The organism is Paenibacillus sp. FSL K6-1122 (assembly GCF_037977015.1).
Lineage (GTDB): Bacteria > Bacillota > Bacilli > Paenibacillales > Paenibacillaceae > Paenibacillus > Paenibacillus amylolyticus.
Window position 1 is genome coordinate 4720422 of record NZ_CP150272.1, and the last position, 57671, is coordinate 4778092.

50 protein-coding genes and 1 pseudogene (2 of these 51 cut by a window edge) are annotated in these 57671 nt (G+C 43.1%); 18 read left to right on the forward strand and 33 right to left on the reverse strand.

Annotation, left to right across the window (positions count from 1 at the left end):
• Window positions 1-665 carry the 5' portion of a lipid II flippase Amj family protein gene (locus NSQ20_RS21240; RefSeq protein WP_340030822.1) on the reverse strand. It extends 136 nt beyond the left edge of the window, so 665 of the gene's 801 nt are visible here — the first part of the coding sequence; the start codon lies at window positions 663-665; the stop codon falls past the left edge of the window.
• 391 nt (window positions 666-1056) lie between these two features.
• Between NSQ20_RS21240 and NSQ20_RS21245 the strand changes: the two genes are divergently transcribed.
• On the forward strand, window positions 1057-1527 hold the full coding sequence (locus NSQ20_RS21245; RefSeq protein ID WP_340030823.1) for a DUF2188 domain-containing protein: 471 nt from the start codon (window positions 1057-1059) through the stop codon (window positions 1525-1527).
• 203 nt (window positions 1528-1730) lie between these two features.
• Here NSQ20_RS21245 and NSQ20_RS21250 read toward each other — a convergent pair whose 3' ends face one another.
• Window positions 1731-2465: a YitT family protein gene (locus NSQ20_RS21250; protein WP_036614465.1), complete on the reverse strand. Its 735-nt coding sequence runs from the start codon at window positions 2463-2465 to the stop codon at window positions 1731-1733.
• Between the two features lie 949 nt (window positions 2466-3414).
• Between NSQ20_RS21250 and NSQ20_RS21255 the strand changes: the two genes are divergently transcribed.
• The 4 genes from NSQ20_RS21255 (at window position 3415) to cysK (ending at window position 6665) form a co-directional block, all read left to right on the forward strand.
• Window positions 3415-4452 carry a nucleotide-binding protein gene (locus tag NSQ20_RS21255; protein WP_051447360.1) on the forward strand — a complete coding sequence of 346 codons (1038 nt, stop codon included), beginning with the start codon at window positions 3415-3417 and terminating at the stop codon, window positions 4450-4452.
• On the forward strand, window positions 4449-4682 hold the full coding sequence (locus tag NSQ20_RS21260) for a hypothetical protein (RefSeq protein WP_017687536.1): 234 nt from the start codon (window positions 4449-4451) through the stop codon (window positions 4680-4682). The genes NSQ20_RS21255 and NSQ20_RS21260 overlap by 4 nt, the downstream gene beginning before the upstream one ends.
• Before the next feature lie 479 nt (window positions 4683-5161).
• Complete coding sequence (locus tag NSQ20_RS21265; RefSeq protein WP_036674948.1) at window positions 5162-5545, forward strand: hypothetical protein; 384 nt, start codon at window positions 5162-5164, stop codon at window positions 5543-5545.
• A 163-nt stretch (window positions 5546-5708) separates the two neighbouring features.
• The gene (gene cysK, locus NSQ20_RS21270; protein ID WP_076216970.1) at window positions 5709-6665 is read left to right on the forward strand and encodes a cysteine synthase A; all 957 of its coding nucleotides are present in this window, start codon (window positions 5709-5711) and stop codon (window positions 6663-6665) included.
• Between the two features lie 491 nt (window positions 6666-7156).
• Here cysK and NSQ20_RS21275 read toward each other — a convergent pair whose 3' ends face one another.
• The gene (locus NSQ20_RS21275; protein WP_338706507.1) at window positions 7157-9121 is read right to left on the reverse strand and encodes an ATP-dependent DNA helicase; all 1965 of its coding nucleotides are present in this window, start codon (window positions 9119-9121) and stop codon (window positions 7157-7159) included.
• Window positions 9122-9326: 205 nt separating this feature from the next.
• On the opposite strand from NSQ20_RS21275, the pseudogene NSQ20_RS21280 reads away from it, so the two are divergent.
• Both NSQ20_RS21280 and NSQ20_RS21285 read left to right on the forward strand, forming a co-directional pair.
• A pseudogene (locus NSQ20_RS21280) lies at window positions 9327-10817 on the forward strand (catalase); the annotation flags it as partial.
• Between the two features lie 655 nt (window positions 10818-11472).
• On the forward strand, window positions 11473-12849 hold the full coding sequence (locus tag NSQ20_RS21285; protein WP_340030824.1) for a right-handed parallel beta-helix repeat-containing protein: 1377 nt from the start codon (window positions 11473-11475) through the stop codon (window positions 12847-12849).
• 132 nt (window positions 12850-12981) lie between these two features.
• On the opposite strand, the gene NSQ20_RS21290 is transcribed toward NSQ20_RS21285, so the two are convergent.
• From NSQ20_RS21290 to NSQ20_RS21330, 9 genes are all read right to left on the reverse strand, one after another.
• Window positions 12982-13263: a DUF6809 family protein gene (locus tag NSQ20_RS21290; protein ID WP_340030825.1), complete on the reverse strand. Its 282-nt coding sequence runs from the start codon at window positions 13261-13263 to the stop codon at window positions 12982-12984.
• A gap of 165 nt (window positions 13264-13428) precedes the next feature.
• Window positions 13429-14604 (reverse strand): hypothetical protein, encoded by a 1176-nt coding sequence (locus NSQ20_RS21295; protein ID WP_340030826.1) that lies wholly within the window; start codon window positions 14602-14604, stop codon window positions 13429-13431.
• Window positions 14605-14638: 34 nt separating this feature from the next.
• Entirely contained in the window at window positions 14639-15382 is a 744-nt protein-coding gene (locus tag NSQ20_RS21300; RefSeq protein ID WP_340030827.1) for an AAA family ATPase, read from the reverse strand.
• Complete coding sequence (locus NSQ20_RS21305; protein ID WP_340030828.1) at window positions 15375-15854, reverse strand: ABC-three component system middle component 2; 480 nt, start codon at window positions 15852-15854, stop codon at window positions 15375-15377. Before NSQ20_RS21305 ends, NSQ20_RS21300 begins: the two co-directional genes overlap by 8 nt.
• Window positions 15851-16924 (reverse strand): trypsin-like serine protease, encoded by a 1074-nt coding sequence (locus NSQ20_RS21310; protein ID WP_340030829.1) that lies wholly within the window; start codon window positions 16922-16924, stop codon window positions 15851-15853. Before NSQ20_RS21310 ends, NSQ20_RS21305 begins: the two co-directional genes overlap by 4 nt.
• Window positions 16925-16938: 14 nt before the next feature.
• Window positions 16939-18165 carry an AVAST type 1 anti-phage system MBL fold metallo-hydrolase Avs1a gene (avs1a, locus tag NSQ20_RS21315; RefSeq protein ID WP_340030830.1) on the reverse strand — a complete coding sequence of 409 codons (1227 nt, stop codon included), beginning with the start codon at window positions 18163-18165 and terminating at the stop codon, window positions 16939-16941.
• A 166-nt stretch (window positions 18166-18331) separates the two neighbouring features.
• Entirely contained in the window at window positions 18332-19648 is a 1317-nt protein-coding gene (locus NSQ20_RS21320; protein WP_340030831.1) for a hypothetical protein, read from the reverse strand.
• 448 nt (window positions 19649-20096) lie between these two features.
• A complete protein-coding gene (locus tag NSQ20_RS21325; protein ID WP_340030832.1) occupies window positions 20097-20708 on the reverse strand; it encodes a pentapeptide repeat-containing protein in 612 nt (203 codons plus the stop codon).
• 17 nt (window positions 20709-20725) lie between these two features.
• Window positions 20726-21973: a WXG100 family type VII secretion target gene (locus NSQ20_RS21330; RefSeq protein ID WP_340030833.1), complete on the reverse strand. Its 1248-nt coding sequence runs from the start codon at window positions 21971-21973 to the stop codon at window positions 20726-20728.
• Window positions 21974-22578: 605 nt separating this feature from the next.
• Between NSQ20_RS21330 and NSQ20_RS21335 the strand changes: the two genes are divergently transcribed.
• Window positions 22579-23142 (forward strand): DUF4879 domain-containing protein, encoded by a 564-nt coding sequence (locus NSQ20_RS21335; protein ID WP_076318937.1) that lies wholly within the window; start codon window positions 22579-22581, stop codon window positions 23140-23142.
• A 192-nt stretch (window positions 23143-23334) separates the two neighbouring features.
• Here the strand turns inward: NSQ20_RS21335 and yaaA are convergent, their stop codons facing one another.
• The 8 genes from yaaA to NSQ20_RS21375 all read right to left on the reverse strand — a co-directional run bounded on the left by yaaA (window position 23335) and on the right by NSQ20_RS21375 (window position 29282).
• On the reverse strand, window positions 23335-24087 hold the full coding sequence (gene yaaA / locus NSQ20_RS21340; protein ID WP_076318936.1) for a peroxide stress protein YaaA: 753 nt from the start codon (window positions 24085-24087) through the stop codon (window positions 23335-23337).
• Between the two features lie 214 nt (window positions 24088-24301).
• On the reverse strand, window positions 24302-25180 hold the full coding sequence (locus tag NSQ20_RS21345; protein ID WP_083669817.1) for a prohibitin family protein: 879 nt from the start codon (window positions 25178-25180) through the stop codon (window positions 24302-24304).
• 531 nt (window positions 25181-25711) lie between these two features.
• Entirely contained in the window at window positions 25712-26152 is a 441-nt protein-coding gene (locus NSQ20_RS21350) for a hypothetical protein (RefSeq protein ID WP_076328004.1), read from the reverse strand.
• A 156-nt stretch (window positions 26153-26308) separates the two neighbouring features.
• Window positions 26309-26710: a DUF4279 domain-containing protein gene (locus tag NSQ20_RS21355; RefSeq protein WP_244661021.1), complete on the reverse strand. Its 402-nt coding sequence runs from the start codon at window positions 26708-26710 to the stop codon at window positions 26309-26311.
• A 116-nt stretch (window positions 26711-26826) separates the two neighbouring features.
• A complete protein-coding gene (locus NSQ20_RS21360; protein ID WP_340030834.1) occupies window positions 26827-27411 on the reverse strand; it encodes a hypothetical protein in 585 nt (194 codons plus the stop codon).
• Between the two features lie 235 nt (window positions 27412-27646).
• Window positions 27647-27928 (reverse strand): DUF3139 domain-containing protein, encoded by a 282-nt coding sequence (locus tag NSQ20_RS21365; RefSeq protein ID WP_076328006.1) that lies wholly within the window; start codon window positions 27926-27928, stop codon window positions 27647-27649.
• Window positions 27929-27991: 63 nt separating this feature from the next.
• Window positions 27992-28351: a hypothetical protein gene (locus tag NSQ20_RS21370; RefSeq protein WP_076328007.1), complete on the reverse strand. Its 360-nt coding sequence runs from the start codon at window positions 28349-28351 to the stop codon at window positions 27992-27994.
• Window positions 28352-28607: 256 nt separating this feature from the next.
• Complete coding sequence (locus NSQ20_RS21375; protein WP_340030835.1) at window positions 28608-29282, reverse strand: hypothetical protein; 675 nt, start codon at window positions 29280-29282, stop codon at window positions 28608-28610.
• A 399-nt stretch (window positions 29283-29681) separates the two neighbouring features.
• Here NSQ20_RS21375 and NSQ20_RS21380 point away from each other — a divergent pair, with 399 nt between their 5' ends.
• From NSQ20_RS21380 to NSQ20_RS21395, 4 genes are all read left to right on the forward strand, one after another.
• Complete coding sequence (locus NSQ20_RS21380) at window positions 29682-30452, forward strand: hypothetical protein (RefSeq protein WP_340030836.1); 771 nt, start codon at window positions 29682-29684, stop codon at window positions 30450-30452.
• A gap of 322 nt (window positions 30453-30774) precedes the next feature.
• Window positions 30775-31710 (forward strand): LytTR family transcriptional regulator DNA-binding domain-containing protein, encoded by a 936-nt coding sequence (locus tag NSQ20_RS21385; RefSeq protein WP_340030837.1) that lies wholly within the window; start codon window positions 30775-30777, stop codon window positions 31708-31710.
• Between the two features lie 138 nt (window positions 31711-31848).
• A complete protein-coding gene (locus NSQ20_RS21390; RefSeq protein ID WP_253501708.1) occupies window positions 31849-32694 on the forward strand; it encodes an ABC transporter ATP-binding protein in 846 nt (281 codons plus the stop codon).
• Complete coding sequence (locus tag NSQ20_RS21395; protein WP_340030839.1) at window positions 32691-33401, forward strand: ABC transporter permease; 711 nt, start codon at window positions 32691-32693, stop codon at window positions 33399-33401. Before NSQ20_RS21390 ends, NSQ20_RS21395 begins: the two co-directional genes overlap by 4 nt.
• A 122-nt stretch (window positions 33402-33523) precedes the next feature.
• On the opposite strand, the gene NSQ20_RS21400 is transcribed toward NSQ20_RS21395, so the two are convergent.
• The 6 genes from NSQ20_RS21400 to NSQ20_RS21425 form a co-directional block, all read right to left on the reverse strand.
• Window positions 33524-34411, reverse strand: a complete 888-nt coding sequence (locus tag NSQ20_RS21400; protein WP_340030840.1) for a cell wall hydrolase — start codon at window positions 34409-34411, stop codon at window positions 33524-33526.
• Between the two features lie 278 nt (window positions 34412-34689).
• Window positions 34690-35907 carry an MFS transporter gene (locus NSQ20_RS21405; RefSeq protein ID WP_036614537.1) on the reverse strand — a complete coding sequence of 406 codons (1218 nt, stop codon included), beginning with the start codon at window positions 35905-35907 and terminating at the stop codon, window positions 34690-34692.
• 113 nt (window positions 35908-36020) lie between these two features.
• A complete protein-coding gene (locus NSQ20_RS21410; protein ID WP_036674932.1) occupies window positions 36021-36836 on the reverse strand; it encodes a carbohydrate ABC transporter permease in 816 nt (271 codons plus the stop codon).
• A gap of 49 nt (window positions 36837-36885) precedes the next feature.
• Window positions 36886-37758, reverse strand: a complete 873-nt coding sequence (locus NSQ20_RS21415; RefSeq protein ID WP_017687487.1) for a sugar ABC transporter permease — start codon at window positions 37756-37758, stop codon at window positions 36886-36888.
• Between the two features lie 3 nt (window positions 37759-37761).
• Window positions 37762-39036 (reverse strand): sugar ABC transporter substrate-binding protein, encoded by a 1275-nt coding sequence (locus tag NSQ20_RS21420; protein WP_076318934.1) that lies wholly within the window; start codon window positions 39034-39036, stop codon window positions 37762-37764.
• Window positions 39037-39286: 250 nt separating this feature from the next.
• Window positions 39287-40471 carry an LLM class flavin-dependent oxidoreductase gene (locus NSQ20_RS21425; protein ID WP_340033047.1) on the reverse strand — a complete coding sequence of 395 codons (1185 nt, stop codon included), beginning with the start codon at window positions 40469-40471 and terminating at the stop codon, window positions 39287-39289.
• Between the two features lie 732 nt (window positions 40472-41203).
• Between NSQ20_RS21425 and NSQ20_RS21430 the strand changes: the two genes are divergently transcribed.
• Window positions 41204-42076, forward strand: coding sequence for an AraC family transcriptional regulator (locus NSQ20_RS21430; protein ID WP_101313601.1), 873 nt, complete (start codon window positions 41204-41206; stop codon window positions 42074-42076).
• Window positions 42077-42516: 440 nt separating this feature from the next.
• On the opposite strand, the gene NSQ20_RS21435 is transcribed toward NSQ20_RS21430, so the two are convergent.
• The 6 genes from NSQ20_RS21435 to NSQ20_RS21460 form a co-directional block, all read right to left on the reverse strand.
• The gene (locus tag NSQ20_RS21435; RefSeq protein ID WP_340030841.1) at window positions 42517-43440 is read right to left on the reverse strand and encodes a hypothetical protein; all 924 of its coding nucleotides are present in this window, start codon (window positions 43438-43440) and stop codon (window positions 42517-42519) included.
• A gap of 8 nt (window positions 43441-43448) precedes the next feature.
• Window positions 43449-44816, reverse strand: a complete 1368-nt coding sequence (locus tag NSQ20_RS21440) for a nucleotide sugar dehydrogenase (protein ID WP_076318928.1) — start codon at window positions 44814-44816, stop codon at window positions 43449-43451.
• 154 nt (window positions 44817-44970) lie between these two features.
• Window positions 44971-45774, reverse strand: coding sequence for a response regulator (locus NSQ20_RS21445; RefSeq protein WP_340030842.1), 804 nt, complete (start codon window positions 45772-45774; stop codon window positions 44971-44973).
• A 275-nt stretch (window positions 45775-46049) separates the two neighbouring features.
• Window positions 46050-47450, reverse strand: a complete 1401-nt coding sequence (locus NSQ20_RS21450) for a glycosyltransferase (RefSeq protein ID WP_174806433.1) — start codon at window positions 47448-47450, stop codon at window positions 46050-46052.
• 22 nt (window positions 47451-47472) lie between these two features.
• The gene (locus NSQ20_RS21455; RefSeq protein ID WP_340030843.1) at window positions 47473-48681 is read right to left on the reverse strand and encodes a HEAT repeat domain-containing protein; all 1209 of its coding nucleotides are present in this window, start codon (window positions 48679-48681) and stop codon (window positions 47473-47475) included.
• A 26-nt stretch (window positions 48682-48707) separates the two neighbouring features.
• Window positions 48708-50933 (reverse strand): hypothetical protein, encoded by a 2226-nt coding sequence (locus NSQ20_RS21460; protein WP_340030844.1) that lies wholly within the window; start codon window positions 50931-50933, stop codon window positions 48708-48710.
• Window positions 50934-51790: 857 nt separating this feature from the next.
• On the opposite strand from NSQ20_RS21460, the gene NSQ20_RS21465 reads away from it, so the two are divergent.
• From NSQ20_RS21465 to NSQ20_RS21485, 5 genes are all read left to right on the forward strand, one after another.
• Entirely contained in the window at window positions 51791-53035 is a 1245-nt protein-coding gene (locus tag NSQ20_RS21465; protein ID WP_340030845.1) for a DNA polymerase IV, read from the forward strand.
• A complete protein-coding gene (locus tag NSQ20_RS21470; protein ID WP_340030846.1) occupies window positions 53032-53385 on the forward strand; it encodes a YolD-like family protein in 354 nt (117 codons plus the stop codon). Before NSQ20_RS21465 ends, NSQ20_RS21470 begins: the two co-directional genes overlap by 4 nt.
• A gap of 530 nt (window positions 53386-53915) precedes the next feature.
• Complete coding sequence (locus tag NSQ20_RS21475; protein ID WP_340030847.1) at window positions 53916-54107, forward strand: hypothetical protein; 192 nt, start codon at window positions 53916-53918, stop codon at window positions 54105-54107.
• Window positions 54108-54893: 786 nt separating this feature from the next.
• Window positions 54894-56279, forward strand: coding sequence for a hypothetical protein (locus tag NSQ20_RS21480; protein ID WP_340030848.1), 1386 nt, complete (start codon window positions 54894-54896; stop codon window positions 56277-56279).
• A gap of 69 nt (window positions 56280-56348) precedes the next feature.
• Window positions 56349-56939: a hypothetical protein gene (locus NSQ20_RS21485; RefSeq protein WP_340030849.1), complete on the forward strand. Its 591-nt coding sequence runs from the start codon at window positions 56349-56351 to the stop codon at window positions 56937-56939.
• 128 nt (window positions 56940-57067) lie between these two features.
• Here the strand turns inward: NSQ20_RS21485 and glsA are convergent, their stop codons facing one another.
• Window positions 57068-57671, reverse strand: the 3' portion of a protein-coding gene (glsA, locus tag NSQ20_RS21490; protein WP_017687474.1) for a glutaminase A. The gene runs 338 nt beyond the window's last position; only the last 604 of its 942 coding nucleotides appear in the window; the start codon falls outside the window, past its right edge; the stop codon is at window positions 57068-57070.

Below are 57671 nucleotides of genomic sequence, written 5' to 3' on the forward strand. Positions count from 1 at the left end.
CGTAATGATTTGTCACTGAGCAGGGAAATCCGCGGATCAATCAGGATGGTTAACAAAATAGTCGCTATTCCGTTAATTAACCCGGTTGATTGGGATGCAGCTACAGCCTGCCCTGGGTAAAGGTACGCTGCGTATAAGCTGGACAGGACACCTGTGGTATAGATTGCGGTTACCGCTACATTAAGCAGCATTAACCGTCTTGGCATCCCATGTTGTACCAATCGTTTGGCCATCTTCCAGGATGGCAGGGTGATGTAATACGTTGCATTTCTAATCTTGCTTCGCTTCAGCATACCGCGAACCATCGCAGGGATGGAACCGGCTGCTTCAAAATGTACAACCATTCTTGATGAGAGCTTCACCATGGTTGGAAAACACAATATGGCTAATGCCGTTCCAATTGTTGCCGCACCCATTAACCAGTGCAGCTGCGCCGCAAAGTGTGGATTGGCTCCACGTGTTGCAGTATCCACCAGATTACCTACCATTGGGCCCTGCGCCATATTCGAGGTTCTAGAAACCAGCAGCAAGATACCTGCCAAAGAAATGGCCAGAGCGATTCTGCGGGTGCGTAGTCCACCAAGGCGGAGCGCGTATGACAAGCTGTCTGCGGTATGAATCAGCATTGTGAACAGCATAGGGATTGCCAAGCTAAGACTAAACATATGTATGTACTCCTTTATATTCCTGTTATTGAACTTATTTCTTTCATGGACAGCATTATACTCCTCTGGCTTGCAAAAGTATAGGAACGAGATCCTTTTATATAAGTTGAAATAAAGAATGTTTACACTGGGACACTCCGATGACAGAACAACCTTCCGATCGCTGTTATCCCCAGATTTTTTGATTCCTTTTAGAAAGGGGTAAATCCGGGGATAAAGGCGAACACTTCGTTTCTTCAGGTTTTTTCTGTCCTCTCCGTTTCGTGTAAATGTTTATTTCAATTTATATAGATCATCGGTAAATGCACTTACGACCTCGGCTGTTCATCGTTTATCCCTCCCCTCACAGGGTAATATACAACTAATCCATTACTGTATAGGAGGGGTTCATATGCCTTGGAACAAACAGGATTATCCGGTATCCATGAAGAACCTGGAGCCACGTGTTAGACATAAAGCAATTGAGATTGCCAATGCTCTGCTCGATGACGGGTATGAGGAAGGGCGCTCCATTGCCATAGCGACAGCTAAGGCGGAAGAATGGGATGAGAATAATCCTACACCGGAAAGTTCGAAATCGGACTCCACATCTTCTTCCGATAATTCCAACCCTAAAAAGTCGTCTTCCACAGATCGTCGTCATTCCGAGCCCGTCTCTTCGTCCAAAAGTCATGACAACATCCATGTCGTGCCTACTGACTCCGGCTGGGCGATCAAAGAAGAAGGAAAGTCTACCTATCTGTCCACATTTGATACTAAGGCAGAAGCTGTAAATAAGGCCAAAGAACTGAGTAGCAAACAAAATATTCGAGCGATTATCCATAATCAGGATGGTCAGATTGCTTCTTCGATCAAACCCTGAATGAATCGGATGACATCGGAAAATGGCTGTTTTCACAGTGGTCTATCATTCCACAGTTCAGCGAATATAAAATCATTCCATGCGCAAAAACAACAAAATCCCTTTTGCTGCTGAAGAGCAGTCAAAAGGGATTTTTGTATGAACTTTAACTATCAAGACCTGAATATGATGCATGCAGGTTATGGTTGTTCTGAGACGTATGGTTAATTGGATACCCCTCTAGCCACCGTAGTCCGTTGTGAAATAGCAGCAGCGTTAACTGCCTTGGCTGCAGCCGATGGCATCGGCAATTTCACCGCCGAAGTTGTAACCACGGTTCCGCGAGCCGGAACACTAACGACGTACGTGATGACTTTGCTGGCAATCCATACGGCCAGAATCGTATATAAAGTTTCTTTTACCGGAAGAAAGAAAAGCGACAATCCCAATACAAAAGCATCGCTGACAAAGAAAACTGTTCCCAGCTTCCATCCCTTCCAGCGGCTAACCAGCACGGCGAGAATATCGTCTCCACCTGTCGCTCCACCGAATCGAAGCACGATCCCAGCGCCTACCCCTGTCAATATACCGGATAGAACTGCCGGAATCCACAGATTTCCGTTAAACGACAATACCAGTGTGGAGTATCGTTCAAAGCCGTCATAGAATAGGGAAAATGCACCGACGCCAAGCAATGCCTGAATCATGAATTTCCAGCCTTTAAGGAACCAAGCCAGGATCATGACCGGAATGTCCAGTAACAACATACCGATAGCAGGTGATAAGCCTGTTGCGTATTTTCCGAGCAGGGCCAGACCAACAAATCCGCCCTCCGATAAATGATTCTGAAAGTTAATGTGATAATAAGCAAAAGCTAAAATAAATGTACCGAGTAGCATAATGGCGAATTTGATCGCCTCTGTTTTAACGTGTTGTAAGGTTAACGATGTTCTCTTCATTCAGGTTCCCTCGCAGTTTGTAGGTTGGTTTTTTAGACCGACCGTACCCTGCAAAAGGTAAGCCTGGAAGAAATCATCGTGTACGTCCTTCGAATATTCATTCCAATCCCCTCTTTCGCAGAGTCAGCCGTTTTTTTGAACCGGTTGGTGTACTCTACAAGGGGCGCTATGTGTATGAGAGATCGTAACGTTTCCAGATCGTCCTTGGGGAGATTGTCCTTCGGGAACTCATGGTATCCTGATCCTTTCTGTTCTGTTGTGGTTAGCTGTGCTCAGTTAAACTGAAAAATAACTACAATGCGTAAGCTTGAACATTTAATTGTACACTTACACTTGGATTACAGTACCCTCTTTTGATCGCGGTTATCCCCGGATTTTTGGAATTCCATTTTCCCTCTGGGGAAAATCCGGTGATCGCTTATGCTTCCGAAGCTGCCTTCATTCAAAAAGCTTTCAGACGAACGCTTCGCTTCTACAGATGGGTTCTGCACTCTTCGTTCCTGTGTAAATTGTAAATCCAACTTACAGCAGTTGCAAGTTCATTCAGTTTAAACACCAAAGCTAACTTGCTTGTTCTTCTATTATATAACACCAACGTGACCGGGTCTAAACAGCAGACCCCTCAAAAACAGGCATAAAGCAGCCTTTGGACTGCTCCAGCAGTCATACGGCAACACCAGGATAAGCAATGCTTGCTAATGGTGCAACCTGCTCCTTTATTCTATGACCAAAGCTTCCAAAAATAACTGTCAGTCACCCAACTGTGACAAATCGGGGCCTTTTTTTATTTTCTTGCGCTTTTTAAAGGAATCATTTTCCTTTCACACATACACTATAGCAAACGTAATCGGCTTATTCTTTGTCCAGTTCAGACGTTTCCAGACTTACTCTGCTGTTTATGGTATAATATAACAATTGAATCCCACTACCGTTTAAGCGAGGCGGATTGATGAAAACGTTAAAGCCAAGAGTCTTTATTGGCTGCTCGCTGGAAGCGAAGCCGATTGCAGCCGCAGTACACGAAAACTTACGTTTTTCAGCCGAAGTTACCCCTTGGTATTCCGGGGTTTTTAATCCAAGCAGCTATACCATGGATGATCTGGAAGTAGAGGTCCGTACGACTGACTTTGCCATTTTTATTTTTCATCCGGATGATATATCCAAAATTCGCGGGAAGTACTACGCGTCGGTCCGGGATAATACAATGCTGGAAATGGGTCTGTTTATGGGTCGTCTGGGACGAAAACGTATTTTTTTCATTCTTCCTGAGGATATTACAGACATCAAGGACACAACCAAGGTCGAAGGATTGCGTATGCCCACAGATCTGCTGGGATTAAATCCACTCGTATATGAAATCCGTTCTGACGGAAAGTGGGCACCAGCTGTATCAGTCGCATGTTCCAAAATCGCAGACAGTATTGAGGAACAAGGACGCTGGAGTGATCCAGAATTGGAGAACATCATTGAGAAACATAAACGCACTGAGGGAGAAGCGAGGTTACAACTGCTTAAGTTGCTGCGGTTCTTTAGGGAATTGCTGCGTACCCGCAAAGCAGATGCCAAGATGCTGGAGCGAATGAGCGATGCCCTGCGTACTGCCTTTGTCTCTCATCCTCCATTCGCTGTACGTGGCACAGCCATATACCGTACAGATGACAGTGGTTACATTGAGCAATTATGTGGTAATGTTGGAGAACCGGGGAGAAAGTATGACTTGTCCGCTAACGACGACAAACAACCGGATGATCCCAAGCGCATCCTGGTGATTGATTCTTACCGGGAGAATAAAATCAAGATTAACCTGTATGATGATTACCTTGAGAAAGAGTATCTGCTATGCTATCCTGTAGCCAAGAGGTATGTTATCACCGTTCACATTATTGGACATATTGAAGCGGATGAGGCGGTATTTCAGCAGATTGACCTACAGAATCGTCAACTGTTCAACGCCATCAACGATTTGTTAGGAGGCGAACCGGAATGAAACCGGAAACGAAAAAAATAAGCAAGCGCTGGGGCAGCGAAAAAAAGGTACGCCTCAGTTCTGCGCCCGAATCATCACGACCGGTTCCGGAACCCAAGGAAGAAGATCGTTTCCACAAGCCGGCCGTACCGCTAACTACCATTGGGCCCTCCCTGAAGGGCAAGGAAAGACCTTATAAGGTCATCCTTGAAAAAGAGGCGTTCTACGAAAAGCCTCAATATCTTGCTTAATTTCTGAACACATCATCAAACCTGCCGCTGAATCGGCAGTATTCCATAGGCCCCGCCGCCCAAGGCAGGGGCTTTTTTGTTGCTCATTTTCTCTAAAATAAAACTGCTTCTACTCGTTGACCTGGTGCCATCGTGTTGCGACAAGGCATCCTTGAATCATGATCATAATCGTAATAGCAATTCATTGCAGTAATTCATTGCTTGTAATTACTTCTGTAGCAGACTGCATTGCATAAGGTTTATTTGGTTTATGGCCTTAGGTTTCCTGCAAAACCCATAAATTATACCTTATTTTGGAGCAGGCTTGTCCCTAAATCCCTAGCCTCACTCACTATCTGTACCTTTAGGAAAATGCGATAATGTTTGCTTCCAATATTTCTCGGTTGTATTGTGTATCTCCATTACATATATTGATTATAATATGGGAACACATGTTCTGTAAATATAAAATTCCAATTAAAGGTTAAGGAAGTGAACATATGACATCCTCAACTTCCGCCCCATCCCCTGCGGATGAAGACCATCGTCTGATTAAAGGTCTGGTTGTGCGCACGCTATTGCTGGATGTACTTGAACGAGATATTCACACACTGGATACGTTGCTACTGAAGATGCCCGAAGTCTACATTCTGTCGCTGACCCGCATTCAAAACAATGTGCTCAAGGAGATGTTGGCCCTTCGTAAACAGATGAGAACCCGCGGTGTCAAAGTACTGGAAGAGAAACGGGAAGCCGAGGGTATCGAAACTCTGTATATGTGCAGAGGGTATTGGCAACGGTTCTATATGCTGTGGACATTCGCACGTAATGAAGTCAAAAAAGAACTCAGTCGGCATCTGCAGATGGACTTGGCGCAGACTTGATACAACTCTGACAATATAGAACCCATTCCCCAGCAAAACAAGTTGACCACGGAAGGTTACGTTCATTAAGATGGAATAGATATATCCAACCATTCCAATAAGGCATGAATTGATTTCAACCGGATATACTCTCAACGTCTTATCAATCAAGGAGTTGTACTTCATGGATTTGAATACCCATTCGATTAAACAAACACCCGCACATACAGGCATTGCCGCAGATGTAACAGAACTGATCGGCCAGACACCTGCCGTTAAACTGAACCGACTCACAGGCAGCGACTCCGCTGATGTATACGTGAAACTGGAATACTTCAACCCAAGTGGAAGCGTCAAAGACCGTGCCGCCTATAACCTGATCGTTCAGGCTGAACGTGCGGGACACTTGCTCCCTGGTGCTACCATTATCGAACCGACCAGCGGCAATACCGGGATTGGTCTCGCGATGAATGCCGCCGCCAAAGGATATAAAGCCATTCTGATCATGCCGGACAATATGTCCAAGGAGCGCATCAACATTCTAAAAGCCTACGGCGCAGATGTGGTGCTCACCCCTGCTGCGGAGCGGATGCCTGGTGCGATTCGCAAAGCAAAAGAACTTCAGGCAGACATTCCAGGAAGTTTCATTCCGCAGCAATTCGAAAATCAGGCGAACCCGGACATTCACCGGATCACGACGGCTCCCGAGATTATGCAGCAGATGGAAGGCAGGCTGGATGCTTTCATCGCTACGGCGGGAACCGGCGGAACCATTACCGGAACCGGGGAAGAACTGCGCAAGCAGTTGCCCGATATCCGCATCTATGCGGTGGAGCCCAAAGGTTCTCCGGTGTTGTCCGGTGGCGAGCCCGGACCACACAAGCTCGTCGGTACAAGTCCGGGGTTCATTCCGGACATCCTGAATACCGACGTGTGGGATGCCATCATCCAGGTGTCCGATGAGGACGCACTGGATACGATGCGGCAGCTTGCTGCCCGGGAAGGGCTGTTGCTCGGCCCTTCCTCTGGCGCTTCGGTGTGGGCCTCCCTTCGCATTGCGAAGGAACTGGGGCCGGGGCACCGGGTGCTCTGCATTGCGCCGGATACCGGGGAACGGTATCTGAGCATGGGTATTTTTTAACACAGCATAAATCTGTACACATCAAAAAGGGGCTTCCATCTCCCATAAGTCATGAGCATGACAGAGGCCCTCCCTTATTAGCGCTCATTGGTCATTGGTTCTAATGAACCTGACACACGTTATTCGCTCCTATTTGCGCAGGTCTGACGTGTAACGAATCACAGCGACGTTATTTCTCCAAATTCGGTCGATTTACAGGCTTAAGAGCTATTTTCGGCGGGATAACGTTACTGAGATTCGTTAGAATTTACATCTCTTCAATATCACCCTAATAAGGTGCGGTAGGTTCGTTAGAATGTTGGAGCGATTGGTAGCGAGGAGCGAGGGAAAACTCCTCGAAAAAAAGGGAAGAGAAGTACATTGAAGGAACCATCAAAACAAAAAATAAGCTCTTGCTCACATACGGATGGTGAATCCGCAGAGAACAAGAACTTATTTTGGCAAGAAACCTTATCATCAAAAATAAAGCAAGAACATTTAACGTAAGCTGGTTAGTGTGTCAGGGTTGTCCATTCAACACCTTCGGGAAGCAGGGCCGCAATGCGGTCTTTGGCTTCCTTTTTGGTATACAGCGATTCATCGAGAATGACCGCGGAACCGGAATCCGTGCTTGTCCGAATCAGACGTCCGAGACCTTGCTTCACACGTAAGAGCATATACGGAAGATCGATCTCTTCGTATGGTGCTGCTGACGCACTACGTTTTGCATTGAAGACAGGGTCCTGTGGTGGATACGGAAGCGACCAGATCATGACATTGGATAATGACGGACCTGGAACGTCCAGTCCTTCCCACAGATTAACGGAGCACAGCACACTCTCCTCATCCTGCTGGAACGCCGCGATCAGATCACTGATCTCCCGGTCGCCCTCATACATAAAGCGCAAACCTTCTGCTTCAGGTACATGAACGATGTCCTGCTTGAACGCACGTAGCTCTTCCATCGTACGGAACAGAACCAGCGCACGTCCTCCACTCTCCTGAAGTAACGACACCGCATCACGCATGCGATTTTCGTTCTCCGGGTGACCCGGTATAGCTTCATCGGTAATTTTCATCTTCATTTTGTCCGCATAATCATACGGGGAAGCCACCGAGAATGATACAAAATCATCAATGCCCAGGCTGTCCGCCACATAACGGAATGAACTGTCCACAGATAACGTCGCGGAGGAGAATACAATTGGAATACCTGTGTTGAACACACGCTCGTTCAGCATTTCCTTCACGGTGCGCGGCATGATCGATAAGGTCGTCTCATCCTCGCTCTCTTCCGCCCAACAGATGTAACCATCTTCCTTGCGGAACAAGGCAAGCGCAGACTGAATCATATCGAGATGTTCTTCCACGACACGCATCTGATAACCATCCAGCGAGAACAATCCGCTCTCAAATACCAGTTCCTCACCGATCGCATCCAGCACACTCGTCAGACGTTCAATCTCACGCAGAAGCGGTGCTTCTACCCGAACTTCTTTCCGTTCCGAACCAGGGATCGCGACCGTATACGTATCCAGCAACGCAAACAGTCGTTCACTGCTCTCAATCGCTTCATCCACACACTCCGCGAGGGATTCACGAATCTCTCCTTCTAACAGGCGAGTGACGAGTTCCTCAAAGATGCGGTGTTTCAGCTTGTAGCTCAGTGCGTTCAGGGCTGCTTCTTCCAGCAAATGTCCTTCATCAAATACAACCGAGCTGTGATCAGGCAGGAGTGGCAGTTGGCCCTCGCGTTTGCGCGCATCATAGGTCCACACATGCTCCATGTAATAATCATGGGAACAGATGATGATATCTTTGGAACGACGGTAATGGTCACGCGACAGCGTCAGACCGCAGCGTTGTCTTTTTGGACAAACAAAACAATCCTGGAACGGATCCCAGTTGATTTTGTTCCACTGACGATCATTTAGATGTGGATACTGTTTGCGGTCACCATACGGATGGAAGGCCTGAAGTGTACCCGGCGTATTCACAAAATCTGGCAGACTCTCATGCACTTCTTCAATAACAGGCGCATCTTCATCCGCAAATCGCATCGCACTTAGTTTGTTCAGACAGACGTATTGATCCGGTGACTTGCCCAGACGTGCGTCCACTTCCAAGTCCAGATGTGCAGCCAGCTTCGCAATATCTCCACCGGGCTTCACAAGCTGTTCAATCAAGGACTCATCGGCACAGGCGATCACTGCCGGTTTGCCCGTATAACGTGCATAACAGACCGCGTAGAGCAGATAGACTAACGTCTTGCCTGTTCCGACACCGGCCTCCGCCATAATGGTCTTTTTATCTCCATAGGCCCGTTCGAGCTGGTACGCCATAAAAATCTGTTCATCCCGCACCTCGAAGCCGAACTCTGGCAAAATATCGTAAAAAACATCGGCAACCCATTCCCCGAGACGGGATACAAAAGGTTCAGCCGGATCATATGCAAAAGGATAACGTTGTGTAGACAATCCTAGGTCAGCCTCCATTCTTAGACGCGGTCCTCTTTCATTTTCCGTTCAAAAAAGGCCGCAGGGCAAAAGTTAATTATCTCACGCGATGAAGCGGGTGACAAGCTTTTTTTACGAGATTATTTGCGAGGTTTAATGTATAGAACCAATTTTCAGGGAAAATATATACAGGAATCCACTTTAAGGAAAGGCGGTGCTCCACTCCATGAATCATCAGTCTTCACAACCAGAGCATTCCTCAGACAAATCAGCTGAGACATTAACGGATCGACAAGGGCATCCCATTACGGACAATCAGAATGTACGAACCGTTGGTAGCCGGGGACCGACTACGCTGGAGAACTATCATTTTCTCGAAAAAATTACTCACTTCGACCGTGAACGTATTCCGGAACGTGTGGTCCATGCCCGCGGCGCTGGCGCTCATGGCATATTTGAAGCATATGGAACGGCCGGGAGCGAACCAGTATCGAAGTACACACGTGCACGTCTATTTCAGGAAAAAGGAAAAGAAACCCCCGTATTCGTTCGATTCTCAACGGTTATTCACGGTGGACATTCTCCCGAGACGCTGCGGGACCCGCGCGGATTTGCTGTAAAATTCTATACCGAAGATGGCAACTGGGATCTGGTGGGTAACAATCTGAAAATCTTTTTCATTCGCGACCCGCTTAAATTCCCGGATATGGTACATGCCTTCAAGCCCGACCCGTTGACCAACGCACAGGATATGGAGCGGTTTTTCGATTTTGTCTCGCTAAGTCCTGAAGCTACCCATATGGTGACATTCCTCTTCTCTCCATGGGGCATCCCAGCGAATTATCGGCAAATGCAAGGCTCGGGCGTCAATACATATAAATGGGTCAATCAGGAAGGCACGGGCGTACTCATTAAATACCACTGGGAACCGCTCAATCAAGGGATACGCAACCTGCTGCAAAAAGACGCGAGCGAGATTCAAGGACAGAACTTCAATCATGCGACATTGGACCTGTATCACGCTATTGAAAAAGGGGACTATCCCGAATGGGAGCTGTGCGTTCAAGTGATGGAAGACGGCGAGCATCCGGAGTTGGATTTCGACCCGCTGGACCCGACCAAGTTGTGGCCGCAGGAGCAGTTTCCTTTTCTACCTGTTGGCAAAATGACGCTGAATCGTAATCCCGAGGATTATTTCAATGAAGTGGAGCAAGCAGCGTTTGGCACAGGTGTATTGGTAGACGGGCTGGATTTCTCAGATGACAAGTTGCTGCAGGGACGCACCTTCTCTTATTCAGATACCCAGCGTCACCGGGTGGGTGCGAACTATCTGCAACTGCCTGTGAATGCACCGAAAAATCGGGTAGCCACGAATCAGAGCGGCGGACAGATGCAGTATCAAGTGGATCGTGCGCCGGGTCAGAATCCACATGTGAATTACGAACCTTCGTCTCTTGGTGGCTTAAAGGAAGCACCCCCTCGTGGCAAGGAACATGAACCACTGGTGGAAGGCCGACTTGTCCGTGAGAAGATTGAGCGTACAAATGACTTTGGACAAGCGGGTGATACGTATCGGGCGTTCGAAGATTGGGAGCGGGATGAGCTAATCAGCAACATGGTCGGCGCGTTGGCACAATGCAAACCGGATATCCGGGAGCGCATGATCTCTTACTTCACCCAAGCGGATGCGGATTACGGTCGGCGCGTCTCTGAAGGGTTGGCCTCTGTACCAACCGATGATAGTGCCACAGTCCAACCGAAACATGAACCAAGTGTCGAGCAAGCAGAGAAACGCAGTCGTGAGACGGACGGATATTAAAATAGCTGGACAGCGTTTAGACTGATAAGTCTGACACTGTTAGTACATTTGAGTATTTTGAGTAAGCAAATTACGTTCTGAATTAAACATAGCCCTGATCGTCAAGTTGCCCGTTGCAGCTGCTATCAGGGCTTTTTCATGACTAGTTTGAGTATAATCTTCACTTCAGGATGTAGGCTGCTATTTATTTTAGGTTGAATGAAGTTCATAGGAGTGGATCATAAGTAAAACTGGTACTCTGAGGATGGAAAAGCGTACTTCTCTACGTTCATTTCAGATGATTCTTCGTTAAATGAGAGCTATCACCCAATGGAAAGATTACATAATTCACGTGATATTACAGGCATTGGAAGCTTGCAGGCCTGACCTGCCTGCATGTACCTCCATCTGATCAGATGATTATTGATGATAACGCTTACAACATTTACCATAAAGCTGTGTCCTAGAGATTACATCTAACCAGCCGGCATGACCTATCTCATAGGTAACGGTCTGGTACACGGCTACCACATGCTCTTCATTCTATTCCCAATTAACCAAGGAGGCTTACGTAATGAAATTATTCCCATCCACATCCACTCATGTATCTGCACGATCTGCACGTTCTCTGAAGGAACGCTCCCTCAAATCCAAAATGGCCCATATCTGTCTGAGTGCCGCGTTCCCTCTATTATTAATTGGTGGTGGATCGGCCGGTGCTGAGGAACTGATCGAGAGCAGCTTGCAAAATCCCTCTGAATCGGTGGCGACTTCGAATATCGCGCTTGCTGCTGGTGATCTGTATGTGTCTCCTGGCGGCTCAGCCAGCAATCCGGGAACACTGAACAGTCCAACGTCACTGGTTAACGCATTGACCCAGATCGCACCAGGCAAAACGATCTATCTACGCGGCGGTACCTATAACTTCTCCCAGACCATTACCATTGAACGTGGCAACAGCGGCACATCGAGCCAACGTAAAAACCTGGTGGCGTATGGATCGGAAAAACCGGTCTTTGATTTCTCCGCTCAAGCCTTCGCTTCCACCAATCGGGGGTTGCAAATGTTCGGAGACTACTGGTTCGTCAAAGGGCTTGAGGTGAAGGGTGCAGGCGATAACGGCATCTTCATCGGAGGCAGCTACAACCGTCTGGAGCAGATCGAAGCTCATCACAACCGGGATACGGGTATTCAAATGGGACGTTATGCTTCCACAGCCGCCAAGAGTGAATGGCCTGCATATAATGAAGTGATTCGTTCCTACTCCCACAATAACTATGACCCGGATGACGGCGAGGATGCAGACGGTTTTGCGGCCAAACTGACCGTTGGCCCAGGTAATGTCTTCGACGGTTGTATTGCCGCCTATAACGTGGACGATGGCTGGGATCTGTATAGCAAAACGGACACAGGCGCCATCGGCGCGGTTACGATCCGTAACAGCATCGCCTATGCTAACGGGGCAACATCAGACGGCACCTCTACCTCCAACAGTGATGGCAACGGCTTCAAGCTCGGCGGCGAGAAGATTGCAGTGAATCATATCGTTGAGAACAGCATTGCGTTTAATAATAAAAAGCACGGCTTCACCTACAACAGTAATCCCGGTTCGATTCAGATGAAAAATAATACCTCCTGGAACAATGGGCAAAGCAACTTTGCCTTTGATGTAGGGACCCACATCTTCACCAACAACCTGTCCTTCCAAGGCGGCTCCAGCGACAAAACGAGCGGAACTGACGTCAGCAGCACCAACGTCTGGTGGAAAAACAAAAAAAGCGAGAACGCCAAAGGCCTGTTCGCCAGCGCAGCAGACTTTGTCTCCCTCGTGCCTTCGGTAACGCGCAGCGCAGACGGAACACCTGTCTTGGGTAATTTCCTGAAGCTTGCGGGTGGCAGTGATCTGATTGGATCGGGTACGCCATCGGGTAAGAATATTGGTGCGCGGTAATTGGTAGTTATTGAGATCAAGGAATAAAAGCAAAATCCCCTCCCCCATGCCAGCCTGATCGGTGGTAATGGAGAAGGGGATTTTTGAATTGCTTTGTATTGTATGCCACTGGCTTATGAAGTAGGTAAGTACTCACGGTTTAGCTAAAACCTCAATTATCAGTCTGCCGCCTGTGCGAAAACCTTGCTCAAACGCTGCTTCCACATACATAGATGTGGATTGTCCGATTAAGTCGATCAGTTGTTCCAGAGCATCGTATTCGTTCTCGGTAAGCTGTGTTTTGTAGTCCTGCATCATATCCGATATCTGGCGATTGATCTCCTGATACTCGGCCTGCTCAGGATGAATCGACTCGTCCAAACGCAGGTTCCCGTGAAATAAATCTTCGATCAGGTTTGACATGTTATCCTTCATGGTAAGGTCACCTCAGGGAGATTGTAACTCAAGGGATGAGGTGAGATGGGAATTTAGCGGGAAATCCACTAAAGTGATTAGTTTTGAATTTAAATATATTATTAGAAATAACGCTTAATATCTTAACCAAAAGATAGCTAGTGTGATGAGCTAAAAGGAGCATATTTATAAATTTTCTATGTCATCAATTAATCCGTAGGGTAATTTACCAGTCCCTTTCCCATCAAATTTTACTATGATATCGTCATCTTTTATGAAATCAGGATGCCCATTATTTATAATGACTAATTGAATTTCCTCTACACAAGTATCATCCTTTAAGTTTTTACTGTTTAAAGAATCAAAATATTTTACAATTGAATTAAAGATTTCTTCATCTTTAAATTCATCATCAACTTCCGAATCCGCCCCTAAGTTTTTTCTAGGAGAATCAATTATTAATAATCCTAAGTGATTTTTATTTTTAAACACTAATAGGGCTATAGATAAGAAATATGCCATAGTGGTCATCGTGACAGCTCCACCACTTCCTAGCTCGTCATATTTGACTCCTCTAACATAAGGTAAATAATTTGACTCTTTTATAAAGGCGCTGTTAAGTTTAGGAAAGGAGAATCCCTCCAGAATATCTGAAAATAGATCAGAAAGATTCTGAATTAAATCACTTTTAGATATTTTCTCTTTTTCTAATGAATCAATTGTAGATTTCAATGAATCACGTTGCTTTTCTTCATCGAGTATGTTTTGACTAATTATTGAGAATTGATTTATTACATATGAATTTTTTTCTAATTGATCTAAACTGCTATTAACTTTTCCGATTTCATAGTTTATTTGCTGAATTTGTTCCAAATATGGACTTAAATAATGGTTCCTTAGATGATCTAACTCACGTTGTTTCTCATGCAATTCCTCTTCTATAACTTTCTTTTCGTTCTGAAATTCGACAATTGCTTTTCTTTGTAGATCAATAAACGCAACCAAACTATTATATTTCCTTGTTAAGCGTCTAGCCTCACTTCTGAAAGTTAAGATTTCTTGTTCTGTGAGGTCTGTATGCTCACTTCCACATAAGTTGCAACCACTCTTTGAGTTTATGGGATTTAAACAAGAAGGGCATGAACTAAATTCATAACTTTTTAAGATAATTGAACCTTCAAGTATAAATTCGATTTTTTGAATTTCTCCGGAATATTGATTCCTTAGTAATAGCAATTTGTTTACATACTTATCTTTCTCAGCAATAAGTACGGCTATCGTTGTTACTTTCTCTTTTAAGCTGATAATACTATTCTCTAGAATTAAAGTAAGACCCTTATCATATGTTCCACTTTTTTTCAAACCTTCAAGTTTTCTATTTTCGTTAAAAATAATTTTAAAGAGTCGTTCTCTTTCGGTTTGAAATAATTTTAAAGAGTCGTTCTCTTTCGGTTTGAAATAATTCTTGATTAAGCATATTCATTTCTTTCAAGAATTCATATACTCCAATCCTTTTGTTTTTCATTAATTCTATTTTTTGAATTTTCTCTTTAAATTGCTGCTTTAAATCCCCTAATAACTCGTTATAAATATTAAAGATAATTTCAAAAGTAGGCTTTCTTTTTATATTTGAACCAGATGTCTGTTCCATTAACAAATTTTCAGAGTCGATAGTTGACTGTTTCACATATGAATATTTGAATAAATCCCTAAAGCTAAAGGCCTGGTTTGCAACAGTAATTTTTGGAAGTCCTATTTCATCCAATAAAAATGCAGAAAGTGAGTACTCATTGGCTGGAGAGTCAATTTCTAACAAATCAAACTCTCTATTAAAATCAGCCTTCCCCTTGTCCCAACGAAATATTTTAACGGGTCTATTATATTCGAATAAAGGTCGAATAATCCTGAACTTCTCTTCTCCAATCCAAAAGTCTAACTGTACTTCCTTACAACTTTTCCCTATTTCTATGTAAGCTTTATGTTTCTCACTTCCAAAGGCATAATTGATCATTTCTGCAATTGAAGATTTACCAGTTGACATAGGACCTGAAATATAATTTAGTCCTTTTTTAAAAACTACTTCATAATTTTTTCGGAAACCGACCAAAGTTAACTTTTCCAAATGTATTTTTTTACTCATTGTGAATACCTTCTAGACTCTCCATAATCATACCCTCCACTTTAGAATCACTTAACTTAGATATATTATGTTTGATATATTTTGCAAGTATAGTTAATTCATTTGAGTAGGAACTCTTAAATTTCCCTAGGACTTCTTTGCCCTTTTCATTGATATGAAAACAAAAATCATTCTTTAGTATCGTTCTTTCGATTAAATCTTTACTTATTAAATAACTTAAATATAAATTATACTCTTCTCTATCCGGTTGCCAATGAAAATAAGAATAAAATTCATTAAAATCTTTTTTCTCCTCATTTTTTTCCTTTGCTGGAATCATTGTTCGTGGAAATTTCATGAAAAAATCATACAACATAATACGATTCAAACTCATACAAAAAGACTTCTTAGACTCAAACTCAGAAATTAAAGTTAATATTCTTATGGAATTAAGAATTAAATCTCTGTTTACTAAATTTAATTCCTCAATCATTCGATCTCAGTCCTTTCAGTCAGAAAATTTTCTAATCTAAGTTTATAATCCTTCACCCATCCAACTTTGCATTCATCTGATAACTGATGCAGAATTCCTTTTTTTATTATTAATGGAATATCAAGATTGGAGTTAAGAGTAGTATTGTTTAAATCTTCAACTCTTTCGTAAACCTTAGTCAACAAATCATTACCATCATTTTCTTCTTTATATGATCGATGTTGCGTCTTCCATACACTTTTTATGTTTTCTTTTAACATAGAAAATTCTTTGATTTCAGTTGAGAGACCTCTCCCTTCTACTGAACTTTTTGCTATTTCTGCATTGAAAAATTCTTGTTGACAATCCTCATGGTCGTATATCTCAGCTGATTCAAGCTTCATGATGAATAACGATTCTGAAAAATCCATTGACTCATCTAATTGATGTATCTCATTTAGACTGAGTTCAGGTAATGACTCATCAATTAAAATTTCTAATTTATCTAATGCATCACTGAATCTTTTAACACTAACTGATCCTAATGAAATAACTTTATGGTTGGCTTTAGACTCAGCAAGAACAACTCCGACTAATTTATCCTTGACAAATAGAGGTGCTCCTGAAAGACCACTGAAATCTTCTATATTCGCATCATAATTCAAATCGATATCCCAATCATATGGTCGAGACATATCATTAGTCACCAGCCTTAGTACTTTGTTTTTAGTACGATGGCCCATCTCCCACTTTACAACTGGATACCCAAAAGTCTCATAAATATTATCCTTTTCTATTTCGTCGTAACAAAATTTTAAATATGTATTACAAGCAACGGGATTATCCAACTCTAAGATAGCTATAGGGGTTTTAAAACTTTCAAATTTTTCAATAGGGTACCCCTTGCGTTTAATCGATTCTTTTTGAATGTTTAAAAATTCCAGGTTAATTTCTTTATGTTCCAAATAATAATCATCTACCGCATGCCTAGCTGTCACTACTTTCGTAGGAGAGATCAGAAATACAGTAGCACGATTCTCATCTTCATCCCCACAGATCAGTCTTCCTACAGCCTCTTCATATGTGAACATTTTATCTTTCCTTTCTATATTTCAATTACTTTGATCTCAAACTCATCAGAAAACTCAACTATGAAGCGGTATTCTTTCTTTAAATCTTCATTAGCTAACAATTCGTTTTCTATAAAATAATTAAATATGAGACGCCGTTCTGTTCCCTTTCTAGATATAATTCTAGCGATAGTTTCATTATTAGGGTGATTATTTTTTTTCCCATTTGTAGAAAATAAATAAACTGAGGAGTCTATTAATGAAAGTAATTCAGTACTAGTGTTTCTGTGACTACCATGATGTGCTACTTTTATAACATCAAAAAAAGGGATGTAACCTTGGGTATCAACTAGTCCTTGTATGTTTTCCCTTACAATGTCTGGGTGAGAATCGGCTAAAAACAATAATTTATAGTCTTTGTATTCAAGAATAAATGAAATAGAAGAACCATTCACAACAGAGTTATCATAAATCATTTTCTTGTTTAAGACACTATTTAGACTAGTTTTTTCTTTCTGATAAGAAATATTTTTACTCTCGTTAACCTGATGTTCATCTTTCTGTGAAAGTAAATAGAACTCATATGCATCATCAAATAAAATATTATCGTTTAATTTGAAATCATATTTACTTTTTCTTAACTCTGTCAGCCAGAACTTTTCCAATCGTTTTAATTTGTTTGAATCAGGAGATAACAAATTAAGTGAGATTTCAGAAGTTAATGAGATGAAGTTTCTCTCATTCAAATTAACAGCAGATCCATTAAATGCATTATTCCAACTGTATTTCTCCTTATAAAGCAATGCTGCTAATGTTGATCCATCTCTTGCACTGACACCTTTATTTGGATTGTTCCTACTTTTACTCGGCTCAACATATGACTTGCTAATTATTCCAGATAGGATACTTTCTTCTTTTACATCAAGCTCCTCCACACTCTTTTGCTTGAGAAAATTTAAATGTCTATAACTATTGTGCCATACCTCCTTAATAGGAATTATCAAAGGATTCTCTGCTGTTCCATTTTCCTTAAAAAGTTCAATGATTCCTTCTATGTGGTCGGCGTCTACATGTGTAACAATAACAAGACTTAATTCTTCGCCATTCTCTGCCATTTCTAAAAGTCGAGGTTTTAAATAATTATGGTAGGTACTAGCAAAACCTCCGTCAACTAAAATATTTGTTTTTTTTCGATCGCCTATACATATTAAAAAACAATCTCCTTCTAGAGCAGGGTAGACCTCAACTTTAATATTAGTCAAAATTACGCCAACTTTCTCACCAGTTTTATGATAATTTCAGTTATGCTTTTGGTTTTCTTTATTTCTTCTAACAAATAATTATCAATATAAGACGCTTGCACGAAACTTGTGCCACAACTTATATTTTCTCAAAAAACAAAAATTAGGTAAGTCAAGATTTAATTTGTCAATCTCTATCTGCAATAGATCTCAGCCAACCATCAACTTTAGAGGATTTCATATTAAGGACCTTATTACAAGCTATCGCATACTTACGAAGTTGTACAATCATCTCGACTGAGTTAATTATATCTGTATTAAATTTCTTCTCGTTTTCTTTATAGAATTCAGCAAGCTTCTCTTTATAATATGTTTTGTATGACTCATCCTCATTACTTAGATTCATATTTTTAAATAGGTTTTTTTGGTATTCCGTCATCTGTATCTGTTTTATAAATGAAGATCTTACAAAGGAGACTTTCTTCATATAATCTTTATGAGCAAACTCAAAATCAAAAGTTCTCATATCATAATCAAGTACGAAAAATAAATTAAAATTAACCATTAAATTCTCTTTTTTTGCTTTCTCTAGAATTAAAAATAGTTCATCTATTTCTTTAATCTCATCGACATTAATATAATCTAGAGCGTTTTGGCGAAAAGAATCTAACTCTTCTCCACATATAAAATTTCCATTCACATATTTTATATAAGGAGTGATGTTTTTAAGTTGTTGATTTAATATTCTATCTTTATTTTTTAAAACTATTTCTAAATTTAATGTTGCTTTATAAACAATCATTGAAGCGATCGGTAATAATCTTCTATGAATTTCGACTAAATTTTCAGTATAATTCTGATTGGCTTTATTTATAGCCCTCATTTGCCTCCCCTTGAGACTTAAATTTCTCCAAGTAACAACTACAAGTAATCCTGTAGTAGCTAAAGCAATTAGTTTTGTTAACAGACCAGTTACGCTATCAACTTCATTAAAAGTTATTTCATATAGATTAATATTAAATAACCACTCAATTTCCCCCTTATAATAGAAGTATAAAACAATTATAATGCTTGATATCATTCTTTTTGAAGGTATCCAGGCACTTATAAAAAGATTAGAAACTGCCCCTAAAAAACCTCTATCTGCTAAAGAATCATATAGATTTTGATTTAATTTCGGAAATTTATATTCCCCCCACAAATCAGGAATTATTTTACGTACGTTAAATATAAATTTTGAAATACTATAATATAATATGTATATCTTGATTAAAAGATTTGGCTTATGCACTGAATTTAAACTGGCATGATGAAGCCCATAATTATTTAAAACTGCAATCAACCTTAAAAGAAATCTCATAATCAACTCAATCAGTAGAAGAAATATAGTGGTTTCACAGAAAACTAAGTAATACAGCTTTATCCAATGTGGAATGAAAGAAATATAATCATTGACAATAACTTCATTCCATCTAATAAGTCTTCCTATCCAATCAACTATCATTTATACACCATCTCCCTAATTATTCTACTACATTTGAATCTTAGTTCTCTTCATGAATCTCACTTTTAAAGAATATAATAAATTTCCAGTTCTAAAAAGATACACATATATCAATTATCATTTGTACTATATGTTCATTTAACTTTAATTAATGAACACTATTGAAATCTCTAAATCTTTTTTCCAACACATCAATCCTAACGACCACCTGCTTTGAGCAGGTGGTCGTTTAAGCAAAATTGCATGTATCTTGAAAATCATCTTTCATGTAAAGTTCTGCAAAAGCATTCCTCTCTTACTCCAAATTGTACTCCTATTATATAGAAGGTAATCAGTAAATCATCATTACTCTTTAAGCCGCATTGCCGTAAGTCTCTCGCACATCAAATACTCCATCGTTCAAGTGAAACAAGCTTTTATAAGTTTCAACCATACATGTTTTTTCCTATTATTCACTCAAATTATTGTCCTGCAACCACTTTATAGCTTCTTCACCCACCAGAATATTAGGTTGTTCTGGTGTTCCGATATTGATGCTTTTTATAAAAGCTTCTTCTATTCCCCTAAGCCCTGTTAAGTTAGCACCGTGCAACAAAGTTCCTTTAAACGATGCTGAACTGACATCTGCATGATTCATATTCGCATTGCGAAAATCTGTAAGATATAAGGAGCTGGAAATTAGCTTTGCATTTGACAAATTCGCATTTGTAAAGATGGACTCAGAAAGATCCGCTTTGGCAAACCTTGCACCTTGGGCATCTGCATCTGTAAAATCGGCATAAGACAAATCTGCCTTATAGAAATCAGCATTTACTACGTTGGTGTTCGTAAAGCTAGATGAACATAACAACGATGATGACATGTCCATATGTTCCAAATTCATGCCATCAAATGCACATTCGGTCAAATAAGCTTGATCCAAAGGATATCCCGATAAATCCACATGACGAAAGTCTATTTCATCTACACCTAATTTTTCACCTTTTTCTCCAATAGTTTCAATCCACACTCGATGTGAATTTAATTGCTCTATCAATTCTTGTTGGTTAGTTGATTTCATTACTACACCACCTTTTATTATGGATACCAGATGATTCGTTCTGTAACTCCCGCATCTTTTACTGCCTCTTTTAACTGCTTGATGTGTTCAGGAACTAACTCCCGTGTATCAATAACAACATTATGACCACGATCAAACTCCTCGTTTATTTTATCCATAGATTTTACGACTGTAAATGCTCCCTTTCTCGGTGACGTATGACCATGAGGATAAGACTCAAAACTTTTCACGTCCCACTTTTGGCCAGTAGTGACGTCAATAAATTCAGCGCCTTTATTTTCTTGAGGATCACGCATGATTTTTCCTAATTTACCTTGTTGCTCTAAATCTAGTCCTATCTCTCTTTCTTTCAAACCTTGATCTCTAATTTTCCCGCCATGTGAAGGATCGCCTGCCAAAACATCCAATTCCTTTTGTGTTCTACCTCCCGTATATTTTCCATCCTTGTCATAAAGGTTAGACCTATTACCTTGCCCCTTACTCTCAGTAGCCCTCTTTTGCTCATTCGCTTTCCTAGCCTCAGCCACTTCCAAATTCTTTTTAATCTTCGCCACAGCTGGATGAGAAGAAGGTACGCGAAACGGCCCTTTGCCACCCGGCATACTCCCGCGAACCATCTGAAATGCCATAAATAGTTGGCTGAATTTCAGAGAAGTCAACATCATCTGAGCATACTTATCGGATACAGGCTCGCCTGTGAAGGGATGAATTCCATTTTCAAAAGCTTTGATCTGCATCGCATAAATATCTTCCCCTGGCGCTTCAGCATCCGTAGCTTGCATCCGATTAAAATCCAAATGCCCCTGATCCTTCTTATATGCCTGCAAGGCTGCCTGATCCGTAACACCATTCTCATTCACAGGCATCCACATCAGCTTCCCAAACATATTGACTTGTGCCATCCGGTAGCCCTTATCATCCGAACCGGCATAATATCTTGAGGTCTTCATCATTACTCCCGCACCTAGAGCACTAACAGCACTGCTAAGACTCACTTTTTCAGCATCGACATTCTCAAATCGTGTGGCAATATCCTTTAATTCCTTAGAGGTGTTCACCATACTTTCCAGCGCCTTCTGCAATACAGGGCGTGACCGCGCAAACTCATCATAAAAACGCTCCTGCGTCACACCTAGCCACATCTGCTGAAGGAACATGATCTGTCTTGTGAGATCCTCCCGTATATGTTCCAATTGTTGTCTCGCCTGATCCACCTGATTCGATACGTGATGTAACTGTTCAGGGGTAACTTTAATGGTATTCATCCATTTTCACCGCTCATCTAATATATGATAAAACTATGTTAGCAGAAGTTTAATGGCAATTATATCCGGCTAACCTCCTGATTTCACTGCATGAATCCACGCTCAGAATGATTTATATCCGTCCCTCAGCCCCATACGATCTCTATGTAGGTGTATACATGTTCCAGAGGGTTTTCCTTTTACGACTACAGGATACTGTGGCATTTTACTACGACAAGCCGAAAACTTTAACAAATCATAGTATTAATGAAGAAACTTGACTCGTGCGGATGATTAGGTGTACTATATGTTTGTATAAATGGAATATATTACAATTTAAATATTTATTTTGGAATCTTATATTATCAAGATGGGTATCAGAGCCTATCATAACTAAGATATCAATGCGTATAAATGAGTTTTACATTTTGTCTGCAACACATAATCATTGGCAGGCATTCATTTTACATATACATTCCTACTTCATAGAGTTTTCTAGCCTGTAGAGTTCTACCATTTTCATAAGAGAGGAGGGCAAGAAGCTTTAATCTGCAAGCAGGTCTATTTGTCGTAACCGCATGTTTTGTAAAAGAATACCCATAACAAGAAAGGTGGAATTTATTGCTATGAGAAAATTATTTAGTTTAGCTCTTATTCTTGTTCTAGTGCTTTCATTTAATGTTGCTGCTTATGCAGACGGTGACGTGAGTCAAGCCAAACCGTTGACAAAGGAAGAAATTATTAATTCCAAAGAATTCCGTGAAGCTGTGAAAGCGGCTAAGGCTGAATTTGAATCGCAGAAGGCAGATAATGCGGGTGGTCCAGTTCTGTTTGCGCCTGCTCCGAAAGTATCTCACATTAATGTATACGGTGTCGTATCTCCTAATGGCGGTCAAGAAATTTACGGCTTCAATAACAACCCGCTCTCCACAACCAATGATCATGGTGGGGCTTGGATTCAGTGTATTACTTTCCAGATCGGTTATGACAGCAGTCACTACGGCACACTCGCCAGCAATACAATGACTAACAACTGGTCTGAAGCTATTGATCTGGACGGTGACCGTGTCGTAGATGCTTGGGCCCATTCTTGGGTTTATGAAGCGCCTAGTACAGGTGGACAATTTGTAGGTACGGTCTATTCCATTAATATTCCAACACAATGGACCGCTTGGATTAATGTTCGTTAACATGAAGGATGTAATCTGAATATTGGAGGAATTGGCTATCCTGAGGAATACGGGAAGTAAGCCCAAAAGCTCATCAGCTTTAGACACGGATTTGATTCTTGATCAGGCGCGGGGATATACATCCCCTGCGTCTTTTCTCATTGTGACCTTAAAGGGTCGACTTTGTATAGTAACCCACCGTTGCACTGTAGGCTACTTTCCCTCTGCTTGTATGAATACATACATATTCTCGTCGGATCGTTCTTCTGAAAAAGCGAAATTCAACCTATCAAAGTTTCTTACGTCCTTCACCTCTGTAATCTTGTGCTCTGCCATATAACGTACCATTTCACCTCTGGCCATTTTAGCCCAGGTTGCCTTTTCAACAAGCTTCCCATTGACCATTTGTCCGAATACACAAGTAATGAATCGTGTTTCCTCACTCAGAAAAGGTAAAATATTTTTGCTATACTCTTTGGAAGCCAGATTTAGGATGTAGTTGCTTTCTGATTGAAGCTGATCTGCGAGTTTGCTACCCCAGAATTGATAGAGTGATTTGAAACCCGGACCTTGCAGCTTGCCCTGCATCTCCAACCGATAAGGGGTAACCCCATCCAAAGGCCGTAACATGCCATAAAAACCGGATAAAATACGTAAATGCTGTTGAAGATACGCCAGTTCCTCATCTTGAAAAACACCCGGAGCCATATATTGATACTGAATGCCCTCATAGGCATAGATGGCTGGTGTCAGATTTGCTTTAATATTCATATTCCGAATCCGCTCCACGTTCTGTTCGGCGATTGCATCGTTACACTTCCACATCGCTTTGAGTTCGTCATAGGATAACTTTTGAAGCAGACTCAATAACTGTTCCGACTCGTTTATAAACTGTGGCATCTGCGCGATAGCCATAAGATCGGTATCAATCTTCATCTTTTTAGCTGGTGATATGATAATTCTCATCGTGCTGATCCATCCTTAATCTACCGTTGTTTTTGTCGTTATCCATTGTACAGGATTGGACAGGTGAATCCAATGCCAAGGCTTAACTAAATCCCTCATGGTACCTTTGAAAAGACTTAAAATGAACAAGTCAGCCCACGATTGGACCGGCTTGTTCATTAGAATTCAACACATTAAATTGGTGAGAAAGCAAGGGATGCATTTCAAACCGCTATTAGGGAGATACGCTCCCCCCGCCGCTATTTTGCTCAGTTTTTGTAGTCGGCAATTGAATCATTGGCGTATTTGACCCACTTACATATGGAAGGGCTCCATCCCATTTCTTAATGGTTTCATATTCAACGAGTTGACTCGATAATGATTGTTGAAGCTCTTTGTTTGCTTTAGCTTGACCTTCTGCTTCGATCAATAGTTTGTCTGCATTACCTTGCGCTTCCACCCGCTTGCGATCTGCTTCTTTCTTGGCGATCTCCAGTTCAGTCGTTTTACGTTCCAGTTCTTGAGAAGCTTCAACACGCTTATCGATTGCTTCCTGAGTCTTGGCGTCAGGTTGAGGAACACCTACAGTAACGTTGGATACAATAAAGCCTAATTCTTTAACGTCATCAGAAAAACGTTGTTGCACGTCTACTCCTGCTTCGGATGACTTTTCACCATACACATCAATGACTGTAAATTTGGAAATCCCCTTACGAGCTGCGTCACGGAAACGTGTTTTGAGATATGTATCCTCAATTTCTTGAATGCTAATTGGCCCAAATGTATTAAAGATAGAAGATACTTTACTTGGTTCTACTTGGTAGTTGTAAGCAAAATCGATTGTGATGTTTTTCCCGTCAGAAGTAGCAATCTGAATATCTCTGTATTCCACCGTTTGAATTCGGATAGGATATTTCGTCACTTTATCAAACGCTCCAACGAGTTTCCACCCTTGACTCAGTGTGCTATCTTTTACGCCTCCATTTGGTGAATATACGACCCCAACATATCCATTAGGAATTCGTGTTAAAAAGAAGGTCACCATTAGCACTCCCACTATAATAACTAATGCAACCGCAATTGCCCCTACCCTAAACGTCTTTGAATTTTTCATCACCATTCTCCTCTTGTTTGAATTTATTGTATTTCTTCAAAATTCTACTACCTATTTTATTGAATAACGGGAACATTAATGACCATAGAATAAATGCTAGGATAAAAATTAAAATGATTCCCCCAATAAATGGCATATCCGTCCTCCCCTCTATGGATGTAACCGAGTACAAATTTATAAATGGTAACTAATTATATCCTTCTTTATATATACTTTGTAAATTCGTATTAGGTTTCAAGGATATTCATCGCTTGAAGTACTATTAGGTTAAGTAGTGAAGAAAATGGTGAGTCAGTGACGTCCTATATCCGCTTATTCCGATAAAAGAAAGTGATCATCAATTCATCTGGGTATTATGGATCAGGAGTTGTATCCATTGCTCTTCTCTGTAGATGTACACATATTCTAAATAAACTGCCCTACTGTCACAAAAAAAGAGCCATCAAAATGTTTAATGGCATCTTCGAATGAGTAATGATACGAACCAAAATTAAAACTATAAATTTATATCACAGGTTACCATCTTATGAGCTAAAACTCACTTTTAGATGATTTAAACCTTTCTAAGTCATAGTATGGATTTGAAATATGATCTCCAACCTCCATAATCGTCTCTTTAATCTCGTTTAAAATTATCAAATCTATATTATCTTCTTTACTTATAGACTCTTTAATTTTAATAAAACAATTCTTCAAACCAAGGTTAACAACAATAGAGAGTATGATATCTACATCTTCGTAGGAATTAGTATTCCATAACTTCCTCATTAAGACATCTATCTCATTTCTAGTTTTATCCTCTAAAAGCTCATAAGTCATGATTTGTCGATCTGTTAATTCGGACAGGATTAACAAAAAAACTTTTTTATCAAGAATCTTATTTTCAAAATCTTTTAAAGCATTCCTGAACAAAGACAGTAAAACTTCTGTAGGTAACCTATCCGCTAATTTCTCAATATCTCCAATATTCATTTAATCATTTCCCTTTTGTCTATATATGAATATAATTGAAAGATTGATTTTTTTCCAAGTTCCATGCGATTTTTTAAAAAAAGAACACCACTCTCAAGGTCAGATAATTGGGTACTTGTCCTCTGTATGTATTTTCAGAATGACTTGTTTCCATTGCTACAGAATATACAAATCAAAATCAAACTCTGCGTTCAAATCATAGGCTATACCAATTGCCTTTTTCTCAATAGTAATCGCAGGGGTCTCATTATGCATAATCCTAATCGAGAAGCTAAACCGAAAATTCAAATTATTCTTCATTCTCAAGGTTTTCAACTTTTCTATATGTGGCTCCAAAAGATTGAGTATGTGATTCAATTGCTGATTGATATCAAAAGATTCCTGATAGTCCGTCTCCAAAAACCAACAGGTTTCCTTTCGATACAAATCTCTATCATCAATCTTTTCTCCTTTTATATAGGTTCCAGATGGTTCAATTCCAATCTGTTCTGTGATTAACTTCGGTTCGAAATGATCTCCTGTAATGATAAATTCAGCCATAATATTCGTTTTGTCCATATATGATCCTCCTAACTTTATTCATATATCAAAAACCTGAACTGCAAGAGTACTACCTTCTTTATTGATCCATTTTATTATCATATTTGAACATCTTACTTATCTTTAAATTTAAATTAGCGAATTTTAAATGACCACATTTTGTCCCTCGACATATTCCCCCATGTAGTAAAAGCAACTGGTGAGTCTTCAGATATGTATTGGTTGAACAATAGACTTAAATTAAATGAATAGGAAGTCCCCAAAATATCCAAGTAAAAAGTAATATCCGATTTAATGTTGACTGTTCTCCAGTCCGATTTATCTATTAAGAAGATTTCTTCCCCTACACCAGGTAATTCAACGGAGATATACATATTTCCACCCTCCTCAAACTTCTTAGTTATTGAGCCTGACAGAGGATCTCTTGTTAGTTCTTTATTAATTGAAACGATGTGTAGATACTTACCTTGATTTAGAGATTGGTAGCTTATTGCATCTCCTTCTTTTAAATTTGTGCATGACTGACTTTCGAACTGTTCTGTTTGAGTACTCTCTGTAGACTTTTGAGGGCTATTGACGGTAACTAAGCACACATTACCTTTTAGTTCAACAGATTTTACATGCCTGCTAGTTTCTACGGGAACCGGATCTTTCATCATAAAAAACACCAGAATGATTACTGTAATCAATAATAAACCTATAAATAATCCTTTTCTCAAATATGACCCTCCTTCTATTTAGCAACGTACCATTTACCCTCTTTCCATCTTGGCCCCGGATGCAGTTGCTTTCAGATTAAAGATGATCTAAGAGTTTGCTACCCCAAGATTGATAAAGCGAGCTGAAACCCGGACCTTGCAACTTATCCTTGCATATCCAACACATAAGGCCTAACCCATCCAAAGGACGTAATATTCCATAAAACCGGATAATATCGGACATACCATTGAAGAATTATGGATCAGGCCATAGTTGTACCCATTTCGTTTCTCTGTAGGTGTAGACATATTCCTGTGGGTTATCCTCCAATTTGACGACTACAGGATACTGTGGCATTTTACTTCGACGAGCGGTGATGCTAATAATCTCATGTTCATCCATACCCTTTTCAACGATTAAATACGTTCTTAAACCATCTTCAAGATCCTTCATATCATTCTTATAGGAGCCATACCATGTGACTGAAGCTACAACTATTAGTGCAATTACAATCAATACTCCCTTTAGAAATTTCATTTTATTCACCTCACTTTAGCCTGTAGTTTGTAATTCTATTAATATTTCCGCTTATTATCACCATCATTTGGTAACCACTATCTTTTCCGATTTTCCTTCCCAATCCATCTGAACTATAAATTCATCCTCATCCAAAAATGGGGACATCCCTTCAGCTTTTCCTCTGATTACAGTATTAAAAGGAACTTCCCCTGTAGAATGAATATTTTTGCTCATAAATTTGGTTTTAACTTTTTTAATTACTGAAGGATTATCTCCTAAGTACCTAATTTCATATTCATAACTTGCTACAGAGCTATTACTTTGAACGGTACATGAGACACTCCAATTCTCACTCTCTCCTGTATATGAAGTGACTTTGTTTGAACAAGCGGATGCTGTCAATAGAAGAAAAAAAAGCAAAAAAAACGATACTCTCTTCATAATAAATCCTCCTTTATAGTCAAGATATAGCAAATACTAAATTAGCAAAATAAGAGATCATAATAAATTACATCTAGAGAAAATGAAGAATTATTTTGAATTTCAAGAAGATTATGGTCACCATTTTTGCAGTAGCTCTCATCTTTTCAAATATTAATCCTGTTATGGCAACACAGGACGAACCAGACTTTGACACAAGCAAATATACTATTGTAAAAAAGACTGTCGCATTTGTATGACAATCTGCCAAAGTGATCTATAACACTCCGTTCAAGCCACCGAATAACCGCCCTAGAACATCAAAATATATGATGATGAAAGACATTATTATAGATATTGGTAGTATAATCAAAAATTTAAGTCTTTTCGTAGGAACAATAAATAATAAAATAATGACCATGATTAGATATATTCCCATAAGTATTGGGATCAAGTAGTAATGAGTTTGCTCGGGCAAGTAAGCATCGCGCAATTGATACCCTTCGGACAGTAGAGCTGTGATTGGAAGGGATAACACTAGACTAGATACAGTTCCATTGCCTCGGGCATACCACATCACATAAGCACACACCGGAGATACTACTGCACACATCCCCCAAAAAATAATTTCTTTCATTGGAACGAAATGTAGAAAAAACACGGTGTATAGATAATAAACAGTTAGTAGCGACACAAAAAAGAAGAATACCTTAACTGCTGCTAGTTTAGGAGAATAACTAATAACCGATATGAGTGTGGCAACAAAAATCCAAATACCTAGACGCCCACCAATATCGTCAAATATGGGGTTAATCCCCTGAGCATCCACAAGCTTTGCCGCTAAACCTAAAATCACTCCGATCGTTATCGCACTTACAATTGAAAGGACATTTTGTTTTGTAGTGGATTGGTTTTCAGCTCTAATTTGACTTAACTCTTTATGTATCCCCACTTCAACCCTCCAACTTCCATAATTCCTATATTCTAACACAACCGATCCAGCCTGTAGAATCTGTTCGATCTGTTCCTCCGATAAATTTCATTGTTATTCTTCTAAAATGGTTCTATGTATCCACTCATAACCGACCCTGGTCCTTACCGAACAGAAATCCCCACTTTGTCGCATGGGTCCTTATATCTAAATCACTATATCCACTCGTCAATCTTCTATTACCTGAAGTTAGGTCGTTATTCTCATTATCTCAATGCGCCATTTTGCTATGATTATTATTACTTTGACCGTAAATCTATTCCACCAATATCATATCAGGCCATATTATTTTCAGATAACAACTAGGTGGGTTGATGAACTTATTTAATTTTATTTTAGAGAGAAAGGGTGTCTCATCCTATGTTTATTGTTCAATTACTGCTCGCTATCGCACTTCTGGGTAGCTCAGGTAGCTCAAATCATGCCACTTCTACACAACTAGAAATCAATCAAATACAGCCTATGGATGCTTCTTCTGGACAAGTCATGGAAACCGGTTTAGAACCTTTCCGGTCCGAACGCAATTATAATGGATGGGAGCCAGAACTAGATCAATTCGAGCAGGCCGCCAGCAGTCTTCAGAACAGGCTATTTGAAAGTGTTGTGTCACCGATCCTATCCAAACCTGGCGATACAGGAATATTTGATTATGGCGGGAATCTGAAATTACTAAAGTCTGTGCCTCTGAATACACGTTTTGAACGTGGCCCACTAACCATTCATATTGTTCATGCCCAATTATTAGAGGCTAGTGACATTCCTGAGGATTCACAGAAAAACATTTCCATTCTAAATCGAGAAGATATCGGTTCCAAGATCACTTATATCAATATCCTCTACACTGTGGAAAATACAACCGATCAGAATATCGGTTTTTACGGCTTAAACTCCATTCATCCAAACACGGGAAAGCCGATCTCCGCAGATCGCAATTTTATGAGAAAATCATATGTCTATAATCAGTATGATGGCGTAGTTATTGATAATACGAATTACGGTTTGGTATATACCGATGACCCTGATAAGTTGGAATCCATTGAACTTGTATTCAACAAAGTCTATGACTACGATACTGGAAAAACCATTGTAGAGCCCACTTTGTTGAAAATTCCTTTTGCTGTTCAAGAGTAGTGTAAACACAGCTCCATCGCACATTATGACAAAACTACTACTCTAAAAACCACCCTAATTCATTGAACTGCACCTCCAATTGGTAATTGTGTCTAACAATTGGGGTGCAGTTCATTCATTTGGAGTGGTTTTTTGTTTATATATCCATGGTATCCAATCGCTTTTCGTATGCAATGCTGCTACGTCCAACCGATTGCTGGAGACTCATTATTGATATGCCTGATCGAGGATCTAAATCATCTCAATTGAAGCTGACAAAAAATAACTTCAACATTATAATTGTTACATATTATCCAAAAGCAGTGATGACCAGGAGGACAAGATGCAATTTCAACCAGTGTATCATGATGGGGAACTATTTTTACCCAAAATCGAATTAAATATGGCATGTAACCAATCGATTGGCATTATAACAGACTTGAAGCGAAAACAGATTTTAATGAATCAACTGCAGGATCGTTCCCAATATTACATACTTCGAGCTCAACAAAACGAGTATACACAATTAACGGTGGAAGAATTAATCACTTTTTTAATCAACGTAACAGAGCGGAATGATCGTGTCACTATGTTATTGGATTATTTCGCTTTGAAAGAAGAACAGAAGGTAAAAATCAAGCATCTAAGCCCATCAAAAAGAATGTATGTGACGTTGCTGCGCGTTTATTTTGCACATCAGCCTACACTGGTACTGGAGGAGCCCTATTTTTATTTGGAAGAACAAGATCGTCGCCAGTTTAAACGGATTTTAGATGATCTTTCGAAACAAATACAGATTTTAATTTTAACTTCTAATTTAGAGGATGCTATGATTTCCTGTGATTCAATTTATCGTCTGAATGAATCCGGATTTCATCTGTTGGATATTCGTGATTCAGAAGAGGACAAGCAAACAGTGCAGGAACAAGATCGAGCCAATATAACCCTGCAGAAGATTTATACGAAAAAAAATGACAAAGTGATTTTATTTAATCCGCCTGAAATTGATTACATAGAAAGTATGGATGGTTCAGTTCTTGTCCATGTAGGTGGAGAAAGTTTTATCTGTGCGCTGACGCTGACCGAGCTCGAGCAGAAATTGTTTAACTTCGGATTTTTTAGATGTCATCGATCCTATATTGTTAATCTACAGAAGGTAAGAGAGATTATTACATGGACGAAAAATAGCTACAGCTTGCGATTAAATACAGGACAAGATGCGATTGTTCCGTTATCTCGTTCAAAATTACAAGAATTAAAAACACATCTTAACATTTGATTTCCAGGGAAATATCGATTCAATCCAGCAACTAATGGTACCGTTCAGCCGTTGACAGCTACATTTCGGCGGATTTCGATGGTTGGAGGCATGTAATCTTTATATGCTTAAGTCATCAACTCCAAGGAAGTGATATGCATGGATGTTATCCGAGTAGAACGTATTCGAAAGAGATTTGAAAATAAGAATGCATTATCAGAAGTATCTTTTTCAATTCCAAAAGGTGAAATTTTAGGTTTTCTAGGTCCAAGTGGTTCTGGAAAAACAACTTTAATTAAGATTTTAACTGCGCAATTAAATCCGACAAGTGGACAGGCAACTGTATTTAACCAGCCAGTGGCGATGATGCATCAGTCTGCACAGAAGATGCGCTTTGGTATTTTGTCAGATAACAGTGGTCTATATGAAAGATTATCGATAGATGAAAATCTAGAGTTGTATCGCCAATTATATGACCTTCCTAAAACTTCGATCGATACAGTATTGCAGTTTGTAAACTTAAGCGAAGAACGCAAAAAGAAAGTCATCCACTTATCGAAAGGGATGCGTCAGCGTGTTATGCTGGCATGCGCAATTATCCATGAGCCGGAATTATTATTTTTAGATGAACCTACTTCAGCTTTGGATCCGGTAAACTCCACACATATTTATAAAGGGCTACGCTACTTAAATGAGAAAGGGACAACAATTTTTCTAACGACACACGATATGTCAGAAGCAGAATTGTTATGTGACCGTGTAGCGATTTTGTATCAAGGAGAAATCCAAGCTATTGGCTCGCCTAAGGCGCTTAGAAAACAGCATCGGGAAAACGTCGTTTGTGTAGAATTGGTAAACGGGGAAACCTACGAGCTCCCGATGAATGAAGGAACGGCTGAGCAAATTGCCGATTGGATGAAGCGAGGCTTAATCGAGCGATTGGAATCGAAAGAGCCAAGTTTAGGCGATATCTTTATTAAAGTGACAGGAGGTGAACTGTTATGAGTATCTCGTTAAAACGTGCGCGAGCAATATTTGTAAAGGACTACAAAGAGTTTTCACGCAATTATGGCATTTCCATCATGTTGCTTGTTCCGATTCTATTCGCATTTCTTTTTCGCACTGCAGGCCCTTCTTTCCCCGGGGCAATAGGTTTTCTTCTAAATATTTCGTTTGTGCTCTTAACCTCTTTCGCACAAGCATGTTTGATCGCGGAAGAAAAGGAACGTAACACCTTACGATCATTAATGATGACTCCAGCCACAACGATGGATGTATTAGTTGGTAAAAGCACCTTAGTCTTTGTCATGTCTGCTATTGTTCTGGCTATTGCTACGTATATATTAGGCTATGAGCCACCTAGTATATGGGCATTTGCAATTGCAATCATTCTTTCAATAATTCTATACACAGCAGTAGGAACGATATGTGGTTTATTCTCTAAAACGGTCCTTGAAGCTTCATTAGCAATCATTCCTGCAGCAATGGTATTTTCTGCTCCTCCTGTTGCAACAATCTTGTTTGGAGATTTCCCGATTTTTAAAATGCTGGATTATACACCAAGCATTCAACTTGTGGCTTTGCTAAATATACCCCATACAGGCTTTACAATTGGAGACCTCTTAAAACCTCTCCTCATTATTTTGATATGGACGGTTGTATTAACGATTGTGTCTGTTATTTTGTATCAACGGCGGTTAAAGGATGAGTAGCCACTCCTCGCCTACACAACCAAAATATAAAACAAACCCCGGTACACGTCTGCATTCAGCAGCGTACGGCCGAGGTTCACCATTATCATTTCAATTATTAAACTACATATCTCTACTTAAACTCATCTTGTAAAATCATGCTGCCCAATAGTCAGCAGCGTCGGCCTGCTCTTACTCCACACTGAAGTGGCAATCTTCGGATTGTAATAATACAGCGCTCCGTTCGTCGGATCAGCGCCATTCAATGCCTTACGAGCAGCCCTGTAAGAAGTCTGGGTTGGCTTGGTATTAAACTGCCCATCATCTATAGCCGTGAATTGCCCTTTCTGGAAAATAACCTTCGAAATAGACGACGGGAATTCACTCGAATGTACCCGATTCAACACAACCGCTCCTACAGCGACTTGCCCTTCAAAAGACTCCCCGCGCGCTTCACCGTGGATCAGCTTCGCCAACTGGCGCAGCGTCTCGCCCTCGGCTTTGGCCTTTTTGTTCAGCCTATTCAGCGTCGCTGGACCAGCAACACCGTCTGCACTCAGTCCCTGCGCCTGCTGGAACTTGCGGACAGCACCTTTGGTGATGGTACCGTAATATCCAGTCATTCCGGCGTCAAAGTACCCCAGATCGCTTAATTGCTCCTGCAATTGCAGCACATGCTCGCTACGAACGCCCTGTTCCAACTTCTGTGCTCCCGCAGAAGGAGCTGCCACGGTCAAGCCCAGAGTCAATGCGCAGGCACCGAGAAGCATACTGACCCGCCCTGCTCTTTTGCCAGCCATGTTACCCTTCCCATGAGTGACTTTCCGACTGACAGTGATGGGCTCCATGGTGTCAGCAATCGTTAACAGATCCAACTCCTCATACGTGCTATCAACTGTAGTACGTTCATTACTGTTCATATGGCTAACCACCTTCATCTCTTTCATCTCTTTCACGCTATCTAATTCAATTATCATATTCTTTTCATTCATTTCATTCGGTTGATCCATTCCAATATTGTTCTTCATCATTCCATTAACCTCCACTTTTCTGAATCCAGATCCCACTTCTTTCCCCTGAATCCTCATGGCTTTACATCCCGAGTGTCATTATAGGATATAGGAAAAATGAAGTCTATCGGACCGATGACGCAGTGAAAAAACGACGCTGAACATAACAAAAAGAGGCATGAGCCCATGGTCACACCATGGTCATACCCCTTCTTGTATCAACCTTATACCGCTTGTCCAACCCGTTATTTCCGTAGGCAGGCAGACCCGTACAAAAGTTGCGTTGTATTTATTGACAATTACTCGGCCAGTTCCTGGCCCTTCGTTTCCCGGCCCCAGAACAGTACAGCTGCTGCGCCAATAAGGATTGTCACGAAGAAAATCGTGAAAATCAGGCTGATCGCAACTTCACGTTGAACCAGCATACCGACCATTAATGGAGCCAGTACGCCACCGATTCGGCCAACCGATGTGGCAAGGCCAACACCTGTCGAACGAACGGAAGTCGGATACAATTCTGGGCTGTAGGCGTACAGACCACCCCAGGCTCCCAGATTGAAGAAGGAAAGACAGATTCCTGCGGTCAGGATCGTAGCTTCCGTTGTAGCCAATCCGAACGCAATCGCACTAAATGCAGTCAAGGTAAGATACACAACCAGTACGAACTTGCGACCGTAACGTTCAATAAAGTAAGCAGCGGTGAAGTAACCTGGCAACTGTGCAATCGTCATGATCAGCACGTATTGGAAGCTTTTAACCAACGTGAATCCTTTTGCCATTACAACCGAAGGCAACCACAGGAACATTCCATAATAAGAGAAAATGACGGTAAACCACAAAATCCAGAGCATCAACGTTGTACGGCGATGTGGTGCTGACCAGACGGTAGCCACTTTCTCGCGGAACGTGATTTTATGAAGCTTGGTATGATTCTTGTACCGCGGCGGGTCCTGAATCGCACGACGCAGATACAGTGCGTAGAACGCCGGAAGCGCACCAATGGCAAAGGCAATTCTCCATCCGTACTCCGGGATGACAAAGTTCGCAATGAGTGCTGATACAATCCAGCCCCCTGCCCAGAAACTTTCCAATAATACAACCGCACGTCCCCGTTCCGCTGTAGGCATCGACTCCGATACCAGTGTGGATGCCACGGGCAACTCGCCGCCAAGTCCAATACCAGCAACCAGACGCAGTGCACACAATACGGCGAATCCAGTCGCCAATGCAGACAGACCGCTTGCAATCGTAAAGATTAGCAAGGTCCACATCAGAATGGCCTTCCGTCCAAAACGGTCCGCAAGTGCACCTGCAAGCAAAGCTCCTAGCGCCATACCGATCGAGTTAATACTCGTAAGCACGCCAACTTGTCCGGGACTGAGACTCCATTCCTTGGCGAGTGCAGCCACGATAAAGGAGATCATACCCACTTCCATCGCATCAAACAGCCAGCTCATGCCGGCACTGAACAGCAGCTTGCGCTGCTTGGGATTCCGCAACACTTCCAGTTTGCTCATCACTTATAGCTCCCTTGATCTCTATGTAGTCATTCTGACACTAAATCATTATTATGCAGAATGCTCCAGAAATCAATGCAAAATAAGCTTTTCCTTCCGATTTCTGCGATACCTTACCCCTTGAGTGAACCCGCTGTCAGACCTGCAACAAAGTAACGCTGGAGCAGAAGGAACAACGCGATCATCGGAATGGCGGTTACCAGCACACCCGTAAGCATCATCGGATAGTTCGTCACGTATTCTCCGCGGAACTGCATAAGCGCGAGCGGTAACGTTAGCTTGGACTTACTGCTGAGCATCAGCATCGGAATAAGTAAGTCATTCCAGACCATGACGAGCAGGAACGTAGCCGTTGCCGCCAGCGAAGGTGCAGCCAGTGGCAGTGCAATCCGCGTATAGAGTCTCCATTCACTTGCTCCATCCATACTGCCCGCTTCCAGAATCTCCGAATTGAGCATGCGCATGAAACCAGTCAGCATAAATACTGAGACAGGCATCAGCATAGCCGCGGATACGACAATCAATCCCGTGAGACTGTCCGACCAGCCGAGGGTACGCGTAAGGGAATAGATCGGCAGCATACTCACCTGGGATGGAACGATCAACCCTGCTACGAACAGAGCAAATACAATTTTGCCTACACTGCCGCCCCAGCGGACAATGGCGTAAGCAATCATGCTACTCAGCAACAACTCAATGGCAACCGTACCAAGCGTCACGACCAGACTGTTCCCGAAATATTGCCACATCGGCTGATTGCGGAACATGCCAGTGATGTTATCCCACGTAAACGGGTCCGGCCAGCTGAATGGACTGGTGAAGAAATTGCTGCTTGTTTTGAACGAGGATACAAACACAAAGTACAGCGGCACCAGAATCAGCAGCGCGTACACCAATAAGATCAGGCGATTGAACCATTTTAAAAACATGTGAACTCCCTTCTGCCTCGATTGCAGGATGAATGCTCCAACATCAACCTCAATAACTTACCCGGTCGGCACGTAGTGCCTTGAACTGCAACAGCGTCAAGAGCGCGAGCAACACCAGGAAGATCATGGAACCGGCAGAAGCCAGACCAAATGAATAGCTGCCAAAGGCGGTATGATAGATATATGTTGTCAAAATTTCAGTTGCGTAGTTCGGGCCTCCGTCCGTCATGGTGAAAATGAGGTCAAATGCCTTGAACGACTGAATGGTCGTGTAGGCCACAACAATCGTTGCCGAAGGTGCCAGCAGTGGCCAAGTCACGGTACGGAATACCTGCCATTTGCTGCCGCCGTCCATACGAGCCGCTTCATACAGTTCTGCCGGAATACCTTGCAGACCTGCGATGAATACAATCATCATCTGTCCGGCATGGGCCCATACCTGTACCGCAGCGATGGAATAGATGGCGATTTTGGGATCTCCAATCCAGTTACGAGCAATGCTGCTCATCCCAGCTTCATTCAGTCCATAGTTGATCAATCCAATGGATGGATCATACATAAATGCCCAGATCAGTCCAACCGATACGGAGGACAGAATCGCAGGCAGGAAATACAATGCCCGAAGCACAATGCGTGTCTTGGTATTACGTACCAAGAGCAGAGCCAGGACAAGTGAAATAAAGGTTTGTGCAATAACAACCGTTAACATGAACTCCACGTTGTTGCCAAAGGCTTTGCGGAATACGATGCTGCTGAGACTGTCCTTGTAATTATCCAGCCCTACAAATGCATACGACGGGGATACCCCATCCCAGTCCGTAAAGGAATAGAACAGCCCCGTCAATGTAGGAAATACGAACAATCCAACGTACAGCAGCAACCCAGGGATCAGAAACAGGGATAGCTGAAGACGGTTTTTCATCGTTTATTTCCCGATATGCTGATCAATGATCGCTTGTGCCTGCTGTGCTGCTTCTTCTGGAGAAGTGCCGCTCAGTACAGCCTGGATGGAGTTGGTTACTGCTTTTTGATTATCTCCGTTCAGGATGGTGAACCGTGGCTGGAACACGGTCTTTTTGGTTGCCCATTCTCCGGCTACCTGAAGCTCAGGCGTATCGTACTTCACATCATTCACCGTTACATTTTGTCCCGTTTGGTTGGCATAGTCACTCGCTACATCGGGATTGCTAAGGAATTCGAGGAACTTCTTCGCTTCTTCCGGATGTTTCGACTTGCTGTTCACCGCGAGCATGAACGTAGTAGTATGCACTCCTTCATACTTCGCTTGATCTGCACTTACCGTAATTGGTGCAAGCAGTTTTTGCTCCAGGTTCGGATTCTGCTGCTTGTTCTGAGCCAATTGATATGATCCGCTCGCCAGCATCGCTGCTTTCTCTTGAATAAACAGCGCGCCAGCCGCAGGGTCTTTCGTACCCAGTGCATCCTGCTGGAAGTAACCTTTATCGTTCAGTTCCTTGATTTGAGTCAACGTTTTCACCCAAAACTCATCCGTCAGTTTGGCTTCGCCCGCTTCCACTTTGGTAAAAATGTCGTCACTCGGTGCATTGTTCATCACCATTGTATTCATGAATTGCCCTGGGCCAATGTCCGCTCCGGCAAAGGCAATCGGAATGATGCCATTGTCTTTCAGCTTCTGGCAAAGTGCCAGAAAGCCTTCCCAATCGGTTGGTGGCGTCAAGCCGTATTGTTCAAACAGTTTTACGTTATAAATTGGATCGTTATATACGAGTTGATACGGGATCGCATATTGCTTGCCATCGTGCTGTCCTGATTCAATCAGCTTCGAATTGTAGGCCGACAAGAACGAGGATCCAGTCAGATCCGTGAACAATCCGGCTTTGGTAAAGGCTTCAAACTGTGCACCCGGGAAGGAAGCAAATACATCTCCTACCGAACCGTCACTGATTTTAGATTGTACGGTGGACTGGTATTGATCGGAGGGCAGTGTCTGCATCTCCACGTTGATGTTCGGGTTTTCTTTTTCAAATGCGTCAATAGTCTTGTTGAGTGCTTCGGAATCTTCTCCACGCCAGTGCATGAAGCTGATCGTAACTTTACCTGAACCCGAGGAGCCGTTCTCTCCAGATGACGCGTTATCCCCACCGCCGCAAGCTGACAGCAGGATGGACATCACCAGCATACTGACAAGCGGCAGGATCAATTTTTTATTTTTTTTCATGAAAGACGACCTCCTGAGGATGATTAATGTAAGTTGCACGAAAGTTTTTACACGGGGCACTCCGAGTGCAGTACCATCTTCCGATCGCTGTTATCCCCGGATTTTTTGAATCATTTTTCTCAATGGTTAAAATCCGGGGATAAAGGCAAGATGATGCTTACGAAGTAGCTTTCTTTCAGAAAGCTTTTAGCTTCGCTTCTTCAGATCGGTTCTGTCCTCTCCGTTAAAGTGTAAAAAAAGGGGCACTTACTTAGTTAGTAGTAACTTGATGCTGCTTCTGTCTTGTTTTCCATTTCTCGCGAATGATGGGCATCACGGTCCGTCCGAAGATTTCGGCTTCTTCCAGATGCGGGTAACCGGACAGAATGAAAGTCGTAACGCCGAGATCTCCATATTCCATCAAACGCTCTGCGACCTGTTCGGCTGTACCTACAATGAGTATCGCACCGCCGGAACGCACAACGGACAAGCCTGTCCACAGGTTGGGACCTACGACAAACTGCTGCTTCTCGGACAGTTCCCGTAGCTCGTTCTGTCTGCGTTGGTTGGTTGCATCCGTCTTGGCAAAAGCGGCTTTGGCTTTCTCGATCGCTTCTGGTGGTACTTTGCTAATAATCTCCCAAGCTGCTGCCCATGCTTCTTCTTCGGTATCCCGAATGAGTACCTGAGCACGCATGCCATAACGGAGCTGACGATCTTGTCCCGTTTCCTCTTTCACCTGCTGACGGATGACCTCAATCTCTTCGATCTGCTCCTGAATCCAGTCATGGGGTTCACCCCACATGAGGAACGTATCCGCATGTTCAACAGCGACCTTTTTCGCAATCGGTGAACTTCCTCCTAGATAGAACGGTGGATGTGGATTTTGCACCGTCTCCGGCATGCCTACCGGTCCTTTGAAATTGTAATACTGGCCGTTGAATTCAGGATTGGGATCACTGGGTGCATCTGCGCCAGATTTTGAACCACTTCCTGCAAACTCCGTCAAATTCAGTCCCGTCGATTGGGTCCATGAACGCTTCATGACCTCCATGTACTCGCTCGCTCGTACATACCGTTCATCATGCGCATGTGCCAGTGGATCGCCGAGCTCCTCCAAATCGCGAACAGAACTGCCTGTCACCACATTGATCATGGCGCGACCACCAGAGAGCTGATCCAGTGCGGCTCCCATTCGTGCAGCGAGTACAGGTGTAACCAATCCCGGGCGAATGGCGACAAGGGGACGCAATGTCTTCGTGTGACTCATCACAGCCGAGCCAACCACCCACGCATCCAGACAGGCTCCCCCTGTCGGAATCAGTACAAATTCGAATCCTGCCTTCTCCGCCGTCTGTGCCACATCGACCAGATAATCCAAACTTGGCTCCCGCTCCGGGGCAACCCCTACATACTTACCATCCCCTGCTGTAGGCAAAAACCATCCAAACTTCATTTCTTCCTGTTCGCTCACAAAAGTCAATCCCTTCTATGAATAAATAAAGTCTCATGTTAAAAATAAGATCATTGTTCTGCCACTTGGCCGTTCCGGTTACGAATCGTTCTTACGATCACTGTTATCTCCAGATTTTTTGATCCCCTTTTCTAAGGGGAAATCCGGAGATAAAGGTGAACACTACGTTTCTTCAGAATCGATTTCGTCCCCTCCACTACGTTTGCACTGGTTGAAATTGATTTTTAAAGTGTGCCTAATTTCTAATTCATTTTCATAGTAAACATCCAAATGCCGATTAATTAACTTGGTTTAATAGGTATGGACATCATATCAATTGATTTGTCTGTGAGCAATGTCATTTCGCGGCAATTTTATTTTGTCATTTTGTGGTCTTTTCTCAGATTTAGGTCTTCCTGATCTTGAATATATATAAAACCCACCTGTATAATAGGTTTAAATACGTGTTCAAAAAGTCTGGTTTTCAGTACCGAGAAGATCGAATGAAGCTAGAAATGGAGTAGCGGAGCGTAGGAAAACTACGTGAGCAACCACAATGTTTCCAAAGGAAACATACTTCGTAAGCCTCCCGCTTATTTCGGCTGAATTTCAGCTTCGATGTTGATAATGCCACTAGGCATGATTCGTAATCAAAAGTGGACTTTTTGAACTACATCTGTAAGCCAAACTTTTGGAATGTACAAACGATACTTATACAATAAAGAGGTGTTCCTGATGACCGAGAGCATGAAGGAGGACCACCATGAGTTTTTGGATATTATTTTCTTCACTCCATCTGAATTCGAGAAAGCTGGTGGCGCCTGGCCGATCCGCATCGGCCGTAATATAGCCAAGACCAACTATCATATTGGCCCGCGCACTACACCTTATTATTATTTGCTATTTGTGCTGGAGGGGGAAGGTACATTCATACAGAACGGACAGCGTCACGCCCTTCGTGCCAGGGATGCGTTCTGTCTGTTTCCACATGTTACCCATGAGTACTGGACGGACCCCGAGGATACGTTGCAGAAAATATTTATTGCCTTTGATGGTGCACATGCAGCCGAACTGCTTTCCCGAATTGGACTTACACCCGACTCACCATACCGTTCAGGTGTACTGACCCCGGAGACCGCAAGTGCCATGCGCGCATTTATGGAGGATGTTCGCAAACCGCAGGACGGAGCGAGCGATCTAGGACGACTAACCCGGTTTTTAACTCTATTCGACCGAATTGCCCGCTCCCCCGCAACCAAAGGATTGCAACCGGATTCAGCCACACCCTGGCTCCAGAAAGGCAAGGAATACATGGACATTCATTTTGCAGGCGGCATCTCCGTGGAAGGTGTGTCCGCTCATGCGGGTGTGGATCGAACCCATTTTGCCAAACAGTTCCGCAAAGCCTATGGTCTGTCCCCTGTGCAATATATCCAGCAATTGAAAATGACCCAAGCCAAACGTCTACTCGTGCAGACGCCGCTAAGCTTAACTGAAGTGGCTCATTCGGTAGGTTACCCGGACTTGTTCTCCTTCTCTAAAGCGTTCAAAAAGCAAGTTGGTCTGCCGCCCAATCGCTATCGCACAGCGGAGAGCACGAAAGAATGAGGGAGCGACCTTTCGCTCCCCAGCCTATAACTCAGTCTCGTGTACCCTGACTTGTGTACGATACCGCGTCTACTAAATTGCAATGAACGCCTAAGTGTCATATCCTGCACATCATAGTGCTGCAAAACCCATTACTATATAAATTGAACTAAACATTTACACGGGAACGGAGAGGACAGAAATAACCTGAAGAAGCGGAGCGTTCGCCTTTATCACCAGATTTTCTCCTTTGTAAAGCCGAATATAAAAAATCTGGGGATAACAGCGATCAGAAGGTTGTTCTGTCATCGGAGTGGCAAGTGTAAATTTTCTTTAGTTCAATTTATATAGATCCACCACCAAAAAGGCAAGCCCCATCTACCCGGGACTTGCCTTCTTTCTATACTATAGTCTTGACTGCACGTACCTGAAACCAGCAACTTTTTTACGCTGACCTAACACTATTCCTTCTCCTCATTCTTACGCGCAAGTGGAATACCGTTCTCCTTCGCATACCATGCTTCATAATGATGCACAGCCACACCTGCAAATGAAGAATGAGAGGAACCCAGATCAAACACCTTTGCCATCTCTTCATTCATATTGCTAACCGGTTTACGGAAAAAGGTCAGGTGATCCCCCTCGTGTGTATCCGCGAGTTCCGCTCCGATCCAGACTTTCTTGCCGAGTTCATCCGCTTCGTCCAGTTCTTCCTTGGACAAATCATACATCTGCTGCCCACTATCCCGGTATGCCATAATGGCTACCGCATCGAAATGTGAGATCACCCAGCGACTGAATGTACCCTCACTTTCAGCCGACTGACGGGCATCAAGCCAGAACGGGATCGCAGCGCTCATGTACAGTCCAGCATCCTCGCCGGCTTTTGTCCAGGCCTTCATGTTGTTCTGCCACTCTGCAATGACGCTGCTCTCCTCGTTCTCCCAGCGCTTCAGCTGATACGGCTCCACATCCAGTTGAATACCTTGGAAGCGTTCATTCTTCGCCGAAGCCGCATTGTATGCTCGTACTCGCTCGATAAAAGCAAGTCCTTCATCCCTCTTCTCCTCATAGGCCCAGTCTGCATGACCGTTAAGTCCATGCACTTCAATCTCAGCCTGTCGGGCAGCCGCAATGAATTTACGGTATGTTGCGTCAGGCAGCTCATCCTGGATTTGCAGGAAGATGGTATCTACGCCCTGTTCTTTGGAGAAAGCAATAATCTCAGGCGTTTGTTCTGCAATAATGGACGCGTCCCACAGCCAGGTCGCTTTGTGTTCCTCTGCCGAGAACCATTTGAACATCCAGGACAGAAGCAGCAGGCACAACACCACAGCCAGAATGGCCCATTTCGCCATACCCACCAGTTTGCCCCGTTGCCTCATATATTTCCTCAGACGAGCAACGCTTCACTTGGCTCAAGCACAGGATGCTGTACCGAGTGACCAATCTTGTAAATATGCGGATGCGTGTATGAACGGAACGCATTACGTGTATCCAGAATCGGTACACCCATCTCCGCAATATCAAAGTAAGGCAAATCGCTGTGGTTGGTGATCAGCACGATGCAATCGTACTTCTTGAACTGCTCCAGATTGAACGCTTCGCTGTGTACGGTCTCCCCATGCTTGTCCTGGAAGGAATCCGCATGTGGATCGTAGTAGCTAACGTTAGCTCCACTTTCCTTGAACAGTTCATATACTTCCAGTCCTGGTGATTCACGCAGGTCGGCAATATTCGGCTTGTACGACATGCCGAGGAGCAGAATATTGGATTTACGTACGGATTTAGCGTATTCGTTCAGAATCGTTGACGTTTTGTTCAATACATAATATGGCATGTTGTCATTGGTGGATTGCGCCAGCTCAATGAATTTGCTATAGAAACGGAAGCCTTTGGCCTTCCATGACAGGTACATCGGATCAAGCGGGATGCAGTGTCCACCGATGCCTGGGCCTGGATAGAAAGGCATGAAACCAAATGGTTTCGTCGCCGCTGCGTCAATAACTTCCCAGATATCGATACCCATGCGGTCGCACATCATCGCCATTTCATTTACAAAGGCAATGTTCACGCTGCGGAATGTGTTCTCCAGCAGTTTGGACATCTCAGCCACTTTTGGCGAAGATACCGGTACTACGGTTTCTACATACTTGCTATATAATGCTGTTCCGAGTTTCAGGCAGGCTTCAGTCGTGCCCCCGATTACTTTCGGCGTATTAAATGTTGTGAAACGTCCGTTCGACGGGTCCACACGCTCAGGCGAGAAGCAGAGGAAATAGTCTTTACCTGCTTCTTGTCCGATTTTGTCCAGCTGCTGCTGGATCAGTTCTTCGGTTGTACCTGGATAAGTGGTACTTTCCAGCGTAATCAGCATGCCTGGTTTCATATGCAGTTTGATCTGATCTACAACGGTCTCGATGTAAGACGTATCCGGGTCCTGATTCTCACTAAGAGGTGTCGGTACGCAGATACTGAGGGCGTCGATCACACGCAGCATGCTGTAATCTGTCGTTGGCTGGAAACGACCGCTTTGCATTACTTTTTTCAACTCATCAGACGAAATATCGTGAATATAGGAATCTCCTTGATAGATACTTTCTACTTTGGACGCATCCAAATCAATTCCGATTACCGTGAAACCTTGATTGACCATTTCCACGGCAAGTGGAAGTCCTACGTAACCGAGCCCGACGACGCCGAGTACAGCTTCTTTATTTTCAATCGCATTCAGTAATGTGTGGAATTGTTGATTCTCCATGATATTCCCTCCGGGCAGTGTATTTGGTGGTGCTTAAAATCCATATAAATAGATGAGTGTCTGTGCTCTAAATGTTGCTCTAATCTATCTGATTCATAGTGTAAAAAAAGCTCTTACTTTGCACTTCACACAATCAGCTTATTCAAGCCGTCTTCTAATGCAGGCAGCGTCTGATTCGGGCATCCAGCTCTACAGGTGAGAACGGTTTGGTCATGTAATCATCGACTCCGCTGCGGAAACATTGACTAATCGTCTGCTCGACACGTTGTTCGGTCAACACGACAATTTTGGGTGGCTGCTCCATCTCCAGATTCTGAATATGATGGATGAACGGCAGACCATCGATGCCATACAAATTCAGTTCGGTGAGCACCAGATCTGGTGTGACTTTCTCGATCAACTCCAGTGCAGCCAGTCCATCAACGGCTTCATAGGTTTCGTATCCCTGCATCTTCAACCGCAATTGCAGGAATTCGCGTACCGTCGGATCGTTGTCCACAATCAAAATTCGTTCCGGCTCGTCCGCCGTATTGTCCAGCGTGTAGATATGAATTTCCGACGAATCTACGAGCTTCGAGGACTCAGCCATATGCTGAATAGTTGCCTTCGAAGGGCGCTCCCCTTCCGGGAAACTGGCCAGTGTAATCTGTGGATCAGCACCGGGTATAGTCTCTTGCAACTCATGTTTGATCCGAAGTCCTTCATAATGAACTTCATCCAGTGACAAACCTGGCAACAGGACGGCAATCGCTTGGGTAGCCCCATCCTTCCACACCTGGAAGGCAAACTCACTCGTTTGTTCCAGATGTGTCCTGACCTGCTGCTCAGGTTGAGAGTTTCCTGCACAATGGATGAACATTAAGCCGCATGTTTCGGCACCCGTTTCCTTCAATCCCTGTTCTACACTTCGGTACACATTAACGGCAGCCTCACGCTGCAATGTCGCCGTATTTGGCATGTTCTTTTCCACCCTTCTCCTCGATTATCTATATAAGTCCAAAAAATATTATTTACACTGACACTCCGATGACAGAACAGCCTTTCGATCGCTGTTATCCCCAGATTTTTTGATTCCTTTATACAAGGGGAAATCCGGGGATAAGCGTATGCTTTCGATGCAGCTTTCTTTCAGAAAGCTTTTAGGTGCACGCTTCGCTCTTCAGGCTTTTTCTGCCCTCTCCGTTATCGTGTAAATGTCTAGTTGGACATATAATTGCTTTGATTATTCTTTAATCAAGCGGCTTCGCTTGTTTTCTTCTCATCCTCGGACCAGCTTTGACGTGTCATGGTACCCCATGAGTTGTTGTTTTGCATGAACTGCACATGTCCCTGCAATCTCCACAGTACGCCGAGCTGGTGGTAACCCACGAATTTCAGCGCGGAGTAGACGAGCATTTTGACCAGATCGGAGAGTTTGTTGTAACGTTTGAAAGCAATCTCCTCCAGGACAAGTGCGCCTACACTCAGCAGATAACCACTCACAAAGTTCAGCAGTCCGAACAGAACCAGAATCGGCCATTGCGTCATATCCAGAAGGACATATCCAGCGAGAGCCAGAAGTCCGGTAATCCGGAAATACGGGTTCAGCGCTTCAAAAAGGACGTTATATGGCATGGTCACCATACCCATAACCTTATATTTCGGATTGAACAACATGCCACGATTCTCGATCATGTTCTTCAGGTTCCCGCGGCCCCAGCGCTTGCGCTGACTGGACAAGATCCGGTAGGAATCCGGTGCCTGCGTCCAACATACGGCCTCAGGACAGAAGGCAATGCGGTACTTCAATTTGTTTTCCAGCATGTAACGGTGAAGTTTGATGATGATGTTCATGTCTTCCCCAGGATAACCATCCCGGTATCCACCTACGGCGATAACAGCGTCCTTACGGAACATACCGAAGGCACCGGAGACAATGATCAGACCGTTCATGTGACTCCAGCCAATCCGTCCGCCCAGGAAGGCTTTGAGATATTCAATCGACTGGAACATGGGCCAGATCTTGCGTGGCAGCGATACATCTTGCACTGCTCCGTTTTCAATTTTGCAACCATTGGCGATCCGTACATCTCCACCGATAGCTACCGTCTCTTCCGGATTCTCCATATACATGCGTGCCATGCGGATGAGGGCATCCTTCTCCAGCAACGAATCAGCATCGATGGATGAGATTAGCGGATAATGAGACAGGTTGATCCCGGCATTGAGGGAATCGGCCTTACCGCCGTTTTCCTTATCAATGACATACAGATCCGGGAACTCCGGGTTATGATAGATCCCACGAATTTTCTGACAGGCGATCTTGCCCCGAATCTTCGTATTGGGTACTGGCTTCAGCCGATATTCCTCCAACAGGATATTCAGCGTGGCATCACTGGAGCCATCATTCACAACAATGACTTCATACGTTGGATAATTCAGCGTCATCAGGCAGTTCACATTTTCAATAATCGTCAGTTCCTCGTTGTATGCCGGTACCAGCAGAGAAACGGAAGGCACCAGTTCCGAGCCTGACAATGTATTGTATTTGGAATAATGCGACCGCCGGAAGATCGTCCAGATGTTACGGAACGATAAGGCCAGAATGGAAAAATAGAGCGTATTTACAAAAACAACATAGTAGATTGCGACCATGCCGTAGATTAATAGTAGATCCCTAAGCAGTGTAATCCCCTCCTACCGTAGCGACACCTGTACGTTTCTTGCTGGTTCTGTTCTCTCGTACAGGGCCAAAATAGCGATCATACAGCAGTCTTTTTTTGTTATGTGCAATCATCTGCTCTACAGCTCTGTCATCGGTTCTCGTATGCTGCATGGTACTCTCAATCTGCTGCATCGCAATCTCGCGCTCAGCAACTGTACCTTGCACCGCAGCCTGACACAGCGCCTCGAATCCCGGTTCACCGAGCTTGCTCAGACTCTCCGCACTGTTATAGCGAACTCTCCAGTCTTCATCCCGCAGCGCTTTGCGCAGTAATGGAATGCTGCCAGATGCATGCTTCGAACCAAGCGCTTGTACCACTTCGGCGCGAACCTCCGGATCCGGGTCCTGAATCAGCTTCAGAATCGTCTCATCCCGGAGGGCCGGACTTGCGCTAAGATACAGCTTCACTGCTTCGGCACGTACATCCTGATGTTCTGCGCCTACCAGTCTGTCGAGTGCAGGCATCACTTCAGGTACAGCCTGCCCCCACATGGCAACCAGTCCGACTTTGACAAAATCAGGATTCCGGTCTTCCAGCAATTCGATTAGAATTCTGCTCGTATCCAGACTCGTTTCGAGCAGAATATCTGCTGCCAGATGGTGAATGGACTTACCTTTGGTTAACAGCAAAGCGAGCATGTCTTTCAGTTCACCTTGCCGAGTCGTACATCTGGAGATGGATCGACCAATCATAATGGCCATCGGGCCCGGTTTCTCATCCTTCAGTAATTCCATCAAACCCGGAACGGCTTCGGGACAACGCATGCCACCCAAGCGATAAGCTGCATCAATCTGGCGACCATAACGCAGACGGCCCAGTTCCTTCAGATCATGCTCTACGAATCCTGCTTCACGGCACAGTGCGATTAATTTGTCGCGATACTCACCCTTGAACTGGTCGATCCATTCAATCAGTCTGTCCTGAATGACTCTGCGTTCCAGCGGAGCCAGTTTGCCTGGTGGCAATCTGAGAGGACTATTCTCAGTCAAGGCTGTTTGCAGATAGGTGAAATAGTCACGCTGCTTCAATTCATAAAATGCCGTCTTACGTCGTTTGCCATTGTGGGACATTTTCATGGCAAACAATACGATGACGCCTACAACAACAAGTGCGATACAGATGTACAAAAACAGATAGGCCAAAGCCAAACTTGGAAACATGTGAAAAGGTCCTCCTTTATACTCATTTATTCGATCTGAAAACTAGGAATTTTTTCATAACTCTTCTTCATTTTTTCGTAGCTTAGCTTCAGGCGTTCACTATACTGCACCTGCTCCCAAGGCTGCCAGCTATATATCGGCAATGTCTTCAGATCCAGGGTCGTCTGTTCACCCCCAGGCCAAGATACTTTCTTCGTGGCGCGGTCCGTTAACCACGGAATGAGGGTAACGCCTTCCACAGCAACTGTGGAGAACTCACGTCCATTCTTGAGCGGTCCATAGTCGATCGCTTGCAGCGAACTCGGATCACCGAACCCAAGCAGCATCCAGGGAATTCGCATCTCCACCTGATTGCCGTTATACTGCCATGACGTTAATGAATCCGTATCAGGCTGGCCGGGAGCCGTCGTTCCTCGCTTCAATGTTCCGACCTTTTCATTCATGAACGGTTGAGCAGATCGGGTATCCGGCGGTGTCATTCTCAGGCTGACTGCCAGATTCCATGGATGGAACGGATCTGCGGAGTCTGACTGCTGATCTGGCAGCATGTCGTATCCATCCTTGCCATACAGACGCTGATTAAAGTCATAATCCTTGGCGATCTCCACCTGAGATTCTTCATCCTGCCCCAGTGTAATCACCGTCTCAAGACCATCACTGAGCGTCCGGCCCGGGAGTAACTTGTCAGGCTGACTGCCTCCAGCAAGTGTATCGGTCCCAATTCGCAGCACTGTCTTCTCCGGGTCAAACGGTTGATCCAAGGTCAGCCCAATATACAGATAGGCTTCATCATGAGTCATCTTCATTTCCTGAATGCCGTCCACTTGGCCCTGCCAGGTCGTGACCTCTTCATCCTTCAGATCATCCCAGTCATCCAGTGATCCGTCGATGGTCAACTGTTCCTGTTTACCCGGGTCCATGGCAAGCAGACCAAACATCTTCTCGTTTGTCAGCACGTTCAACCAATATGCACGGCGATCAGCCGGGATTTCCAGTGGCATCGTGTTCCATGTTTTTTTGAACCATTCATCCTGCCACATGAACACAATTGCTCCCGAGTATCCTTCATCATAGATATCCTGCGTCAGTGACGCGTCGATATCTCCCTGCTCTACTTCGTTATGTCCACCCTGATTCCGTCCTCCCATACCCAGATGGGAAATACCAAGAGAAGAAGGTACGCCATACTCTGTAATCATTACAGGCATATCGGAAAACTCGGCTTTCAGCTTGCGCAGATAACTTTTGTACGTGTTGTACTCACCGTTCTCATCCTTGATGGTTTGGAGCGTTTTATCGATATGGAACAGATCCGGGTAATACGGGTACACATGGTAGGCTGCAAAATAACCTCCCTGCCACGCCTCCGGCTGAATATGTCGAGCATCCACACTGACGAGATCCTCTTCATACAGCGGCTCGCCGGGATGATCCAGCACATCGGTCGTTACCCAGTTGGTGAAGGTCATCGGATGTTCCCACCCATACTTCTTCTCCAGGACCGCCGTATGATCCAGCAGCTCTGCCAGCCAGTTCTCGAACGGTGACGCTTCTGGACTCGCCGAGAAATGAACTCCCTTGTACTGCGGCACGTCCGCATGTTTTGCGTTTGTGTTGTCTACCATTGCCGGGTCCCATTCAGTCCCCACATGCCAGGCCATCAGGTATTTTCCTGCATTTGTTTTGTATTTGCCGCTGGACTCTCCCTGCTTGGCAGGAATGTCCGCATCGCCATAGACAGCAGATACGGCCTTTTCAATCTCCTGCTTGAACGTCTGCTCAATATGGGCTGCATAGGCATCCTGTTTCTCAATCAACTCTTCTTCAGGTGACCATATGCCCTGTATAAAATATAACGGTTGCTCCCGGCCGCGGTTATATTCGACTAATGCGGAGTAGAAAATGGGTTCGTGAACCGTGTATACCCGGATTACATTGGCTCCCAGATCCTCGATCTGCTGGAACCACCGCAAGTAATCCTCTTTGGTCAGCGGGAATTCTCCCGGGTAATGCCCCGGTGAAGTTGCGCCCAGGTTGACACCTTTGACGAACATCTCCCTCCACGTTCCATCTGGCCCGTATTCCATGAACCGGTCTCCATCGGTCTTGAATTTCATCTCCGTGCCGTTCTCCGCTGTGTACGTAACGAGCTTGGGTTGCATATAGTGCAATCCGGCAAATATCCCACCGGTCACCACCACTGCTCCTGTCAACACCGTTAATAACCAGCGTCTTCGTCTTTGTCTGCTCATGTCTTTAGATTGCTCACCTCTCTAATATGCATCCTGCTTCAACATCGAATGGTCCAACATGAAGTTTACGAATCTTTCCGCTTCGGATGTCCGCTTGGTAGAGATGTCAGCGGTGTAGTTCTCACTATAGCGCTAAGACTCTGCATTTGTAACTAGGCTGATGGAAGCAAACATGAAATGGAACATTCTGCCCATAATTCGTAAAAAGAGCCATCAACTAGCACCGGGAAGCCTCTGAGATACGTCTGATTCCCGAACACTAATATCTGCTGGAATCGCATGGTATTGGTGCCCTGCTGATCTTGCAATTCTGGAACCTATATTGTTATGTGCAACGCGGGTACAGGCAACGTTTGCCGTTGGAACACATACCCCATTAAACGCGAGTCATTATTTAAAGTTGCGGACCTTTTTACAGTATTAACCATAAAGATTACAAAATTGATACTATAGTCCGATAACGCATCAGCGATATTCCGCGTCACATCAAGGTTTTCTGAAAAATGCAGAAAATCAAAAAAGGACGTCAGTCCCCCTCTATAGGACTGTGCCCATTTATAACCCTTTTACAAAAACCCAAATGAACGCCCGGTCATCAACCGTAGGTCATGGATCTCTCACATTAAATGTAAAAAAGCACATCTTATTTCCTAATTTCTGCCTCTAATATGGCTAACCCATAATTGTGTCCAATTTGCAAAATAATTCCGGTTGCCGCATTTCGAATTGTCGGATATGCTTATAAAACAAGAACACTTGTTCCATACTGTAAATAAACTGTTAATTATCGATGTTCAAATGAAAATACTTGCTTCTTAACATAAGAGCTTAGCATCACGAATAAGGAGAGAAGTCTTATGCCCCGCCAAGACAGCCGTGTCATCATGCTGGCAGACTGCCAGTCATTCTATGCCAGTGTGGAGAAGTCTGCACATCCCGAATACAAGGACCGCCCCCTCGTAGTCGCGGGAGATCCGGCGCGCCGTTCGGGTATTATTCTTGCGGCCTGTCCACTCGCCAAGTCCTATGGAATTACGACAGCAGAACGACTGGGCGAAGCGCTCGCCAAATGTCCAGATGTTGTTGTTGTTCGCCCCCGGATGGCCGAGTACATTCGGGTGTCCCTTCATATTACGCGTATCCTTCAGTCTTACACCGATCTGGTGGAACCCTATAGTATTGACGAACAGTTCCTCGATGTCACCGGAAGCCTGGATCTGTTCGGCAGCCCCGAGACGATTGCGCGCAGCATTCAATCGAGGGTGATGGATGAGACGGGTGTGTACATTCGAATCGGTATCAGTGATACCAAGGTCGTTAGTAAGATGGCCTGTGATCTATATGCCAAAAAAGTCCCTGGCGGAATCTGCACGTTGCCTCGCAAAGATCTGCCGTCCACCATCTGGCAGAAGCCTGTACGAGACATGTTCATGGTTGGTTCCCGCATGGCGCAGCATCTCTACAAGATGGGGGTCCATACGATCGGTGATCTGGCCCAGACCCCACTGTCCCGACTGAGAGAACGTTGGGGGGTGAATGGCGAGGTACTGTGGCGTATCGCTCGCGGTATTGACGATTCCCCGGTCAAACCCGGGACCTATGCTCATCAGCAGCAGGGGATCGGACATCAGATGACGCTACCCCGGGACTATGACTCCTGGGAAGATATCAAAGTGGTACTGCTTGAACTGGCGGAACTCGTCAGTCGACGTTCCCGGGACAAATCACTCATGGGCCATGTGGTCTCGGTTGGATGTCGCGGACAGGATTACGATCGACCAACCGGTTTCTCCCGCCAGATGAAGGTGAATGAACCCACCAACATTACGGATGAAGTATACGATGCGGCAGCAGCTCTGTTCCTGCGCCATTGGGACGGATTACCCATCCGCCGCATCAGCGTGTCATTGACCGGACTTGTACCCGATTCCGAAGTGCAGCTGTCCTGGTTTGATGACCGCGAACGCAAAAGAGAACTGGAACGTGCCACAGATGATATCAAGCGCAGGTACGGAGATACCGCCATTATGCGGGCATCCTCCCTCTGCTCGTCCGCGCAAGCCCATGAACGTTCTCATAAAATTGGAGGTCATTATAAATGAGTAAAAAATTGCAGCAAAACGGTATCTTCGAGTCCTCACGTATGATGCTCCCCGAACACCGGGAAGCCTACATTCTTCATCAGGAACAACTTGCTCCTCGTACCCGCCCCTCCCTGGATGCCCAGGTCGCGGAAGAAATGTCCCGTTTGCTCAGCAACTCGATGATGCTTGGAGATAGGGTCATTATTACGTTGTTTCACGAACATGATGATATTCGTTACACGGGGCAAGTGCTTCGACTGGACCGTCCGGCTCGTATCCTCAGACTGCTGATAGAAGATGGGTCCCGGGATATTCAGATGAACCTCATTACAGATGTGGCCCTTGCCAATGAGTGGATGGATGTGTGACCCTAAGAAGGATTGAAAAGATAGATGAACAAAGATATAAATTAATAGATAAATCACTCTACACAAAAATGAAACACACAATATTTAGTATAAAAAATTCATATAAAACAAGATTATCCTTTAACTTTAAACATAATTTCTCCGAACCTTCACAACTTCTAGTCTTCATTAAGATGATTGCAAATGAACTATTCATCCTACTTCAATAATTTAGAATCGGATGGTAATTACGTGTATGTAAAATCTTTGATCTCAAAAAGAAAGATAATTAGTCATATTTTCAAAATATGTTATAGAAATTAGTACTAGTATTCCATCAGTCTTTAAAGAGTGGAGATAATCGTTTGAGTTTAATTCGAGCATCCTCGGTAGTAAAATGCCAATCCACTCCCGCTCGTTTTCCCATGCCGAAAGTTCACGAGCCAGCTCCGTTTCTGAGGGGATCGGCAACCTAGGGCATTGACGGGTCATCACACTGAGTTCAATCTCTGCAATATTTAGCCAATTTTCCATGTTTCGGAGTGTAATGAATGTCCAAACGTTTCGCCAGTCGTAAAGCCTCTTCCGGTTCAAATGCCTGTTATAACGATGCAATGGCATCGGTATTCAGATTATCCATCACCAAGCAGACTTTCGGGGCATCGGAATACTGGACGTCAAGTAACTCTCGGATTTCTTCGGCCCATTCGATTCTCGTGCGCCGGGATCGCACACTCACTTGACGCCATCCGCCCAACCTGTTCGGTAAAGATGAAGATGTTACATGTCTCCTTGCGTACATATTCTGCACCTTTTTTCAGGGGTTTGGCAGGCTTCATCGGGATAGGATTCCGAGCTTTGTCCAGGAGCTGGTATGGTTTTTCATCCATGCAAATCACTGGACAATTCGGATCGTAAGGCTAGCGATAGACTTCGAGTACATCCTCCATCGCTGCCACAAATGCAGCATTTTGTTTTTGCGGAATACACCAGCTTTTACGAAGGTGCGGCTTGAGTTCGTTTTTTTAAAATGTTCCCCACCGTATCGTAAGTAAGGTTTTCGATATAATTCAGTTCAACCGCTTGGTCTGAGAGAATCCGCAAAAAAACAACGACTTTTCCCGGCAGGAGGTTCGCTGCAACTAAGCGCGACAATCCGGGTTTCCAGTTCAACGGTCACCTTAGGCGGATTCGGAGGCGTCAAACGCTTCTTCATAAAGTAAAAAAATATCGTCGTCTAGCGACCCGCTACGTTAAATTAGCGTGTACGTTCAGGCTTTTTTGACTTTGGCATTCATTATAGTGTAGCTTGCCTGAGTTTGAAGACACATCCTAGTAACAAAGGTTGCTAATTAAACTAAAAGATTCGGTTACATTCAAGAAATTCCATATAGGAATAAGCACTGTAATGTTGATAGAACACGTTATTATTTACATTATTTCACTTAAATTCTATTTGTTGTGTACTTACTTTCAATATAATGGTATAATTGTTTTTGATTTTAAAATATAAGGAGGTAAGATTATTTATGAAAAATTCAAGGTTTATTATGAAGATTTTGCTTACAATGATCCTTACATTAAGTCTGACTGTACCTGCTTTTGCACAGCAGGAGGTAGAAGAAAACCTGGATGAAGCTCAAGGATTGGCCCTACCTATAGACAGATTCAATGTTCTTTATGGTAAACCAACTAGCGATCCAGAAGAAATTACAAGTATTGAAAAGAATGCCACCATACAAATTCAAAATATTCAGATAAATGGTAACCAACTTTCTCTATCTGCAATAGTCGATTATAATAACCAAAGCAAGACACTTGAGGCCACTGGAGAACTTTACAATAGCTATAAACACCAAGATTCAATTAATAGTATTGTCGGCGACCTACAAGATCAAAGCGGTAATTTTGAAATAAAATTATTTGATGTTTACAACGATACATCTGAAGATAAAATGATCGCAGATTATTCTCTTAAAAATAAACCACATTTAAAAACATACTTAACCGACCATCAAGGGAACATCATACTTTTTGAAACACCTCTTCCTAAAGATCTAGAACGTGTTTCTGTAAGTAATAATGAGAAAATTGATACTGAAAAGGATTTCTTTTGGTTCAATGATATTATAACTCCATATGAACAAAAAGAAATCCCAACCAACGATACTATAAAATCGGCTCTTGGCGTGGATTCTGTTTCCCCCACAGCAGTTGGATATTTCTCAGATTGGACGCACAGCACGACATACTATAAATCATTTTATATTGGAAGCGACTATATTCAAGCTTATTCACTGCCTTATGGGTCATGGAAAGCTTTAGATGTAAAAAATCAATCCACATGGACAAATAGTTTTAAAATTGCAGAACATGTAACTGTAAATGGAACAACTAATAGAAGCGTGGATAGCCCTTTCAAATATCGTAATGTCAAGTTAAGTACAGCAGTTGGAGCAAAGTCTTCCATAGTTACTGCGTTTATCGATGGTCGCCTTGCTGGGATAAACAGTGGGTCTAGTCTGGCTATTAAAATCGCAGAAAAAGCATGGTCAAAAGCTTTACCTCTAGCACCTTCTATTAGTGAAATTAGAAGTTGGGTTAATGCTATTATAGATGCAGGAACAAGTAAAACTGTGACACTTGGAAGCTCAAACATTAAACTCAATACATCCCCTACTGTAGTTGAATCTGTTAACTCTGGAAATAATCAATTGTTTAAGATTACAGACTTAAACGGTTCTAATACTGGGCACCATCTAAGCCTCCAGACTGTGGTACAGTATGAAAGCGATACTGGCACATCAGCTACAGCAAACGCTATCTTAACCATTAAATGGGACGTTATGTATGCTAACGCCTTAATGAATACAAGTCAAAAAGAGATTACATTCCAATACAATGTTTCTAAATAATTTTTGCGAGGTAACTCTAATGAGTTGCCTCTTCTTTGCTCAAACAACCTGAGGAATAGAGGAATATCTATGTTGAAAAAAAACTATATTCAAATACTTCTTGTATTAACAATTATGATACTCGTTGTTACGAACATTTCACAATACAAGGCTAAAGAGTTGTACAAATCAGCACTTACAAATCAATTGAACACTGATATAACCGAGTTACGAAGCGCATTATCCTCTAATGACTTGGCTTATGAAGAAATTTTGCAATCTGATAAGCTGTCTAAAGACCAATCTAACTATCTCATGGAAAATAATGATGAAATTAGAAAAACCGTTGATAATTACTCAACTTTAGCTGTTCAATTAGGCGAAGCTCAATACACAGAAACCCAACAAAACGCCTTGAAGCTTACACAATATTTCAAAGGTTTAAACGATGACAATGAAGAACAGATTCTTGATTCAAACACTAAAAATGTAATTGAAAAAGCACAACAATTGAATAACAAGTGGAGTACTACTATGGCAAACACACAAATAAAAAGTATTGCTAATGATTCTTGGATTGAATTGCTAATGAATTTAGAGAATGATACTCAAACGTTTCTTACAGAAAATAAGGTTAAAAGTATTGAGGAATACTGGCTAGAAAGACGAGAAATTCAATAATAATAGAAAACAACCTTCCAATAGTTATAATGTGTATTGCGAAGGTTGTTTTCTATCCCTAAAGATACATAGTAATTTTATGTTTGCTTTTCAAACCGAACCTTTCGAAGACTTCTGAATCCCTTTATTTAGAAAAAGCTCCAGTCGAACTCCTTGGACAGACGCTCGAGCAGATGCACGCCGGCAATACTGTTGCCTTTGCGATTCAGAGCCGGGCCAACAAGACCTATGCCGAATTGTCCCGGTACAAGGGTCAGAATTCCACCGGATACTCCACTTTTGGCGGGCAATCCGACCTCGATGGCAAATTCGCCTGATGCATTATACATACCACAGGTGGTCATGAAGGTTTTGGCAATCTGAACATAGCGACGAGGGATGAGTTCTTCTCCCGTAATTGGATCTGTTCCATTATAGGCCAGAACGAGTGACATTCGAGACAGATCTGCACACGTCACTTCAATGGAGCAATGACGGAAATACACGGCAAGCACGTCTTCAACGTCATCCTTAATGACTCCGTTGTGCTTCAAAAAGTAGCCAAGTGAACGATTCATATGACCGCTCTCCGATTCGGACTGAAACACCTCTTCGTTATAGCCCAGCTGATCATTATTCGCCAGTTTGCGGAAAAACTCCAGAATGCGGCGTGATTTCTCTTCCTTACAGTCTCCTCCAACAAGCGAGGACACCGTAATCGCACCCGCATTGATTAATGGATTAAACGGAATA

What these genes read in the sequence shown, in the direction of transcription:
- NSQ20_RS21245 (WP_340030823.1), top strand. Translation starts at nt 1,057, where the DNA reads ATGCCTTGGAACAAACAGGATTATCCGGTATCCATGAAGAACCTGGAG.
- NSQ20_RS21250 (WP_036614465.1), bottom strand. Translation starts at nt 2,465, where the DNA reads ATGAAGAGAACATCGTTAACCTTACAACACGTTAAAACAGAGGCGATC.
- NSQ20_RS21255 (WP_051447360.1), top strand. Translation starts at nt 3,415, where the DNA reads ATGAAAACGTTAAAGCCAAGAGTCTTTATTGGCTGCTCGCTGGAAGCG.
- NSQ20_RS21260 (WP_017687536.1), top strand. Translation starts at nt 4,449, where the DNA reads ATGAAACCGGAAACGAAAAAAATAAGCAAGCGCTGGGGCAGCGAAAAA.
- NSQ20_RS21265 (WP_036674948.1), top strand. Translation starts at nt 5,162, where the DNA reads ATGACATCCTCAACTTCCGCCCCATCCCCTGCGGATGAAGACCATCGT.
- cysK (WP_076216970.1), top strand. Translation starts at nt 5,709, where the DNA reads ATGGATTTGAATACCCATTCGATTAAACAAACACCCGCACATACAGGC.
- NSQ20_RS21285 (WP_340030824.1), top strand. Translation starts at nt 11,473, where the DNA reads ATGAAATTATTCCCATCCACATCCACTCATGTATCTGCACGATCTGCA.
- NSQ20_RS21290 (WP_340030825.1), bottom strand. Translation starts at nt 13,263, where the DNA reads ATGAAGGATAACATGTCAAACCTGATCGAAGATTTATTTCACGGGAAC.
- NSQ20_RS21300 (WP_340030827.1), bottom strand. Translation starts at nt 15,382, where the DNA reads ATGAGTAAAAAAATACATTTGGAAAAGTTAACTTTGGTCGGTTTCCGA.
- NSQ20_RS21305 (WP_340030828.1), bottom strand. Translation starts at nt 15,854, where the DNA reads ATGATTGAGGAATTAAATTTAGTAAACAGAGATTTAATTCTTAATTCC.
- NSQ20_RS21310 (WP_340030829.1), bottom strand. Translation starts at nt 16,924, where the DNA reads ATGTTCACATATGAAGAGGCTGTAGGAAGACTGATCTGTGGGGATGAA.
- NSQ20_RS21320 (WP_340030831.1), bottom strand. Translation starts at nt 19,648, where the DNA reads ATGATAGTTGATTGGATAGGAAGACTTATTAGATGGAATGAAGTTATT.
- NSQ20_RS21325 (WP_340030832.1), bottom strand. Translation starts at nt 20,708, where the DNA reads ATGAAATCAACTAACCAACAAGAATTGATAGAGCAATTAAATTCACAT.
- NSQ20_RS21330 (WP_340030833.1), bottom strand. Translation starts at nt 21,973, where the DNA reads ATGAATACCATTAAAGTTACCCCTGAACAGTTACATCACGTATCGAAT.
- NSQ20_RS21335 (WP_076318937.1), top strand. Translation starts at nt 22,579, where the DNA reads ATGAGAAAATTATTTAGTTTAGCTCTTATTCTTGTTCTAGTGCTTTCA.
- yaaA (WP_076318936.1), bottom strand. Translation starts at nt 24,087, where the DNA reads ATGAGAATTATCATATCACCAGCTAAAAAGATGAAGATTGATACCGAT.
- NSQ20_RS21345 (WP_083669817.1), bottom strand. Translation starts at nt 25,180, where the DNA reads ATGAAAAATTCAAAGACGTTTAGGGTAGGGGCAATTGCGGTTGCATTA.
- NSQ20_RS21350 (WP_076328004.1), bottom strand. Translation starts at nt 26,152, where the DNA reads ATGAATATTGGAGATATTGAGAAATTAGCGGATAGGTTACCTACAGAA.
- NSQ20_RS21355 (WP_244661021.1), bottom strand. Translation starts at nt 26,710, where the DNA reads ATGGACAAAACGAATATTATGGCTGAATTTATCATTACAGGAGATCAT.
- NSQ20_RS21365 (WP_076328006.1), bottom strand. Translation starts at nt 27,928, where the DNA reads ATGAAATTTCTAAAGGGAGTATTGATTGTAATTGCACTAATAGTTGTA.
- NSQ20_RS21370 (WP_076328007.1), bottom strand. Translation starts at nt 28,351, where the DNA reads ATGAAGAGAGTATCGTTTTTTTTGCTTTTTTTTCTTCTATTGACAGCA.
- NSQ20_RS21380 (WP_340030836.1), top strand. Translation starts at nt 29,682, where the DNA reads ATGTTTATTGTTCAATTACTGCTCGCTATCGCACTTCTGGGTAGCTCA.
- NSQ20_RS21385 (WP_340030837.1), top strand. Translation starts at nt 30,775, where the DNA reads ATGCAATTTCAACCAGTGTATCATGATGGGGAACTATTTTTACCCAAA.
- NSQ20_RS21390 (WP_253501708.1), top strand. Translation starts at nt 31,849, where the DNA reads ATGGATGTTATCCGAGTAGAACGTATTCGAAAGAGATTTGAAAATAAG.
- NSQ20_RS21395 (WP_340030839.1), top strand. Translation starts at nt 32,691, where the DNA reads ATGAGTATCTCGTTAAAACGTGCGCGAGCAATATTTGTAAAGGACTAC.
- NSQ20_RS21400 (WP_340030840.1), bottom strand. Translation starts at nt 34,411, where the DNA reads ATGATGAAGAACAATATTGGAATGGATCAACCGAATGAAATGAATGAA.
- NSQ20_RS21405 (WP_036614537.1), bottom strand. Translation starts at nt 35,907, where the DNA reads ATGAGCAAACTGGAAGTGTTGCGGAATCCCAAGCAGCGCAAGCTGCTG.
- NSQ20_RS21410 (WP_036674932.1), bottom strand. Translation starts at nt 36,836, where the DNA reads ATGTTTTTAAAATGGTTCAATCGCCTGATCTTATTGGTGTACGCGCTG.
- NSQ20_RS21415 (WP_017687487.1), bottom strand. Translation starts at nt 37,758, where the DNA reads ATGAAAAACCGTCTTCAGCTATCCCTGTTTCTGATCCCTGGGTTGCTG.
- NSQ20_RS21420 (WP_076318934.1), bottom strand. Translation starts at nt 39,036, where the DNA reads ATGAAAAAAAATAAAAAATTGATCCTGCCGCTTGTCAGTATGCTGGTG.
- NSQ20_RS21425 (WP_340033047.1), bottom strand. Translation starts at nt 40,471, where the DNA reads ATGAAGTTTGGATGGTTTTTGCCTACAGCAGGGGATGGTAAGTATGTA.
- NSQ20_RS21430 (WP_101313601.1), top strand. Translation starts at nt 41,204, where the DNA reads ATGACCGAGAGCATGAAGGAGGACCACCATGAGTTTTTGGATATTATT.
- NSQ20_RS21435 (WP_340030841.1), bottom strand. Translation starts at nt 43,440, where the DNA reads ATGAGGCAACGGGGCAAACTGGTGGGTATGGCGAAATGGGCCATTCTG.
- NSQ20_RS21440 (WP_076318928.1), bottom strand. Translation starts at nt 44,816, where the DNA reads ATGGAGAATCAACAATTCCACACATTACTGAATGCGATTGAAAATAAA.
- NSQ20_RS21445 (WP_340030842.1), bottom strand. Translation starts at nt 45,774, where the DNA reads ATGCCAAATACGGCGACATTGCAGCGTGAGGCTGCCGTTAATGTGTAC.
- NSQ20_RS21450 (WP_174806433.1), bottom strand. Translation starts at nt 47,450, where the DNA reads ATGGTCGCAATCTACTATGTTGTTTTTGTAAATACGCTCTATTTTTCC.
- NSQ20_RS21455 (WP_340030843.1), bottom strand. Translation starts at nt 48,681, where the DNA reads ATGTTTCCAAGTTTGGCTTTGGCCTATCTGTTTTTGTACATCTGTATC.
- NSQ20_RS21460 (WP_340030844.1), bottom strand. Translation starts at nt 50,933, where the DNA reads ATGAGCAGACAAAGACGAAGACGCTGGTTATTAACGGTGTTGACAGGA.
- NSQ20_RS21465 (WP_340030845.1), top strand. Translation starts at nt 51,791, where the DNA reads ATGCCCCGCCAAGACAGCCGTGTCATCATGCTGGCAGACTGCCAGTCA.
- NSQ20_RS21470 (WP_340030846.1), top strand. Translation starts at nt 53,032, where the DNA reads ATGAGTAAAAAATTGCAGCAAAACGGTATCTTCGAGTCCTCACGTATG.
- NSQ20_RS21475 (WP_340030847.1), top strand. Translation starts at nt 53,916, where the DNA reads ATGTCCAAACGTTTCGCCAGTCGTAAAGCCTCTTCCGGTTCAAATGCC.
- NSQ20_RS21480 (WP_340030848.1), top strand. Translation starts at nt 54,894, where the DNA reads ATGAAAAATTCAAGGTTTATTATGAAGATTTTGCTTACAATGATCCTT.
- NSQ20_RS21485 (WP_340030849.1), top strand. Translation starts at nt 56,349, where the DNA reads ATGTTGAAAAAAAACTATATTCAAATACTTCTTGTATTAACAATTATG.